Origin of the sequence: Sphingomonas faeni (genome assembly GCF_030817315.1) — a bacterium.
Lineage (GTDB): Bacteria > Pseudomonadota > Alphaproteobacteria > Sphingomonadales > Sphingomonadaceae > Sphingomonas > Sphingomonas faeni_C.
In genome coordinates this window covers 227,441-284,978 of the sequence record NZ_JAUSZF010000001.1, presented here as the reverse complement: position 1 = coordinate 284,978, position 57,538 = coordinate 227,441, and the positions used below count along the sequence as shown (strand labels likewise).

46 protein-coding genes and 5 pseudogenes (1 of these 51 only partly in view) are annotated in these 57,538 nt (G+C 66.6%); 18 read left to right on the top strand and 33 right to left on the bottom strand.

Annotated elements, in window-relative coordinates:
• Together QFZ54_RS01400 and QFZ54_RS01395 are read left to right on the top strand one after the other, a co-directional pair.
• A protein-coding gene (locus QFZ54_RS01400; RefSeq protein ID WP_307083713.1) for an acetyl-CoA C-acyltransferase crosses the window boundary here: on the top strand, positions 1–663 show its 3' portion. It extends 516 nt beyond the left edge of the window; the window shows 663 of its 1,179 coding nt (coding positions 517–1,179); its start codon lies beyond the left edge, outside the window; it ends in the stop codon at positions 661–663.
• Between the two features lie 389 nt (positions 664–1,052).
• Entirely contained in the window at positions 1,053–1,535 is a 483-nt protein-coding gene (locus tag QFZ54_RS01395) for a pyridoxamine 5'-phosphate oxidase family protein (RefSeq protein WP_307083711.1), read from the top strand.
• A 38-nt stretch (positions 1,536–1,573) separates the two neighbouring features.
• Here QFZ54_RS01395 and QFZ54_RS01390 read toward each other — a convergent pair whose 3' ends face one another.
• On the bottom strand, positions 1,574–2,806 hold the full coding sequence (locus QFZ54_RS01390; protein ID WP_307083709.1) for a polyhydroxyalkanoate depolymerase: 1,233 nt from the start codon (positions 2,804–2,806) through the stop codon (positions 1,574–1,576).
• A gap of 187 nt (positions 2,807–2,993) precedes the next feature.
• Here QFZ54_RS01390 and QFZ54_RS01385 point away from each other — a divergent pair, with 187 nt between their 5' ends.
• Complete coding sequence (locus QFZ54_RS01385; protein ID WP_307083707.1) at positions 2,994–4,769, top strand: ABC transporter transmembrane domain-containing protein; 1,776 nt, start codon at positions 2,994–2,996, stop codon at positions 4,767–4,769.
• A gap of 806 nt (positions 4,770–5,575) precedes the next feature.
• Here the strand turns inward: QFZ54_RS01385 and QFZ54_RS01380 are convergent.
• Complete coding sequence (locus QFZ54_RS01380) at positions 5,576–5,914, bottom strand: TfoX/Sxy family protein (RefSeq protein WP_307083705.1); 339 nt, start codon at positions 5,912–5,914, stop codon at positions 5,576–5,578.
• Positions 5,915–6,022: 108 nt separating this feature from the next.
• Between QFZ54_RS01380 and QFZ54_RS01375 the strand changes: the two genes are divergently transcribed.
• Positions 6,023–7,180: a saccharopine dehydrogenase family protein gene (locus tag QFZ54_RS01375; protein ID WP_307083703.1), complete on the top strand. Its 1,158-nt coding sequence runs from the start codon at positions 6,023–6,025 to the stop codon at positions 7,178–7,180.
• Between the two features lie 91 nt (positions 7,181–7,271).
• On the opposite strand, the gene QFZ54_RS01370 is transcribed toward QFZ54_RS01375, so the two are convergent.
• Together QFZ54_RS01370 and QFZ54_RS01365 are read right to left on the bottom strand one after the other, a co-directional pair.
• A complete protein-coding gene (locus QFZ54_RS01370; protein ID WP_307083701.1) occupies positions 7,272–7,568 on the bottom strand; it encodes a hypothetical protein in 297 nt (98 codons plus the stop codon).
• A gap of 51 nt (positions 7,569–7,619) precedes the next feature.
• Complete coding sequence (locus QFZ54_RS01365; RefSeq protein WP_307083699.1) at positions 7,620–9,932, bottom strand: ribonuclease R family protein; 2,313 nt, start codon at positions 9,930–9,932, stop codon at positions 7,620–7,622.
• Positions 9,933–10,202: 270 nt separating this feature from the next.
• Between QFZ54_RS01365 and QFZ54_RS01360 the strand changes: the two genes are divergently transcribed.
• Entirely contained in the window at positions 10,203–10,472 is a 270-nt protein-coding gene (locus QFZ54_RS01360) for a hypothetical protein (protein WP_307083698.1), read from the top strand.
• 872 nt (positions 10,473–11,344) lie between these two features.
• Here the strand turns inward: QFZ54_RS01360 and QFZ54_RS01355 are convergent.
• Both QFZ54_RS01355 and argS read right to left on the bottom strand, forming a co-directional pair.
• Complete coding sequence (locus tag QFZ54_RS01355; protein ID WP_307083696.1) at positions 11,345–12,064, bottom strand: SPOR domain-containing protein; 720 nt, start codon at positions 12,062–12,064, stop codon at positions 11,345–11,347.
• Positions 12,064–13,789 (bottom strand): annotated as a pseudogene (gene argS, locus QFZ54_RS01350) (arginine--tRNA ligase). Before argS ends, QFZ54_RS01355 begins: the two are co-directional and overlap by 1 nt.
• 215 nt (positions 13,790–14,004) lie before the next feature.
• Between argS and QFZ54_RS01345 the strand changes: the two are divergent.
• On the top strand, positions 14,005–14,337 hold the full coding sequence (locus QFZ54_RS01345) for a hypothetical protein (protein ID WP_307083694.1): 333 nt from the start codon (positions 14,005–14,007) through the stop codon (positions 14,335–14,337).
• A 215-nt stretch (positions 14,338–14,552) separates the two neighbouring features.
• On the opposite strand, the gene QFZ54_RS01340 is transcribed toward QFZ54_RS01345, so the two are convergent.
• From QFZ54_RS01340 to QFZ54_RS01245, 20 genes and pseudogenes are all read right to left on the bottom strand, one after another.
• A complete protein-coding gene (locus QFZ54_RS01340) occupies positions 14,553–15,737 on the bottom strand; it encodes a deoxyguanosinetriphosphate triphosphohydrolase (RefSeq protein WP_307083692.1) in 1,185 nt (394 codons plus the stop codon).
• Positions 15,734–17,914: a tetratricopeptide repeat protein gene (locus tag QFZ54_RS01335; protein ID WP_307083690.1), complete on the bottom strand. Its 2,181-nt coding sequence runs from the start codon at positions 17,912–17,914 to the stop codon at positions 15,734–15,736. The genes QFZ54_RS01340 and QFZ54_RS01335 overlap by 4 nt, the downstream gene beginning before the upstream one ends.
• A 363-nt stretch (positions 17,915–18,277) precedes the next feature.
• Positions 18,278–19,867 (bottom strand): cell division protein FtsZ, encoded by a 1,590-nt coding sequence (gene ftsZ / locus QFZ54_RS01330; protein WP_307083688.1) that lies wholly within the window; start codon positions 19,865–19,867, stop codon positions 18,278–18,280.
• A 112-nt stretch (positions 19,868–19,979) separates the two neighbouring features.
• Positions 19,980–21,242 carry a cell division protein FtsA gene (gene ftsA, locus QFZ54_RS01325; protein ID WP_307083686.1) on the bottom strand — a complete coding sequence of 421 codons (1,263 nt, stop codon included), beginning with the start codon at positions 21,240–21,242 and terminating at the stop codon, positions 19,980–19,982.
• Position 21,243: 1 nt separating this feature from the next.
• On the bottom strand, positions 21,244–22,206 hold the full coding sequence (locus tag QFZ54_RS01320; RefSeq protein ID WP_307083683.1) for a cell division protein FtsQ/DivIB: 963 nt from the start codon (positions 22,204–22,206) through the stop codon (positions 21,244–21,246).
• Complete coding sequence (locus tag QFZ54_RS01315) at positions 22,203–23,141, bottom strand: D-alanine--D-alanine ligase (protein WP_307083681.1); 939 nt, start codon at positions 23,139–23,141, stop codon at positions 22,203–22,205. The genes QFZ54_RS01320 and QFZ54_RS01315 overlap by 4 nt, the downstream gene beginning before the upstream one ends.
• Positions 23,142–23,278: 137 nt before the next feature.
• Positions 23,279–24,178, bottom strand: a pseudogene (gene murB, locus QFZ54_RS01310) (UDP-N-acetylmuramate dehydrogenase); the annotation flags it as partial.
• Between the two features lie 83 nt (positions 24,179–24,261).
• Positions 24,262–25,693: pseudogene (gene murC / locus QFZ54_RS01305) on the bottom strand (UDP-N-acetylmuramate--L-alanine ligase).
• Positions 25,690–26,832, bottom strand: a complete 1,143-nt coding sequence (murG, locus tag QFZ54_RS01300) for an undecaprenyldiphospho-muramoylpentapeptide beta-N-acetylglucosaminyltransferase (RefSeq protein ID WP_307083678.1) — start codon at positions 26,830–26,832, stop codon at positions 25,690–25,692. Before murG ends, murC begins: the two are co-directional and overlap by 4 nt.
• Entirely contained in the window at positions 26,829–28,010 is a 1,182-nt protein-coding gene (locus QFZ54_RS01295) for an FtsW/RodA/SpoVE family cell cycle protein (protein WP_132739552.1), read from the bottom strand. Before QFZ54_RS01295 ends, murG begins: the two co-directional genes overlap by 4 nt.
• Positions 28,011–28,075: 65 nt before the next feature.
• Complete coding sequence (murD, locus tag QFZ54_RS01290) at positions 28,076–29,452, bottom strand: UDP-N-acetylmuramoyl-L-alanine--D-glutamate ligase (protein WP_307083676.1); 1,377 nt, start codon at positions 29,450–29,452, stop codon at positions 28,076–28,078.
• Positions 29,449–30,520: pseudogene (gene mraY / locus QFZ54_RS01285) on the bottom strand (phospho-N-acetylmuramoyl-pentapeptide-transferase). Before mraY ends, murD begins: the two are co-directional and overlap by 4 nt.
• Complete coding sequence (locus tag QFZ54_RS01280) at positions 30,521–31,912, bottom strand: UDP-N-acetylmuramoyl-tripeptide--D-alanyl-D-alanine ligase (protein ID WP_307083674.1); 1,392 nt, start codon at positions 31,910–31,912, stop codon at positions 30,521–30,523.
• A gap of 169 nt (positions 31,913–32,081) precedes the next feature.
• The gene (locus QFZ54_RS01275) at positions 32,082–33,497 is read right to left on the bottom strand and encodes a UDP-N-acetylmuramoyl-L-alanyl-D-glutamate--2,6-diaminopimelate ligase (RefSeq protein ID WP_307083671.1); all 1,416 of its coding nucleotides are present in this window, start codon (positions 33,495–33,497) and stop codon (positions 32,082–32,084) included.
• A 10-nt stretch (positions 33,498–33,507) separates the two neighbouring features.
• Entirely contained in the window at positions 33,508–35,226 is a 1,719-nt protein-coding gene (locus tag QFZ54_RS01270; RefSeq protein WP_307083668.1) for a peptidoglycan D,D-transpeptidase FtsI family protein, read from the bottom strand.
• Entirely contained in the window at positions 35,223–35,921 is a 699-nt protein-coding gene (locus QFZ54_RS01265) for a hypothetical protein (RefSeq protein WP_307083666.1), read from the bottom strand. Before QFZ54_RS01265 ends, QFZ54_RS01270 begins: the two co-directional genes overlap by 4 nt.
• Positions 35,918–36,883, bottom strand: coding sequence for a 16S rRNA (cytosine(1402)-N(4))-methyltransferase RsmH (gene rsmH, locus QFZ54_RS01260; protein ID WP_307083664.1), 966 nt, complete (start codon positions 36,881–36,883; stop codon positions 35,918–35,920). The genes QFZ54_RS01265 and rsmH overlap by 4 nt, the downstream gene beginning before the upstream one ends.
• Entirely contained in the window at positions 36,880–37,380 is a 501-nt protein-coding gene (locus tag QFZ54_RS01255; protein ID WP_056052920.1) for a division/cell wall cluster transcriptional repressor MraZ, read from the bottom strand. The genes rsmH and QFZ54_RS01255 overlap by 4 nt, the downstream gene beginning before the upstream one ends.
• Before the next feature lie 465 nt (positions 37,381–37,845).
• The gene (locus QFZ54_RS01250; RefSeq protein ID WP_307083662.1) at positions 37,846–38,115 is read right to left on the bottom strand and encodes a hypothetical protein; all 270 of its coding nucleotides are present in this window, start codon (positions 38,113–38,115) and stop codon (positions 37,846–37,848) included.
• Between the two features lie 58 nt (positions 38,116–38,173).
• A complete protein-coding gene (locus tag QFZ54_RS01245) occupies positions 38,174–39,142 on the bottom strand; it encodes a cysteine synthase A (RefSeq protein ID WP_307083661.1) in 969 nt (322 codons plus the stop codon).
• Between the two features lie 185 nt (positions 39,143–39,327).
• On the opposite strand from QFZ54_RS01245, the gene QFZ54_RS01240 reads away from it, so the two are divergent.
• The 4 genes from QFZ54_RS01240 to aat all read left to right on the top strand — a co-directional run bounded on the left by QFZ54_RS01240 (position 39,328) and on the right by aat (position 41,576).
• Positions 39,328–39,498, top strand: coding sequence for a hypothetical protein (locus tag QFZ54_RS01240; RefSeq protein ID WP_307083660.1), 171 nt, complete (start codon positions 39,328–39,330; stop codon positions 39,496–39,498).
• A 138-nt stretch (positions 39,499–39,636) separates the two neighbouring features.
• The gene (locus tag QFZ54_RS01235) at positions 39,637–40,020 is read left to right on the top strand and encodes a hypothetical protein (RefSeq protein WP_307083659.1); all 384 of its coding nucleotides are present in this window, start codon (positions 39,637–39,639) and stop codon (positions 40,018–40,020) included.
• Between the two features lie 108 nt (positions 40,021–40,128).
• The gene (locus tag QFZ54_RS01230) at positions 40,129–40,851 is read left to right on the top strand and encodes a ParA family protein (protein WP_307083658.1); all 723 of its coding nucleotides are present in this window, start codon (positions 40,129–40,131) and stop codon (positions 40,849–40,851) included.
• Complete coding sequence (gene aat / locus QFZ54_RS01225; RefSeq protein WP_307083657.1) at positions 40,848–41,576, top strand: leucyl/phenylalanyl-tRNA--protein transferase; 729 nt, start codon at positions 40,848–40,850, stop codon at positions 41,574–41,576. The genes QFZ54_RS01230 and aat overlap by 4 nt, the downstream gene beginning before the upstream one ends.
• A 35-nt stretch (positions 41,577–41,611) precedes the next feature.
• Here aat and QFZ54_RS20310 read toward each other — a convergent pair.
• From QFZ54_RS20310 to QFZ54_RS01200, 5 genes and pseudogenes are all read right to left on the bottom strand, one after another.
• Positions 41,612–41,845: pseudogene (locus QFZ54_RS20310) on the bottom strand (DUF2155 domain-containing protein); the annotation flags it as partial.
• Between the two features lie 197 nt (positions 41,846–42,042).
• A complete protein-coding gene (locus tag QFZ54_RS01215; RefSeq protein ID WP_307083656.1) occupies positions 42,043–42,435 on the bottom strand; it encodes an NADH:ubiquinone oxidoreductase subunit NDUFA12 in 393 nt (130 codons plus the stop codon).
• A 412-nt stretch (positions 42,436–42,847) separates the two neighbouring features.
• Positions 42,848–43,273, bottom strand: coding sequence for a DUF192 domain-containing protein (locus QFZ54_RS01210; RefSeq protein WP_307089205.1), 426 nt, complete (start codon positions 43,271–43,273; stop codon positions 42,848–42,850).
• A 68-nt stretch (positions 43,274–43,341) separates the two neighbouring features.
• Complete coding sequence (locus QFZ54_RS01205) at positions 43,342–43,941, bottom strand: cold-shock protein (RefSeq protein WP_307083654.1); 600 nt, start codon at positions 43,939–43,941, stop codon at positions 43,342–43,344.
• A 93-nt stretch (positions 43,942–44,034) separates the two neighbouring features.
• Positions 44,035–44,715, bottom strand: coding sequence for a regulatory protein RecX (locus QFZ54_RS01200; RefSeq protein ID WP_307083652.1), 681 nt, complete (start codon positions 44,713–44,715; stop codon positions 44,035–44,037).
• A 96-nt stretch (positions 44,716–44,811) separates the two neighbouring features.
• Between QFZ54_RS01200 and QFZ54_RS01195 the strand changes: the two genes are divergently transcribed.
• Together QFZ54_RS01195 and QFZ54_RS01190 are read left to right on the top strand one after the other, a co-directional pair.
• A complete protein-coding gene (locus QFZ54_RS01195) occupies positions 44,812–46,575 on the top strand; it encodes a fatty acyl-AMP ligase (RefSeq protein ID WP_307083650.1) in 1,764 nt (587 codons plus the stop codon).
• A gap of 203 nt (positions 46,576–46,778) precedes the next feature.
• The gene (locus QFZ54_RS01190) at positions 46,779–49,151 is read left to right on the top strand and encodes a putative bifunctional diguanylate cyclase/phosphodiesterase (RefSeq protein ID WP_307083649.1); all 2,373 of its coding nucleotides are present in this window, start codon (positions 46,779–46,781) and stop codon (positions 49,149–49,151) included.
• Between the two features lie 27 nt (positions 49,152–49,178).
• Here QFZ54_RS01190 and QFZ54_RS01185 read toward each other — a convergent pair whose 3' ends face one another.
• Positions 49,179–50,468: a M28 family metallopeptidase gene (locus QFZ54_RS01185; protein ID WP_307083647.1), complete on the bottom strand. Its 1,290-nt coding sequence runs from the start codon at positions 50,466–50,468 to the stop codon at positions 49,179–49,181.
• A 182-nt stretch (positions 50,469–50,650) separates the two neighbouring features.
• Here QFZ54_RS01185 and QFZ54_RS01180 point away from each other — a divergent pair, with 182 nt between their 5' ends.
• Positions 50,651–51,325 carry a PAS domain-containing protein gene (locus QFZ54_RS01180; protein WP_307083645.1) on the top strand — a complete coding sequence of 225 codons (675 nt, stop codon included), beginning with the start codon at positions 50,651–50,653 and terminating at the stop codon, positions 51,323–51,325.
• Between the two features lie 7 nt (positions 51,326–51,332).
• Here the strand turns inward: QFZ54_RS01180 and QFZ54_RS01175 are convergent, their stop codons facing one another.
• Positions 51,333–51,788: a universal stress protein gene (locus QFZ54_RS01175; RefSeq protein WP_307083642.1), complete on the bottom strand. Its 456-nt coding sequence runs from the start codon at positions 51,786–51,788 to the stop codon at positions 51,333–51,335.
• A 135-nt stretch (positions 51,789–51,923) separates the two neighbouring features.
• Here QFZ54_RS01175 and QFZ54_RS01170 point away from each other — a divergent pair, with 135 nt between their 5' ends.
• From QFZ54_RS01170 to QFZ54_RS01150, 5 genes are all read left to right on the top strand, one after another.
• Positions 51,924–53,276, top strand: coding sequence for a pyruvate dehydrogenase complex dihydrolipoamide acetyltransferase (locus QFZ54_RS01170; RefSeq protein WP_307083640.1), 1,353 nt, complete (start codon positions 51,924–51,926; stop codon positions 53,274–53,276).
• Positions 53,277–53,402: 126 nt separating this feature from the next.
• Entirely contained in the window at positions 53,403–53,615 is a 213-nt protein-coding gene (locus QFZ54_RS01165) for a hypothetical protein (protein WP_307083638.1), read from the top strand.
• Positions 53,616–53,659: 44 nt separating this feature from the next.
• Positions 53,660–54,001 carry an acyl-CoA thioesterase gene (locus QFZ54_RS01160; RefSeq protein WP_093399601.1) on the top strand — a complete coding sequence of 114 codons (342 nt, stop codon included), beginning with the start codon at positions 53,660–53,662 and terminating at the stop codon, positions 53,999–54,001.
• A gap of 19 nt (positions 54,002–54,020) precedes the next feature.
• On the top strand, positions 54,021–55,415 hold the full coding sequence (lpdA, locus tag QFZ54_RS01155) for a dihydrolipoyl dehydrogenase (protein WP_307083636.1): 1,395 nt from the start codon (positions 54,021–54,023) through the stop codon (positions 55,413–55,415).
• A gap of 295 nt (positions 55,416–55,710) precedes the next feature.
• Positions 55,711–57,135 carry a hypothetical protein gene (locus tag QFZ54_RS01150; protein WP_307083634.1) on the top strand — a complete coding sequence of 475 codons (1,425 nt, stop codon included), beginning with the start codon at positions 55,711–55,713 and terminating at the stop codon, positions 57,133–57,135.
• Positions 57,136–57,538: the final 403 nt, after the last annotated feature.

The following is a 57,538-nucleotide window of genomic DNA, read 5'->3' as shown; positions in this document are numbered from 1 at the left end:
CAGCAACGCACCGCCGCCGCGCAAGCCGCCGGCTATTTCGACGCCGAGATCATCCCCGTCGACGCCAACATGGCCATCGTCGACAAGGCGACTAAGGAAGTCACGTACAAGGACGTGACGATCACCAAGGACGAGGGCAACCGCGCCGATACCACACTCGAAGGCCTCCAGTCGCTGAAGCCCGTGATGGGCCCAGACTTCACGATCACCGCCGGCAACGCCTCGCAGCTCTCCGACGGCTCGTCGTCCTCGGTGCTGATGGAAGAGAAGATCGCCTCGCAGCGCGGTCTCCAGCCACTCGGCCGCTATGTCGGCATGGCAGTCGGCGGCACCGAGCCCGACGAGATGGGCATCGGCCCCGTCGTGGCGATCCCCAAGCTGCTCAAGCGCTTCGGCCTGAAGATGGACGATATCGGCTTGTGGGAACTGAACGAGGCGTTCGCGGTGCAGGTCCTCTATTGCCGCGACAACCTCGGCATCCCCGACGAGCTGCTCAACGTCAGCGGCGGCGCCATCTCGATCGGCCACCCCTACGGCATGACCGGCGCGCGCGCGACCGGCCACGCGCTGATCGAAGGCAAGCGTCGCGGTGCGAAATATGTCGTGGTGACGATGTGCGTCGGCGGCGGCATGGGTGCAGCCGGGTTGTTCGAAGTGCTGTGATCTTGAAATCCACACCGGTGTAGCGCATGTACTGTATCGGCGTTGCATACACCGCCTTTCGTGTCTGGGCCTCGGTCGTGCTAGCGGCCGGGGCTCAATACGTTTGGGACTCGACTGCTAGATCGAGCCCCTCCCGTGCACCTAGCCTTTGCGTGACACTTCGATGATCTTCACGACCAGAGTCGCGAAGGCGAAGAGCATGCCGAGGATCAAGGACAGATCGGCAAGTTGCATACACCTTACCTTTCTTGTTCGGCAGCAGAACTACTGCCGTCGCTATCATGGCGCCCTCCACACGCTTTCACCAAGCGGCATCGCGTAACGGTACGCGCAACCAACCCCCGCCCCGCCCGTTCTCAGTGGCAATCCAAGCCAATAGGAGAATGACGATGGCCGACAAGGATACCCCGCAGGAGGTCGCAGCGAAGTTCATCGACAAGTTGAAGGCTAGCCCGTTCGTGATGATCGGGCTGCATGATGGCCAGCATTCCGAGCCGATGACCGCGCAGATCGACGACGATCAGCCCAACACGCTGTTCTTCTTCGCCGGTCGCGACAACCGCATCGCCAAGGGCGGCGCGGCGATGGCGCAGTTCGTCGGCAAGGGCCATGATTTCTTCGCCTGCATGGCGGGCAACGTCTCGACGTCGAACGACCGCACGCAGATCGATAAGCTCTGGAACAACCAGGTCGAGGCTTGGTTTCCGGACGGCAAGGAAGACCCGAACCTCACGCTGCTGCGCTTCGACATCGACAGCGCCGAGCTGTGGGAAACCGATATCTCGGTCGGCGGCCGTCTCAAAATGCTGTTCGGCGGCACGATCCGTCCGGACGAGTCGAGCAGCCACGCGGTGGTGAACTCGATCGCCTGAGCCAATCATGGGCAGCCCGCACGGGGCTGCCCATTTTATCACCCGTTCGCGGTGATGAACTCTTCGACAACCGGTGCGATCTTGTCGCGCCAGCGCGAGCCGTTGAAGATGCCATAGTGACCGGCACCTTCCGCCATCAGATAGCGCTTCTTCTCATCGGGTAACGCGGTCGCGAGCGTCAGCGCCGCCTTCGTTTGCCCCAGCCCCGAAATATCATCACGCTCCCCCTCGACCGCGAGCAGACCGATGTCCGTGATCGCCGCCGGATCTACCAGCCGTCCGCGATGCGTCATGATCCCGCGCGGCAAGGCATGGCTCTGGAACACGACGTCGATCGTCTGAAGATAGAATTCCGCGGTCATGTCGCAGACCGAGCGGTATTCCTCGTAGAAATCCTGGCTCTGCGACGCGCTCTCCCCGTCGCCCTGGACGAGATGCTTATACATCTCCCAATGCGAAACCATGTGGTTGCCCAGGTTCATCGACATGAACCCGGCGAGTTGCAGGAAGCCCGGATACACCTTCCGCCCCGCACCCGGGTAATTGCCCGGCACCGTCGCAATCACGTTCTGCTCGAACCACGCATGGGGCCGCTCGGTCGCCAGCGTGTTCACCGCGGTCGGCGCCTCACGCGTATCCACCGGACCGCCCATCATCGTCAGCGTCTTCGGCCGGCACGGGTTCTTGTCCGCACTCATCAACGCCGCGGCGGCATAGCACGGTACCGAAGGTTGGCAGACGGCGAGCATGTGCGTGCCCCCCTGCCCTTCGTTCGGGCCGATCTGCTCGAGGAACGCAATCAGATAGTCAATGTAATCGTCGAGATCGAACCGTCCGGCCGACAACGGCACGCTGCGTGCGTCGCGCCAGTCGGTGATGTAGACGTCCGCGAACGGCAGCATGCGCTCGACGGTCCCACGCAACAGCGTCGCGTAATGACCCGACATCGGCGCGACGATCAGCAGCTTCGGACCATGGTCGATGCCGTCACGGACGAAGCGCTTCAGCTGCCCGAAGTCCTTGCGCAACACGATCTCCTCGCGGACCGCGACCTCGCGGCCGTCGATCGTCGTTGTGTCGAGCCCAAAGGCAGGCTTTCCGCGAGTCGCATTCGCGTGTGCGAACACTTCGAGGGCCGACGCCACCACCGTGCCCCCGCCCAAATAGGCGAACGGGTTTGCCGGATTGTTGAGCATATCCGCGCCGAAACTGGCCATCCTGCTGGCGCCGGCCATCATCGAACGCTGGAATTCATAGGCATCGTAGAGCATGCGGTATCCTCTCGCCTCATCGGGCTTTGGACGGTGGTAACGCAATTTTGCCGCAGTGCAACGCGCGATCGACCGGTGCTCCGTCCCGTGCGGTGGCCTGGGGCGGTGGTCGAGAGAGACGGATCGTCGCCCTTCACGGCGCCCGGTTCTCGTTGAGCGCCACCCTCGCCACTGCTAGGCACCGCGGATGGCCAAGCCGATACCCGAAGAGAAGACGTCCCGCCGGATCGGCGATCTCGCGATGGTGTGGCGGCACGCCTCGCAATATCCCCGACAGATCGCCTTCGCAGGCCTCGCGCTGATGATGACCTCGGCGGCGACGATCGGCATTCCCTACGGGTTCAAGCGCGTGATCGACCGCGGCTTCGGCCCCGGCGCGAGCGGTTCGGTCGGCACCTCGTTCCACTATCTTCTGATGATCGTCGTCGTGCTCGCGCTGGCAACCGCGGTGCGCTTCTATTACGTCTCGTGGCTGGGCGAGCGCGTCGTCGCGGACATCCGCACCACCGTGCAGCGCCACCTCCTCCGCCTGACGCCGCGCTTCTTCGAGGAGAACCGTCCGTCCGAGATCGCGTCGCGCCTGACGTCGGACACTGCGTTGATCGAACAGGTCGTCGGCAGCACGGTGTCGATCGCGTTGCGCAACACCTTCACCGGGATCGGCGGGCTGATCTATCTATTCGCGATCTCGCCCAAGCTCGCGGGCATGTTGATGATCGGCATTCCGCTGATCATTCTGCCGATCGCGCTGCTCGGCAAACGCGTACGCAATTACTCGCGGACCTCGCAGGACCGTGTCGCCGACGTCGGCTCGATCGCGACCGAGACGCTCGGCGCGATGAAGGTCGTGCAGGCGTTCGGGCAGGAAGACCGCGAGGCCGCGCGGTTCGCGGACGCGGTCGGCGCGACGTTTGCCGCGGCGCGCGCGCGGATCATGCTGCGTGCGGTGATGACCGCGATCGTGATCGGGCTCGTGTTCGGGTCGATCACGTTGGTGCTGTGGGAAGGCGCGGTCGACGTTGCGGCCGGTCGCATCAGCGGCGGCGCGATCGCCGCGTTCGTGCTGACCGGCGGGATCGTCGCGGGCGCGTTCGGTGCGCTCACCGAAGTGTATGGCGACCTGTTGCGCGGCGCCGGCGCCGCCGGGCGCCTGTCGGAATTGCTGCGCGAGACGCCCGAGATCGCCGCGCCCGCCAACCCGGTCGCGCTGCCGCAGCCCCCGCGTGGCGCGCTCGCGTTCGAGGGCGTGCAGTTCCATTACCCGACGCGCCGCGACGTCGCCGCGCTCAACGGCTTCTCGCTCGACGTGAAGCCGGGCGAGACGGTCGCCGTCGTCGGGCCATCCGGTGCGGGCAAGACCACGTTGTTCCAGTTGGTGCAGCGTTTCTACGATCCCGATGCGGGGCGCGTGACGCTCGACGGGATCGACCTGCGCGACGCCGACCCGGCGGAGGTCCGCGCGCGGATCGCGATGGTGCCGCAGGAGACGATCATCTTCGGTGCATCCGCGCGCGACAACCTCCGCTACGGCGATTGGTCCGCGACCGACGACCAGCTCTGGGCCGCCGCCGAAGCCGCCAACGCCGCCGAATTCCTGCGCAAATTGCCCGAGGGCCTCGACACGTTCCTGGGCGAAGGCGGTGCGCGGCTTTCGGGCGGCCAGCGTCAGCGCGTGACGATCGCGCGTGCGCTGCTCCGCGATGCGCCGATCCTGCTGCTGGATGAGGCGACCAGTGCGCTCGATGCGGAGAGCGAGCGGTTGGTGCAGGAGGCTCTGGAGCGGTTGATGGCGAACCGTACGACTTTGGTCATCGCGCACCGGCTCGCCACCGTGCGCGCGGCCGAGCGGATCATCGTGATGAGCGATGGCCAGATCGTCGAGGAGGGCTCGCATGGGTCGCTGATGACGAACAGCGGGCTGTACGCGCGGCTGGCGAGTTTGCAGTTCAACGAGGCGGCTTAGGGCTCTGATGGGTTCGGCTGTTTCGGGTCGCGGCAGTGCCACAATTTCTCGGTCGCCCTGGACCGGCCTGGGGCGGTGATCAAACCCGACCAACGATCACCTCCCCGGTGGAGCCCGGGGTACCACCTTTCTTCGCCCCTCCCTAGAAGGGAGAGGTTGGGGGTGGGTCGGCTTGCTTGTGTCGCTAACGTTACCTGATGTGGAACCCTACCCACCCCCGGCCCCTCCCTTCCAGGGAGGGGGGAAGCAGTCGTACTCTCAGGCTTCCGCGTTAAGCAGATCGGGGCGTTTCGGGACGTGGCGGGGGGCGCTCGTTCGACCGGGGTAAGCTGCGAGGTGTTTGGGAGCCAAGGTTCCGCTCGCGACAGTTCCAGAATTTCTCCGTCGGTCTGGACTGGTTCCGTAATCGTACCGAACCAACAACCATCCCCCCCGGCGGAGGCCGGGGTCCAATTGGGAAACGTCGATGACAACGGCTGCGCTCCGTTACTACGGCCTTTCCACCTGGCCCCCGGCCTCCGCCGACGGCGTCCCATCTTTCTTCCCCCCTCCCTGAAAGGGAGGGGTTGGGGGTGGGTCGGCTCGCTTGTGTCGCTAATGTTACCTGATGCGGAACCCTACCCACCCCCGGCCCCTCCCTTCCAGGGAGGGGGGAGCAGTCGTGCTCTCGGACTCACGCGTTAAGCAGATCGTGGCGTTTTGGGACGTGGCGGGCGCGCTCGTTCGACCGGGATAGCCGCCGAACCAGTCGGGGATGACGGCGCTATTGGGCTGTCATGACCGGCAACCGCTGAACATCGATCCGCCTAGACCTTCTTTACCTTGGGCTTTTTCGGTTTCGGCAGCGGCAATTCCGCAGTCGAGATGCGGACGAGATCGGCTAGCCAATCTGCGTCGTCCCAACGGTCGGCGTCGACCAGCAGGCACGGTTTCGCCCCTGGATAGGGTGAGGCCTCGTCGATCGCGCCTGCGAATGCGCGGCCGCCCGGGGTCGGCTTCACGAACAACTGGTCGTCGCAGACCATCGCTACCATCCGGCCGTCGCAATAGACGCCGTACTCGCCGAACATCGGCTTGGCCGAGACGTCTCCGGCTCCGGCGAGTTGGTCGACGATGAACGCGACGGTGTTGCGATCGGATGCCATCGGGCGATCCTTGCAGATCGGTGCGCGCATGGCGAGCCACACCTTCGATGGCGTTTCACTTGCGACGACGTGCGCAGGCGCGCAAACTCGGCGAAACAGGAGATGGATATGCGCGACTTCGATATCGTCATCTACGGCGCGACCGGGTTCACCGGACGGCTGGTCGCCGAATATCTCGTCCAGACCTATCCGGCGGGTGTTCGGTGGGCGATGGCCGGGCGTTCGCTGGCGAAGTTGCAGGAGGTCCGCGACCTGATCGGTGCGCCTGCCGACACGCCGCTGATCACCGCCGATTCCGATACTCCCGCGAGCCTCCGCGCGATGGCGGAGCGGGCCACCGTCGTGATTTCCACGGTCGGTCCGTACCAGCTGTACGGCTCCGACCTCGTCGCCGCCTGCGCCGCGACCGGGACCGGGTATGTCGACCTGTGCGGTGAGCCGGCATGGATGCGCCACATGATCGACGCGCATGAGGGCGAAGCGACACGGACCGGCGCGCGGATCGTGTTCTCGTGCGGGTTCGACTCGATCCCGTTCGATCTCGGCGTGTTGACGTTGCAGGAGGCGGCGAAGGCCAAATTCGGCGCCCCCGCGCCGCGCGTGAAAGGCCGCGTGCGGAAAATGCAGGGCACGTTCTCGGGCGGCACCGCGGCGAGCCTGAAGGCGACGCTGGCCGCCGCCGCGCGCGATCCCGGCATCGTCAAGCTGCTGACCAGCCCATTCGCGCTGACGCCGGGTTTCAGCGGCCCGCACCAGCCGACCGGGCTGATCCCCGAATACGACACGACCATCTCGGCCTGGGTCGCGCCGTTCGTGATGGCGCCGATCAACACCAAGAACGTCCACCGCACGAACTTCCTGCTCGGCGAGGCGTATGGCGCGGACTTCGTCTATGACGAGATGATGGTCGCGGGACTGGGCGATCTCGGCAAGGTGGCGGCCGAGGCGATCGCGAAGTTCAATCCGTTCGCCGGCGACAAGGGGCCGAAGCCGGGCGAAGGGCCGTCGAAGGCGGAGCGGGACGCCGGTCATTACGACCTGTTGTTCGTCGGCATCATGCCGGACGGCGAGCGGATCGACGCGGTGGTGACGGGCGACCGCGACCCCGGCTATGGCTCGACCAGCAAGATGATCGCGGAGGCCGCGCTGTGCCTCGTGCAGGACGTCGAGGGCGATGGCGGGATCTGGACGCCGGGGGCACTGATGGGCGCAAAACTGCGCGATCGGTTGGTGGCGAAGGCGGGGCTGAGCTTTACGGTCGGGTGATAGGCTGGGATCTTCATCCAGCGACTGCACCCGCCGCCTTGTTCTCCCGTGGAGGCGGGAGCTCAGTCTGGGTTCCCGCCGTAGCCCAGCTTCACTCCGCCAGCGCGAACACCATCGCTGCGGCGGCTGCACTGGCGACGACTCCCGACGTCGCCGCGATCGCTGCGGCCCGCCGGCGCACGGCACCGCGAAACGCGCCCAGCTTGCCAGCGTCGAGATGATAGCGCCCTGCGCCGTCTTCGACGATCGCGCCGTAGCCGCACAGGCGTCGAAACATGCCGGCATCCTCGGCCTGATAGGCGATGGCGCGTTCAGCCACGGTGGCCTTCGCCGCAACGAAATCGCTTACGATCCGACGCCGCGACCGGCCCAGGATAAGTCCTCGCATTGCATTTTCCCCCGCGCCGATCTCGCATAGCGCGGAGGGTTTTCGCAATTCCTAGCGCCGCTTTCCCTGATGGCGGATGTTCGCCGGGCGACCGCGCCGCTTGATCTCGCGCACCGGTTTGCGGCCGCCGCGGGGAGGCTGTGCGGCGCCCTTGCCCTCCGGCATCTCGAAGCGAAGCGCGCCCGATACCGGGTTCGCTTCCGCCAGTCGCAGCTCCAGCGTCTGGCCTTGCGCGAAGACGTCACCGCTATGCTCGCCGGTCAACGTCCGCGCGCCCTCGTCGAAGCGGAAATATTCACCGCCCAGGTCGCGTACCGGCATCAGGCCGTCGCCGCCGATCCCCTCGACCGTCGCGAAGAAGCCGAAATTGGTGACGCCGGTGATCCGCACGTCCATCACCTGGCCGACGCGCTCCGAGAGGAACGCCGCGACATAGCGGTCGGTGGTGTCGCGTTCCGCCTCCATCGCGCGGCGTTCGAGCCGGCTGATGATCTCGCCGACCGACTCCATGTTGGCGGCGTCGTCGGCGGGCAACCCGCCCTCGCCAAGCCCGTAAGCGGAGACGAGCGAGCGGTGGACGAGCAGATCGGCATAGCGCCGGATCGGCGACGTGAAATGCGCGTAACTGCCGAGACTGAGGCCGAAATGCCCGTGATTGCCGGGCGCGTAATAGGCCTGGGTCTGGGTGCGGAGGATCTGCTCCATCACCTGAGGACGGAAATCCGCGTCGCCGATCCGCTCGATGATGTGGTTGAAGGTGGCCGGGCGGATGACCTGCCCGAGCGCGAACGGCACGTCGAACGTCTCGAGATATTCCTTGAGGGCCGCCAGCTTCTCGCGGCTGGGTGGCTCGTGGATGCGGTACATCACGGGGGCCTTCTTCGCCTCGAGCGCCTTGGCGGCGGCGACGTTGGCGGCGATCATGTAGTCCTCGATCAGCCGGTGTGCGTCGAGCCGTTCGCGCGGGGACACCGACATGATGCGCCCCTTCTCGTCGAGTACGACCCGGCGTTCGGGGAGGTCGAGATCGAGTGGTGCGCAAGCGTCGCGGGCCTTCGCCAGCGCGTGCCAACAGGCCCAGAGGGGCTGGAGGACACGCAACATATCTCCCCTCCCGTCTACGGGAGGGGTCGGGGGAGGGGCTTCCTGAGTCTGGGCTGCATCCAGTGGCGCACCGCCCTCCCCCGACCCCTCCCGCAAGACGGGAGGGGAGGAAGAGTCGATGATCGCCTGCGCTTCTTCATAGGCGAGGTTCGCCGCGATCCGCACTACGGCGCGCGTAAAGCGCCAGGACTTGAGCGAGCCGTCCTTGCCGATCCGCAGATGGCAGGCGAGCGCGGCACGGTCCGCGCCTTCCTTCAGCGAGCACACCTCGGCCGACAGGATCTCGGGCAGCATCGGCACGACGCGGTCGGGGAAATAGACCGAGTTCCCGCGCCGCCGCGCCTCGCGATCGACCTCCGACTTCGGCCGCACGTAGAAGCTGACGTCGGCGATCGCGACGATCGCCTTCCACCCCCCCGCATTCGAGGGATCGTCGTCCGCCTCCGCCCAGACCGCGTCGTCGTGATCGCGCGCGTCCTCCGGATCGATCGCGACGATCGGCAAGTCGCGCAGATCCTCGCGGCCCTCCCCAAGCGGCAATTTCGCCACGCGTTCGGCCTCGTCGAGCGCCTCCTGCGAGAACACGTCGGGAATGCCGAGCTTGTGGATCGCGATCAGCGAGAAGCTGCGTGCCGCGAACGGATCGCCCAGTTTCGACACCACGCGCGCCGCGATCTTAGGCGGCTTGCCCGCGAGTTCCGCCAGCACGAGGTCGCCCGGTGCCGCGCCACCCGCATCCGCCACCGCGAACTCGCGCCGCTCGCGCTTGTCGACGCCGGTCAACCAGAGCCGCCCGGCCTCCTCGCGCAAAACGCCGAGGACTTGCTCGGACGCCGGCGCCAGCACCTTCATCGGATGCGCGATCCAGCCGTTCCCGGCTTCCTCGGTCCGCGCGAGGATCCGCTCGCCGACGCCGAGCGCACCGCGCTTCCGCTCGCGGACGCGCAAGCGTGGCTGCGGCACGCCCTCCGCTTCCCAACGCTCCGGCACCGCCCAGACATTGCCGCCATCGTCGACGTCCGCGATCCGCAGCACCGTCACCTTCGGGATGCCGCCCATCTTGTGAAACGCGCGACCGGGCGCGCTGTCGATCAGCCCCTCGTCGGCCATGTCCTTGAGCAGGGCCTTGAGCCCGATCTTGTCCTGCGCGCTGAGCCCGAAGCCCTTGGCGATCTCGCGCTTGCCCGCGGGCACGTCGGAGTTGGCGATGAAATCGAGGATCTGCTCGCGCGTCGGAAGACCGGCTTTTGGTTTGTACATCGCGTAGAGATAAGCACGCCGAGCCGTTCCGTCACCCCGCAACCGGTCGCCTTTCGGGTGCCGGTTCGTTCCGTCTCGTCACGGACGGGATCGATGCCATGACGCTGGAGGGTCAAGCGATACCCGATCCGGTACGTCGGGGTTTTGCCTAGCCCTTCGTGCGACTGACGTCGTTCATATTATTTTGAGCAATCGGTATGTTTTGCGTATTAGGGGTTGCAACCCCCGTAGATGGGCATAGTCTGTCGGAAACGCCGAAGGAGAGAGATCATGGCAACGTCCCTGAAACTCGAAGCGGATCCCGAGGACAAGAACCTCGTCATCCTGCAGAGCCTGATATGCCTGCTGCGCGAGAAGAACATTCTGTCGCGCGCAGACATCGAGGAGTTGTGCGACAAGGTCCAGGCTCGGGTCGCCAATCACGACAATGATCCGCTGCCCTGCCAGATGGACGGTGCGCGCGCAGCCGCCACCGAGGTCGCGCAGATCGGCGACTATATCGGGCGTAAGTACGGCGGGAAGCATCGTCGTACGGTCTAGATCGTATAGGCGAAGATCGGCCATGGGTTTTGTGTGCCGACCGCACTTGTGAAGCGCTCGGCCTCAAGAATAGCTTGCATGGTCGGAGACGGCCAGATTGCAACTCGCGCTACACGTTCCTCTGATAGCAGGCTGGCCTGATAGCAGACTGGCCGCTGATAGCGGCTTTGCCGCGAAACCCGTAATCAGTCGGTTATTGTTTCCGCCCGAATATGGGAAGCGCCGGACGTTCTCCGACCTGGGACGTAGGCGGTCGCGACAACCTTCTCCCCAGTGTTACCGTCCTGAACGCTATTTATATCTATCGTGGCGGACGTTGCTCCGGGTTCTCCGGCTTCGGCAGCAAACTGTTTTGTAAGCGGCGTCCGCGCTTGCCGCCGTCCATGTGCAACCCGAATTTCCGCTGTTCTCCCGCGAAAGCGGGAGCCCAGGACCACATGGGCTGCGCTTGGTACCCTGGCTCCCGCTTTCGCAAGAGAACAAGTTTCACGGGAGAACAAGACCGTCAGGCGGAAACCTGCACGATGATCAGCAGTGAGATGATCAGCAGTGAGATGATCAGCGGTGGACAGGATCGATCGCGAGGGACACGCGATTTTTAGCCGGAGCCTTGCCACCGATCGCGCAGACCGACGTCGCCACCCCGTTGCGTCAGGACATCGCCTTCTCAGCGCGCCCTTACGAGCGAGCCGGGTCTGGATCCCGGCCTTCCCGGGAAAACAGGATTTGCCTGCTCTTAAAGGTAAATGGCGAACCAATCCGGCGTAACACGCGTATTCGATCGTAGCGGCCGAAATCGCCGAACGTCGATCCTCGTCAGCTAGCTCACCCTCAACCGGACCGGACGGGTCCTTCCCGGTTAGCCGTCACGCTCAGCTCGCGACGAAGCAGGTTTCGCCGGCAACACGCAACCGACCGCAGATATCCGCGGCCTGGTCCGCGCTGCCCGCGTTCACGCGCAGGCGATACAGGGTGCGGCCACCAGTTGCGACCGGCTGGACCGACTTGCCGAGGGCGCCGACATACGCGAACCGCTTCGAGAAATTGGCCCATGCCGCATTGGCGACCGCTTCGCTGGGATAGGCGCCCAACTGGACCAGCGACCCACCGGTGGCCGTGCCGGCGCCGTTGGGCGTCGATGGCGCCAACGGGGCCGCCGCGACCAGCCGGCCACCTGATGCCGGCACTTGCGCGACCGCATTGCGACCCGCCGCATCGTCCGCCTTGGGAGCGACCGCCCGCGTGCCTGCGACCGGTGCCTCGGGCACGCCGCGAAGGTCGATCGCGCCGTTGCCCGACTTGCCCGCGCTGGTCGCGATCGCCGACTCGCCCTCACCCTTGACCTTCAGGCCACCAGCATCGTCCGGCTTGACCTTATACTCGCCTGCCGGCGCGGCGATCAGCTGGCCATCGCCCGTGGGCGTGCGCTCTTGCAGCGCATAGATGCCGAAGATGATGGCCGCGAGCACCGCGAGGCCGAGCACGACAAACGCGATCACGCGGCCGATGCCGACGGTGTCCTGCTCGTCCGGCTCGACGGTTTCGAGCCAGGGAAGCCGGTCTTCCTCGCGCAGATCCATATGGTCGGCCATCACTTCATCTCCGAAACCGCCTCGACGCCCATGATCGCGAGGCCGTTGCGGATAATCTGCCCTATCGCGGATGCCAAGAAAAGCCGTGCCGCAGTGGCCTGCGGATCCTCGATCACCAGGAAACGGCGATCGGGACGGTCGTTGCCGACGTTCCACAGCGCATGGAACGCCGCCGCCAAGTCGTAGAGATAGAATGCAATTCTATGTGGCTCGCGGGCCGTCGAGGCGATCTCGACAAGCCGCGGAAATTGCGCCGCAAGCTGAACGAGTGCCAGTTCGTCCGTATCAAGCCGGGACAGGTCGGCCGCAATCGGCGTAATTCCCGCCTCTTCCGCACGCCGGTGCAGCGATGCGATGCGAGCGTGTGCGTACTGGACGTAGAAAACCGGATTGTCCTTCGACGCCTCGACCACCTTGGCGAAGTCGAAGTCCATCTGCGCGTCGGACCGCCGCGTCAGCATCGTGAAGCGCACGACGTCCTTGCCGACTTCGCGCACGACGTCGGCCAGCGTGACGAAGTTGCCCGACCGCTTCGACATCTTGACCGGCTCGCCGTTGCGCAACAGCCGGACCATCTGGACGAGCTTGACGTCGAACCGCGTCTTGCCGCCGGTCAGCGCCGCCACCGCCGCGACGATCCGCTTGACCGTACCGCCATGATCCGCGCCCCAGATGTCGATCAGCTGATCGGCGCTCTGACTCTTCTGGAAATGATAGGCGAGATCGGCGCCGAAATAGGTCCACGACCCGTTCGACTTCTTGATCGGGCGATCCTGATCGTCGCCGAACTGCGTCGAGCGGAACAGCGGCAGCTCGACCGGCTCCCAATCGTCGGGCGTCTCGCCCTTCGGTGCTTCGAGCACGCCGTCGTAGACGAGATCGCGCGACCGCAGTTCCGCCTCGGCCGCGTCCGGCTTCTTCGCAGCCTGAAGCTCGGCTTCCGAGGCGAACACCTCGTGCTCGATCCCGAGAAGTGCAAGATCGGCGCGGATCATCACCATCATCGCGGCGACCGCCTGCGTGCGGAAGACGACCAGCCATTCGCCCTCGGGCGCGCCGACGTAGCGGTCGCCGAATTCCTTCGCGAGCGACTGGCCGACGGGGACGAGATAGTCGCCGGGATACAGGCCCTCGGGGATCTCGACGGTCTCGCCGAGCGCCTCGCGGTAGCGGAGGTGGACCGAGCGCGCGAGCACATCGACCTGGCCGCCGGCATCGTTGACGTAATATTCGCGGATCACCTTGTGGCCGGCGAACTCGAGCAGGCTGGCGAGTGCATCGCCGACGACCGCGCCGCGGCAATGCCCCATGTGCATCGGTCCGGTCGGATTGGCCGAGACATATTCGATGTTGACGGTGATCCCCGCGCCTTGCTTCGAGCGACCATAATCGGCGCCCGCCGCCGGGGATCGCGGCGAGTTCCGCGCGCCATGCGTCGTCGGTCAGCTTCATGTTGATGAAGCCCGGGCCGGCGACGCTGGCCGAGGCGACGTCCTCAAGCTTCGACAATTCGGCGACCAGTGCGTCGGCCAGCACGCGCGGGTTGGTCTTGGCGGGCTTGGCGAGGACCATCGCGGCGTTGGTCGCGAGATCGCCGTGGCTGGTGTCGCGCGGCGGCTCGACCGTGACGTTCCTGCGGTCGAGCCCCGCCGGCAGCGTGCCCGCCGCGGTCAGGGTGTCGAGCGCCGCGTCGATGTGCGCGGCAAAACGGGTGTAGAGCGTCATGGCAGTCCCGGTACGTCGAGGAAACGCGCGCTCTAGACCATAGCGGCGCGGTGCTCAATTTTAATCCAGTTAAGTGACGTCCGTCGCGGGCGACGAGGATATCTGAGGCAATTGGTGCCGTTACGGACCATCATTGCAGTACGCGCAATCGCGATGGATAGGTTTGCAATTGCAACTCATGCTGCACCGCAATATTTCGTCGACTTGAGAGTTGGGTGAAGACCGGCTCGAAGCACCACGCGGGAGACACGATCATGCGCAACACCGTCAAGATCATCGCAGCAGCCGCCGCCGCCCTCACGTCGACGATCGGCATGGCCGCAGAGGCCAAGCAGAGCTTCGTTCACGAAGGCAGCACGTACGTCTATACCTCGACGCAGGACCATGGCCGGCAGATCATCGACGGTCGCCGCTATCCCTCGGGCCAGAAGTTCCACTTGGTCGTCCGCGGCGACCGCGTATCGGGTGAGTCGGCCGGCGTCCCGGTCGCGTTCAAGACTGCCGAAGCCAATGGTGCAGCCGGCGGTATCGCTTCGGTTACGCGCTGAGCGGACCTGCTTTTGGTATCAGCAGCGGCGGTCGGACCTCGGTCCGGCCGCCGTTTGCGTTTGGGTCTCGCGCTTGCGTAAACCCTTTGCCCCGTTGACTCCCCTCCCTGGAAGGGAGGGGTTGGGGGTGGGTCGGTTTCCGTGGTGTGGAACAGTAGCGGCACAAGCCAGCCCACCCACCCCCAGCCCCTCCCTTCCAGGAAGGGGAGCAGAAGTCAGAATCCCTCGGGCAGGTCGATGGGGCCGACCAGCTCGCGGTAACGGGATACGGCGTACCGGTCCGTCATCCCCGCGATGAAATCTGCGATATGCCGGCTACGGTCGGGATCGTCGGTCGGCAAGCGCTCGCGCCACTCTTCGGGGATCGTCGCCGGATCGTCGCGGTACACCGCGAACAGGCCGGACACGATGCCGTGCGCCGCGTCGGCCGCCGCCAGCTGGCGCGGGTGATGGTAGAGATTGGCGTACATGAAGCGCTTCAGGTCGCGCTCAGCCTCGCGCATTTCGGGAGAGAAGCCGACCAGGCACTGCCCGGCGGCGCGGACGTCGTCGACGCTTGTAACGCCGCTCGCCGCGATCCGCTGCCGTGTCTCGGCGATCAGGTCGTTGACCATCGTCCCGATCTGCGTGCGGACGAGTTCGCCGACCAGACGCTTCGGCGCGACGTCGGGGAAGCGGCGACGCACGTCGTCCCAGCCGCGCGCGACCAGCGGTACCGCGAGCATCTGGTCGAGCGTCAGCAACCCGGCGCGAAGGCCGTCGTCGATGTCGTGATTGTCGTAGGCGATATCGTCGGCGATCGCCGCGACCTGTGCCTCGAGCGACGAGAAGCTGGTCAGCGCCAGGGGAAACTCGGCATCCGCCGCCGCCAGCGCCCAGCCCGGATTTCGCACCGGGCCATTATGCTTGGCGAGCCCTTCGAGCGTTTCCCAGGTCAGGTTGAGCCCGTTCCACATCGGATAAGGCCGCTCGATCGTGACCAGCGTGCGCAACGTATGGCCGTTGTGATCGAACCCGCCCTGCCCGCCGTCCTCGACCGACGGCATCAGCGCCGCCTTCAGCGCGTCCTCGCCGGCATGGCCGAACGGGGGATGGCCGATGTCGTGCGCGAGGCACAGCGCCTCGGTCAGATCCTCGTTCAGCGCCAGCGTCCGCGCGATCGTCCGGCCGATCTGCGCGACCTCCAGGCTGTGCGTCAGGCGGACGCGGAAATGATCGCCGTCGGGGGCCATGAAGACTTGCGTCTTGTGGCGCAGACGACGGAAGCTGATCGAGTGGATGATCCGGTCGCGGTCGCGCTGGAAGGCATCGCGCGGGCCACGGACGGACCCGTTCTGTTCCTCGTGAAGCCGTCCTTTGCTGCGCGCCGGGTCCGATGCCCAGGGCGCACGGTAACTCACTTCGCAGGCAACTTGGTGATGATTTCGCCGGGATCGCTGGTGAAGGTGAACGTCGGGACGCCTTCCTTGGCGAGTTGATTGACGAAGGTGCGGGCTTCCGCATCGGTCTTGAACGGGCCGGCGAGCACGCGGTTGGTCGCCTTCCACGGCGCGGTCCAGCCGGCGCGGGTGCCGAACACGGTCGGGGCCTTGGCCTTGGCGTTCTTCCACGCCTTGGGCAGGTCGCCCTCGAGGGGGCCGGTCGATACCTGGACCCAGGTCCGCGCGGGATTGGCACGCGCGATCCGCTTTTCTTCGGCTGCGGCCTTGTCGGCGGCGAGCTTTTCGGCGGCCGCGGCCTTTTTCTCGGCCAGCGCCTTCTTGTCGGCGATGGCTTTTTTCGCTGCGGCCTTCTTGTCGGCCGCGGCTTTCTTGTCGGCTGCGAGCTTTTCGGCGGCGAGCGTCTTTGCCGCGATCGCCTTGGCGGCGGCGTCGCGTTCGGTCTTGGCCTTCGCCTCCGCGAGTACACGCTCGGCATCGTCCGAAACCGGGATGGCGGCGGGTGTCACGACGGGCGCGGGACGCATCGGCGCGACGTCGAGTTCGGAGGCGGGGATCGACAGGCCGGCGACGATCCGCGCGAGGATCGAGTCCTCACTCGCCGGGACCGCGTGGGTGCGCGGCGGTGCCGTGGCGGCCACTTCGGTCGTGGTTAGCGGCGCAGGCGTACTGGTGAAACCGGGCGTCGGCGTTGCGGCGCTGGCGCTCTGGACTGGGACGGTCTGCGGAACGGGTGCCGACTGGATGGAAGCCGGTTGCGCGGAAACCGAGGGCGACGCCACCGCCGACGCCGCGAGCGCGTTGGCTGCGCGGGTCGGATCGGTCGCTGCCTGTCCCACCGGGATCGCCGCCATCTGCGTAGCTACGCTCTGGGGAAGGGTTCCGGCCGTCGAGGGGGCGGGTAGAACGCGCGCGACCGAATTTGCCGGTACCGACGCCATGCTCGGTGGGATCGTGGCCGCGACCACCGAGTTCGTTTCCGCGGCCGGGTTGATGCGGGCACCCTGGACCGCGACGGTCGGTGCCGAATAGCTTTGCTGCGGTGCGGGCTGGACCGTGCGGGTGGGGAGCGGCTGGACCATCTGCATCGGCGCGGCTGCGAGCTGGACCGGTGGGGCGTAGGGGGTTGGGGTCGGCGCGGGAACGATCGTCGTGGTACGCGGCGCGGTTGTGGTTGGCGCGGCGGTGGTTGGCGAGGGCGTGCGCGTTGCCGCAGCCATCTGGACCCGGTCGGGCCTGGAGCGGCGGTCGCGCTTGTCCCTCTTGCCGGTGGTCGCGACGACTGTGGGTTGTGGCGTCACCGCGGCCATCATTACCGGAGCGGTCGGGTCTGCGGCGAGCATGCCCAGTGGCGGCGCCATTCGTGCATCCGCGAGACGCGCGGGCGTTGCGTGGACTTCGCCGAAATGTACCGCGAAGGCGCGGTCGCTCGCCGGGAGTGTCGGCAGGCGCTGAAAGAAGGGTTGCAAGCCCTGCGCGGTCCCGCGCGGCATCATCGTGGTTGCGATCTTCTCGGCGCCAGCGACGTCGCCGTTCATCGCGATGATGAAAGCGCGCGAGCGCCACGCACCACGGTCGCTCTTGAGCAGTAGTGGGTTGAGCTGCTGGATCGCGAGGTCGGGCTTTCCGGAAATGCCGAGCGACAGCGCATATCGCCGGATGGTCTCGTCATCGGGGGCATCGCGGAGTGCTACGCGGTAGTCGCGCTGGGCGCGGTCCTGCTGGCCAATCAGATCGTAGGCGAGGCCGCGGTCGGCGGCGAAATTGCGTGGGTCGAGGCCGAGGCCTTCCGCCTGCGCGTAGTAGCGGAGCGCTTCGCCCGGACGTTCCGACCGGACGAGGATCGAGGCCATTCCCGCCTTGGCGCGTCCGTCGCGCGGGTTCACCTTTTCGGCGCGAGCGAACAACGCCGCCGCACCGCTGAGGTCGCCTAGGCCCATCGACAAATCGCCGGCCTTGATCAGTGCGTCGATGTTGCGGGGGTTGCTCGCGAGCTGGCGCATGACGTCGCCGAGCTTGTCCGCATCGGTCGTGCCGGGAATCGCCTGGACGATGGCCTGCGCGGACGCGGCGCAGGGTACGGCCGCGAGGACCAGGGCCAGCGCGGCGGTCAGGAGATGATGGGACGAGCGGGTCATGAGATCATCTGTCTAGACGCCAGCCCGATCGAACCGGCAACATCTGCGACGCACGGGCGCGGCGAACTGGGCTGGGGCGGCGACGAGTGAAGCGCCGAGGAGCAAGCAACGGGCGAGGGTTACGATCTGCGGATTCGACATCTGTGATCTTGGAAAAGCGTTCACTTTGAAACGCCGCCTCCCCGACGAAGGCCGGGGTCCAGTTGGCAGACGGAAATGACGATGGAAAGCGCTCCGTTACATCGATCTTGCCAACTGGGCCGCAGCCTCCACCGGGGAGGTGAATATGTTGGCAAACGATGCCCCCGAGCAACCCACTTGCCCCGCCGTTCTCCCGCCAAATCGAGAGAACGGCGCCCAGGCTTACTGGTTGTTCTGGCGGTGCAGGAAGCGCGGGATGTCGAGCGGATCCTGGGGAGCCGCTTCGCCGTCTTCCTTCGCTGCGCCGCGGGCTGCGTTCGACATGCGTTCGAACAGCGTGCCGCCGAGCTTCACGCGCGGTGCGGCCGGTACCGCCTCGGGCGCAGCCTCTGCACCCGGAGCGAGCCAGCGGCGACGGGCACCACCTTCGTCGGCAGCCGGGGTCGGTACCGGAATTGCAGGCGCGATGGGTGCGCGAGCGGGCGGTACGGACGATGCCGACGCCGGACGCGCGATCGGACCGCGGCCGTAGGGCTCCTCGCCATAAGTGCGCGCCGCGGGTGCGGGCGCAGGTGCGGGCTGCGGCGCCGGTGCGGCGGGAGCAGGTGCGGCCTGCGGCACGATCGTCTCGGCACCGAGCACCAGTTCGTTATCGGACTTCGACGACGACGCCTCGACTTCCGACGACGCGTTCAGGTCGAGCGGCTCTTCGTCAGCGGACGACGCAGCGGGCGCGGCCGACGCCGTAGCGGGCTCGCTCGGACGGAACGAGGTCGTCTCGTCGGTCTTGCGCGATCCGAAGCTGAACGAGCGCGTCGGCTCGGGCGCAACCTCGGGCGGGCGCGCATCGGCGTCGATCCCGGTCGCGACGACCGAGACGCGAATCTTGCCCTCCAGCTCCTGGTTGAACGCCGAACCCCAGATGATGTTCGCATCGGGATCGACCAGGTCGCGGATGTGATTCGCGGCTTCGTCGACTTCGAGCAGGCGCATGTCGTCGCCGCCGGTGATCGAGATGATGACGCCCTTCGCGCCGCGCATGCTGACGCCTTCGAGCAGCGGGTTGGAGATCGCCTTCTGCGCCGCCTCGAGCGCGCGGTTGTCGCCGCTGGCCTCGCCGGTGCCCATCATCGCCTTGCCCATCTCCTGCATCACCGAGCGGACGTCGGCGAAATCGAGGTTGATGAGACCCGGCATCACCATCAGGTCGGTGATGCTGCGGACGCCCTGCTGGAGCACCTCGTCCGCCATCGTGAACGCTTCCTTGAAGGTCGTGTTCGCGTTGGCGATGAGGAACAGATTCTGGTTCGGGATCACAATCAGTGTGTCGACGTATTTCTGCAGCTCGTCGATGCCGCCCTCGGCCGACTTCGCGCGACGGTTGCCCTCGAACGCGAACGGCTTGGTCACGACGCCGACCGTCAGGATGCCCATGTCGCGCGCCGCCTTGGCGATGACCGGTGCCGCGCCCGTGCCCGTGCCGCCGCCCATGCCGGCGGTGATGAAGCACATGTGCGCGCCCTCGAGCATCTTGGCGAGCTGATCGATCGTCTCTTCGGCAGCCGCGCGACCGATCTCCGGACGCGAGCCGGCGCCGAGACCCTGCGTGATCTTGGTACCGAGCTGGATCCGCTGCGGCGCGGTCGACTGCTTCAACGCCTGCGCGTCGGTGTTCGCCACGAGGAAATCGACGCCCTGGACGTCGGCCCGCATCATGTTGGCGATCGCGTTGCCGCCCGCGCCGCCGACGCCGATCACCGCGATGCGGGGGGCCAGATCGTCCACTTCGGGACTAAGGAATTCGATGCTCATCGCCGTTCTCCGCACAACCCGGTAGATACGCTATGACCGGGCCCCTGATTAACCTGTGTGCACTAACGCCCCGGCCGGTTCCAGCCGAAATGCGCCAGTGCCCTCGAAACTCTTAATAATTCGCGCGCGCCGCCTGAATCAATTTCCGCACCATGCCCATACCCTTTGGCCGATGCACCGTCGTCCGCTGCGGCGCGAGCCCGCGAAGGTCGATCGGATTGGTCGCCGCGTAGAAGGCCAACCCCGCTAGCGTCGCGAACGCCGGTCCGCCATGCGCTTCCGGCAGCGCGGTCAGCCCGCGCGGTCGACCGATCCGCACCGACCGCCCGAGCGCCTGTTGCGCATAGTCGGCGATGCCCTTCAGCTCGGCACCACCACCGGTCAGCACGACCTGACGCCCGACCGGCCCCTCGAACTTCAGCTTGGTCAGCGCGTTACGCACCTCGCCCATCTGATGCTCGAGCCGCTGGCGGATCACGCCGATCAGCTGCGCCTTGGTGATCTGAGCGCCCTCGCCCGCGCCGTCCTCCGCTGAGATCGGCATGACCGGGATCATGTCGTGGTTGTCGCGGGGGCTGGCGTTGGCCGAGCCGTGGAAGCACTTCATCCGCTCGGCATTCTGCCGCCGCGTGCCGAATGCGCTCGCGATGTCGTCGGTGATGTCCTGCGCGCCGATTGGGATCGAGGTCAGGCCGACCAGCATGCCGCCAGCGAACAGCGACACGTTGGTGATCCCCGCCCCCATCTCGACCAGCGCGACGCCAAGCTCGCGCTCCTCGTCGCTGAGGCAGGCAAGCCCGGTCGCGACCGGCGAGGCGATGATCGACTTCACTTCGAGATGCGCCGATCGCACGCACAGATCGAGATTGCGCACCGGCGAACCGTCCGCCGCGACAACGTGGATGTGCACCCCCAGCCGATCCGCATGCAGACCGAGCGGCGTCTTCACCCCCGTCAGCCCGTCTAGCGTATAGAGCGCGGGCTGCGCGTGGAGCACCATCCGTCCCTGCGGATCGATAGAATTGCGCCCGGCGGCGAGCAGTGCGTCGATATCCTGCTGCTCGACGCGGTGACCGCCCAGTTCGAACTCGACCTCGGCGACATCGGACACCAGCCCGCCGGCCGAGAACCCGACCCAGACATTCTCGATGTTGATCCCGGCGATCCGCTCGGCCTGCTCGACCGCCTCGCGCACCGCCGCCTCGGTCGTCGCCATGTCGGCGATATAGCCACGCTTGACGCCCCGGCTCTCGCGCTGGCCGGTGCCGAGCACGATCAACTCGCCCCCGTCCCCCTTCTGCGCGATCATCGCCGAAACCTTCGACGACCCGATATCGAGCGCCGTGATCAGCCCTTCCGGTGCCACCTTTGCCATGTCATCCCTCCCCGCCCGTTACGTTCGCGCCCGCCGTTTGCGACGGGGTATTCGTAGTCTCGCCCGTTTCCGGCACGCTCGCTGGCGCCGGCACGTCGACGCTGTGCGCCAGGCTCGCACCCGGCTTGCGCGCGACCAGCTTGGTCGGGTCGCGCATGTCGAACCGGATCCAGCCGCGCCCCAGCAGCGGACGCGCGCCGTCCAGTTCGGCAAACTTCACAAGCGCTCGGGGCGCTCCGTCCTCGGGTAGCGCCAAAGTCTCGCCGCTCTCGAAGGTGAGGTCCCAGCGCCGATTGCCGACCCAGGTCGCCGCCTTCACGCGCGGCTTCAGAGCGGGCGCGGCGGCGAGCAGAATCTGGTACGACGCCTCCTGCCGATCCGCGCCCGGCCCGATCACCAGCGGCAGGTTCGGGATCGCCTCGGGCTGGACCGGCTCCAGCAGCACGCCCGACGAATCGATCAGCGTCAGCTGGCCGTTGTCCTGCCACACTGCCGCGGGCGTCCGCTCGACGATATCGACGAGCAACGTGTTGGGCAGCCGCCGCGACACGTGCGCGTCCGCGATCCAGCCATAGCGCAACAGCTTTTGCCGCACCGCCTCCAGATCGACCGACAGCATCGACGTCTGGTTCTGCTTGTCCTCCAGCGCGACCGCATAGACCGACATCCGGTCCATCCGCTTGAGACCGGTCACCTCGATCTGCTCAACCTTGAAGCCCGCGCGCCCGGCGCCTTCGGCCAAAGCGGCACCGATCATGCCGGGGATGCCGACCCATGTCGCCGCCGCGATCGCCACCGCGCCCCCAGCGCCGAGGATCGACCAGGTCGCAATTTTCTTGAGCGTCTCCTCGCTGACCGGGAGCATCCCGACCAGCCGGTCCATCACCGACACCTTCTTGACCGCGACTTTACGCCGCGGGGCGGGCCGCTTGGGCGGCGGACCGCGCTTGATCGTGCGGCTCATGGGGAAGGATGGTCCTGAAGCGCCTCGTCGACGATCGCCTGGACCAGCTCGGCATAGCTCATGCCGATATGCCGCGCTTGTTCGGGGACGAGGCTGAGCGGAGTCATGCCCGGCTGGGTGTTCACCTCGAGCAGGAACAGCCCGTCGACCCCGCGCTCGTCATCCCAGCGGAAGTCCGATCGCGACGCGCCCTTGCAGCCAAGCAACCGGTGCGCTTCGAGCGCGAGGCTCTTGCAGGCGTCGGAGATTTCGTCGGGGATCTCCGCCGGGCAGACGTGGACGGTCATCCCATCGGTGTATTTCGCGTCGTAATCATACCAGCCGCTCTTGGGCTTCAACTCGGTCACGCCGAGCGCCTTGCCGCCGAGCACAGCGGTCGTCAGCTCGCGCCCACGGATATACGGCTCGGCGAGCAATTCCTCGAACTCGCCCCAAGGCCCGACGCTGTCGCGCGAAATCGGATTGCCGTAATTGCCGCTGTCGGTAACGATCGCCACGCCGACCGAGGAGCCCTCATTGACCGGCTTCAACACATATGGCCGCGCCATAGGATCACTCTCGAACAGGTCCGCCGACTTGACGATCCGCCCGCCCGGCATCGGGATACCGGCGGGGACGAGCAGCAGCTTGGTCAGCACCTTGTCGATCGCGATCACCGACGTCGCAAGACCGGAGTGCGTGTAGCGCAGACCCATCAGTTCGAGCAGCCCTTGCACAGACCCATCCTCGCCAGGCGTCCCATGCAGTGCATTGAACACAAGATCCGGCTTCGCTTCCGCCAGCTTGGCAGCGACATCCCGCCCCATATCGATCCGCGTGACCCGGTGGCCGAGCGACTCCAGCGCGTCGGCACAGCCATTGCCCGACATCAGCGAAACCTCACGCTCCGCCGACCAGCCGCCCATCAGGACTGCGATGTGAAGGGGCACCGTCATGCCTCCCCTCCCGCATGCGGGAGGGGACCGAGGGGTGGGCGCCCGCCATCACCGGCCGCATCGCTGGTAGAAAGCGCGGGCGATGCGGTGTTTGGCAGCCCCTCACCCCGACCCTCTCCCCGCGGGGGAGAGGGAGCAGCGATGCCAACCCGCTGGATTTCCCATTCCAACGTCACCCCCGAATGCGCTTTCACTCTGTCCCGTACCTCTTCACCCAGCGCCTCGATCTCCGCGCTCGACGCGGACCCGAGGTTCAGCAGGAAATTGCAATGCTTCTCGCTGACCTGCGCATCGCCGCGAGTCAGCCCCCGACACCCGGCCGCATCGATCAACGCCCAAGCCTTGTGCCCCTCGGGGTTCTTGAACGTCGAGCCCCCGGTGCGCGACCGCAAAGGCTGCGAAGCCTCGCGCTCAGCGGCGATCCGATCCATTTCGGCACCAATCACGGCGGGCTCGCCGGGCGTGCCGGAGAATACGGCTTCGACCACCACTGCTCCTGCCGGGAGGTCGGAATGGCGATAGGTGAACCCGAGCTTCTGGGCGGGCCAGACTTCGACCGAACCCTCACGCGTAACGACGGTAGCCTCGACCAGAATGTCGCTGACATCGCGACCATAAGCGCCTGCGTTCATCCGAACAGCGCCGCCAACAGTCCCCGGAATCCCGCGCAAGAACTCGAGCCCGGCAATCCCTGCGTCACGCGCGGCGCTGGCAACGGTGATCCCCATCGCGCCGCCGCCTGCGCGAACGCGGCCATCCTGTACCGAGACCTTCGCCATCGCCTTGGGGAGGCGCACGACCACACCCGGTACGCCACCATCGCGTACGATCAGGTTCGAGCCGACCCCGACTGGCAGCACTGGCGTCGAAGGATCGAGATCGCGCAAATACGCAGCGAGATCGTTCGCCGTATCAGGCCGCACCAGCGCCTCCGCCGGCCCACCAGTCCGAAACCATATGAACGCTGCCAACGAAGCCCCGGTCTCGGCCTTGATTCCCCTCCCGCTTGCGGGAGGGGTTAGGGGAGGGAGTGACATAGCCCCGCGCGCGCCGTCGGTGGAGGCCGGAGCCCCTCCCCCGCCCCCTCCCGCAAGCGGAAGGGGAGCAGAAGCGGCACCGCTCACGCCAGCACCTTGGCGCGCTCAGCGGCGATCGCATCGGCGAGGCCAGCCGCCCACTTCGTGATGTCGCCAGCCCCCAGGCAAACGACCATGTCGTCCGCCTCGATCGTGGCCGCCAATTCCACTGCCAGTGCATCAGCGTCCGCGACCACACCCGCAAACCGGTGTCCGCGGCGCTTCAGTCCCTCGACCAGCGCGCCAGCGTCGACGCCTTCGACTGGCGCCTCGCCCGCGGCGTAAACCGGCGTCACCAGCACCCGGTCGGCGTCGTTGAACGCCGTCTGGAAGTCCTCCATCAGATTGCCGAGCCTCGAATAGCGGTGCGGCTGCACCACCGCGATAACGCGGCCCTTCACACCCTCACGCGCAGCCGCAAGTACGGCGCGGATCTCGACCGGGTGATGGCCGTAATCGTCGATGATCGTCACGCTCCCACTTTCGACGGCCACTTCGCCGACGTTGGTGAAGCGCCGCTTCACGCCCCCGAACTTGGCAAACCCCTGCTGGATCGTCGCATCCGCAATCCCGAGTTCCAGCGCCACACCGATCGCCGCCAGTGCGTTCTGTACGTTATGCCGCCCCGGCATCGGCATCTCGATCCCAACGATCGTCCGCGTCGCACCATCGCGCTCGCGCACCACACAATCGAACCGGTTGCCGCCCGGTATCGGCGTAACTTCGACGCCCCGCACGTCCGCCTGCGCCGAGAGAACCGTACGTCACGACCCGACGATCGCGAACCCGCGGCAGGATTCCCTGCACCTCCGGATGATCGAGACACAGCAGCGCCGCGCCATAGAAGGGCACGTTCTCGACGAATTCGACGAACGCATCCTTCACCGCGTCGAACGAGCCGTAGTGATCGAGATGCTCGGGATCGATATTGGTCACCACCGCGATCGTCCCGTCTAGCCGCAGGAAGCTGCCGTCGCTCTCGTCCGCCTCGACCACCATCCAGTCGCTCGCGCCCAATCGGGCGTTCGAGCCGTACGAGTTAATGATCCCGCCGTTGATGACCGTCGGATCGACCCCGCCCGCATCGAGCAAAGCCGCCACCATCGACGTGGTCGTGGTCTTCCCGTGCGTGCCGGCGACCGCGACGGTCGACTTCAACCGCATCAGTTCGGCGAGCATCTCCGCGCGCCGTACCACCGGCACGCGCGCATTGAGCGCCGCCTCGACCTCGGGGTTCGAGCGCACGATCGCGGTCGACACGACCACCACCGCGGCGTCGCCGATGTTCGACGCGGCGTGGCCGATCGCGACCGGGATGCCCTTGTCGCGCAAGCCCTGCACGACATAGCCCTCGGCCACGTCCGAGCCCTGCACGCGGTAGCCGAGGTTTTTCATCACCTCGGCGATGCCCGACATGCCGATCCCGCCGATGCCGACGAAGTGGATCGTGCCGATATCGGTTGCGACGCCCTTCATGCGAACTGCGCCTTGGGCTTGGAGGGGGCGCCGACCGGTAGGCGAATCACCGGCGCGTCGAGACTCTCGACCAGATCGGCGAGATCGCTCGCAGCATTGGGCCTGCCGCAACTGCGCGCGCGTCCTGCCGCATTCTGCAATGCCGCCGGATCGAGCCCGAGTTTCTGCATCTGCTTGGCCAGTTCCACTGCGGTAAAATCCTTCTGCGCGATCGTCCGCGCGCCGCCGGCCTTCGTAATCTCGCGCGCGTTCGCCGTCTGATGGTCGTCGGTCGCGCTCGGCAGAGGCACAAGGATCGCCGGCCGCCCCGCCGCGGTCAGCTCCGAAATCGTCGAAGCCCCCGCGCGCGCGATCACCAGATGCGCCCACGCCAGCTGCTCGGGCATATCGGGCAGATACGTCGCCAACTCGGCCGGAATATGATGCTCGGCGTACTTGGCACGCACGGCGTCGATATCCTCGATCCGCGCCTGGTGCGTCACCTGCAACCGCCGCCGGAACGTCACCGGCAGCATCGCGAGGCCATCGGGCACGACCTGAGACAGGATGCTCGCCCCCTGGCTCCCACCAGTCACGAGCACGCGGAAGATGCCGTCCTCCTCCAGCAGCGGATAAGGCCGGGCACGCAACGCCAGCACCGCCTCGCGCACCGGATTGCCGACCAGATGCGTCTTGCCCAGCAGCTTCGGCGCCAACCGCTCGGTCGGCTCGGACGAGGTCGCGATCGCATCGACACGGCCCGCAACAAAGCGGTTCACCCGCCCCAGCACCGCATTCTGCTCATGCACAGCCGTTGGAATCTTGTCCGCGAACGCCGCCAGCAACGCCGGCAGTGCGGGGTATCCGCCAAAGCCGATCACCGCAGCCGGCTTGAACGTCCGGTAGAGCTCGCGCGCCATCGCCCGCCCACGCCACATCTCGCGCGTCGCCTTGGCCCAGCCCAAAGGCCCGCCGCTGAAGCGCCCGGCGGGCAGGACATGCGTCTGGATTTCCTCGAACAGACCCGGAAAGCGCACGCCGCGCGCATCGCTGACTAGCGCAACACGGTGGCCACGCTTCGTCAGTTCGGCCGCGAGCGCCGCTGCCGGAACCATGTGTCCGCCCGTGCCACCGGCGGCCAGGACATAATGCTTACTCATTCACCACTCCAGCGGACGACATAGGGGCTCCGCGTGAGAAACGGATTGCGCCGGGTAAACGCCAGCAGCAACCCCATGCCGACCGACAACGCGATCATCGACGAGCCGCCATAGCTGATGAACGGCAGCGTCATACCCTTCGACGGCGCGAGGCCGGTGTTCACCGCCATGCTGACCAGCGCCTGCGCGCCGAACTGCGTGGCAAGGCCGGCGGATGCGAGCAGCTTGAATTCGTCCTGCTCGTCCAGCAACTTGACGAACACGCGCACCACAATCGCGAGGAAGATCACCGCGATCACCGAACACGCGATCAGTCCGAACTCCTCGCCGATCACCGAGAAGATATAGTCGGTATGCGCCTCGGGCAGCCCGAACTTCGCCGCGCCAGCACCCGGCCCGGTCCCGGTCCAGCCGCCCGCGGTCAGCGTATTATGCGCGGCATTGGTCTGGAAATGATCGCCAGCGCCCTCGCCCTCTACGCCCGGAAACAGGAACGCGTCGATCCGCGACCGCGCCACGCCGTAGAATATATAGGCCGCAACCAGCCCGGCCGGTGCCATCGCCATGAGCCCGAACAGCACTTTGGCGGGCGTCCCCGCGATCATCAGCAGCGTCATCCACACCGTACAGAAGATGATCGTCTGGCCGAAATCGGGTTGCAGCATCAGCAGCACCGCGACGCCCGCGGTCATCGCGCCGGTGATCAGCACCGTCGGCAGCTCAGCATCCTTCGCACGCAGCGACAACAGCCACGCTACGGTGACGATGAAAAGGGGTTTGAGGAACTCGGAAGGCTGGAACTGTGCGAACCCGACGCCGAGCCAACGGCGTGCACCATTCGCCTCAACCCCGATGAACGGCGTCACCATCAGCATCAGCACGAACAACGCGCACCCGCCGATCGCCATCCGCCGCGCCATCGAGACGGGCATCATCGAGACGCCGAACAGCACGGGGAGCGACACGCCCACCCACATCAACTGTCGCCAGAAATAATAGAGCGGCGCGATCTTGTGATGCTCGCCCGAATAGCGGACCGCGCTCGCCGGCGACGCTGCGGCGACCGCGATCAGCCCGATCGCGATCAGGAACAGCGTCAGCAACAGCAGCATCCGGTCGATGTCCCAGAACCACGTGCCGAGCGGCGACTGGTCGCCACGCCCGCCGCGTCGCTTCATCTTCGCGACGATCCCGTTCTTCTGTCCGGACACACCCATATCCATGGTCCCAGCGCGCATATCGGTCATGCCAGCGACTCCACCGCAGCGCGGAACGCCGCCCCGCGCGCTTCGTAATCGCGAAACTGGTCGAAGCTAGCACAAGCGGGGGATAACAACACCGTGTCGCCGGGACGCGCGTTGGCGGCGGCGCTGCGGACGGCTGCGTCGAGCGTGCCGACGTTATCGACAGGCATGGAGTCCTTCAGGATTTCAGCGAATTTTGGGCCAGCCTCGCCAATCGTGTAGGCGTGCACGACGTGGCCGAAGGCGGGCTTGCAGGCGTCGAGGTCGTCGCCTTTTGCGCGTCCGCCGACGATCCAGTGGACGCGGTCAAACGCGGCGAGTGCGGGCGCGGTGCTTTCGGGATTGGTCGCCTTGCTGTCGTCGACATAGGCGATGCCGCCGTACGAGGCGATCTGCTGCATGCGGTGCGGCAGGCCGGTGAAGCTGGTGAGACCGCGGTCGATGTCGACCTCGCTTACCCCCAGCGCCTTCACGACCGCGATCGCGGCGAGCGCGTTCTGCGCGTTGTGCGGGCCCTGGAGCGCAGGCCAGTTGCCTTGGAACAGGCATACGCCCGGCGCGATCTTGGTGAGATGCTCGCTTTTCGCCGACAGCCCGCGCGCGATCCGCGCAGACGGCGCATCGCCGATGCCGATGACAGCGTCATGCTCGGGCGACTGCATCGCGAACAACCGCGCCTTCGACGCCGCATAGCCCTCGAACCCATCATAACGATCGAGATGATCCGGCGTAATGTTGAGCAGCACCGCGACGTCGCAATCGAGCGTCTGCGTCAGGTCGATCTGGTAGCTCGACAGTTCGAGCACATAGACGCCTCCCTCGGGGAGCGGTTGCTGTTCGAGGATGGGCAGGCCGATATTGCCGCCCATCAACGTGGGAATGCCGGCGGTCTTGAGGATGTGGTGGACGAGCGCGGTGGTGGTGGACTTGCCGTTGGTGCCGGTGATGCCGACGACCTTGTGTGGCGGGAGGTCGGCGCGGGCCTGCGCGAAGAGTTCGATGTCGCCGATGATGGGCACGCGGGCTGCGCGGGCAGTTGCGGCGAGCGGATGGGTGTTGAGGGGTACGCCCGGCGATACGACTAGCGCGTCGAAGCCTGCGAGATCGTCGAGCGGTGCAACGTCCACGAGCCCTCTCCCCTCCGGGGAGAGGGTTGGGTGAGGGGCTGTTCCGGGCGCAGCATTGCTGGGCTGCCCCTCACCCCAACCCTCTCCCCGGAGGGGAGAGGGAGTGAAGACGGCGCGCTTCCCCTCGTCGGAGTCCCAAGCGACGACCTGCACCCCACCAGCCACAAGCGCCCGCACAGTCGCAGCCCCGGACCGCGCCAGCCCCAGCACCGCATAGCGTTTCCCGCACCAGGCCTGCGCAATAATCACCGCAACTTCAACGTCGAAAGGGCCGACCAGCGCTAGCACCAGCGCGATGATCCAGAAGCGGATAACCACCGTCGCCTCGGCCCAGCCGAGTTGTTCGAAATGATGATGGATCGGCGCCATGCGGAACACGCGCTTGCCGGTCCGCTTATAGAAGAACACCTGGATGATAACCGACAGCGCCTCGATCACGAACAGCCCGCCGATGATTCCCAGCACGATCTCGTGATGCGCAACGACCGCGATCGTCCCCAGCGCGCCGCCGAGCGCGAGGCTCCCGGTATCGCCCATGAACACCGCCGCCGGCGGCGCATTGAACCACAGGAACGCTAAGCCCGCGCCGACGATCGCCCCGCAGAAGATCGCCAACTCACCCGCACGCGGCACATGCGGAATGCCGAGATAATCGGCGAACTTTACGTTCCCGACCAGGTACACGATCACCATGAATGCGACGCTGGCGATGATCACCGGCATCGTCGCCAGCCCGTCGAGCCCGTCGGTAAGGTTCACCGCATTGCCGAACGACACGATCGTGAACGCCGCGAACACGGGGAAGAACCAGCCCAGATCCAGGTACATGCGCGACGTGAACGGCAGGTACAGATGCGGCCCGTTCTGCGACATGATGATCGTCGCGGCGATCCCGGCGATCGCGAACTCGAGCAGCAGACGCGTCCGCCCGCTGATCCCCGCAGTGCTCGCCTTGCGCACTTTGTCGTAGTCATCAAGGAACCCGATCGTCCCGAAGCCAAGCGTCACGAACACGCACGCCCAGACATACGGGTTGCTCAGGTCCATCCACAGGAAAATCGCGAGGCACATCGAGGTCAGGATCATCAACCCGCCCATCGTCGGCGTGCCGCGCTTCGACAGATGCGTCTGCGGGCCGTCGGCGCGGATCGGCTGCCCCTTGCCTTGCCGTACGCGCAGCCAGCCGATGAACTTCGGCCCGATGATCAGGCCGATGATCAAGGCGGTCGCCACCGCACCGCCGGTCCGCACCGTCTGATACCGGATGAGGTTCAGCAGGCCGGGAAACCCCAGATGCTCGGCGAGCCAGTACAACATTCAGTTAATCCCGCCTTTGAGGCCAGCTTGAAGACCAGCCACGACGCGGGCAAGGCCCACCCCGTTCGATCCCTTGACGAGCACGACATCGCCCGGCGCCAGGATCGTCCGTAACGACGCGAGCGCGGCCGCAGCGTCGCCCACATGGACGGTTTCGACTTGTCCCTCAAGCACCTGCGCAAGCGGCGCCATCGCTTCACCGACGAGCAGCGCCATTTCGACGCGCGCGGCGAGGATCGGCTCGGCGAGGCCGGCGTGATAGTCGTCCGAACCCTCGCCCAACTCGCGCATTTCGCCGAGTACCGCGATGTGCCGGCCGGGCTCGTGGCCAAGAACGCTGAGCGTAGCGCGCATCGAGGCAGGGTTGGCATTGTAGCTCTCGTCGATCACCAGCGCTTGGCCTTCGCCTACGGTTACCAGCGACCGCGCACCACGTCCTTGCAGCCCACCAAGCTCAGCCAGCGCGAGCCCAGCAAGCCCGAGATCGCCCCCGGCCGCCTGCACGCACGCCAGCACGCCCAGCGCGTTCGACACCCAATGCGCGCCGGGCTGCGCGATCGTAAAGCTCAGCTCATGCTCGGCCCCCTGCCCCATCCGCGCGGTGACGAACGTCCCGCCGGTCGGCAACCGCATCGCCTCGATCGCGCGGACATCGGCGCCCTTTTCGCTGCCGAACGTGACGATATGCGCGGCATGCGGGGCGGCGTGGCCGAGCAGCCGATCGCGGTGCGGGCTGTCGTAGGGGACGATTGCGGTGCCGTCCGGTTCGAGCCCGGCGAAGATCTCGCCCTTCGCATCCGCGATCGCGCTTTCGTCGTGGAAGAAGGCGGTATGCGCGGGGGCGATCGCGGTGATCATCGCGATATGCGGGCGGACGAGTTGGGTCAGATCGGCGAGTTCGCCGGCGTGGTTCATTCCCATCTCGAACACGCCGAACTTCGCGTCGCGCGGCATTCGGGCGAGGCTGAGCGGTACGCCGGTGTGGTTGTTGTAGCTTTTTACCGAGCGATGCACGTCGCCGGGGGTTGCGCGGTCTAGACATGCGAACAGGGCTTCCTTGGCGCTAGTCTTGCCGACGGAGCCTGTGACGCCGATGATCTTCGCGGACGAGCGTGCGCGGCTGGCGGCGCCAAGCGCGTTCAATGCGGCAAAACTGTCCGCAACTAGGACGTGCGGGTGGTCGCAGGGTTCGGACACAATCGCGCCCGCTGCGCCCTGCGCGAAGGCCTGGTCGAGGAAGAGGTGGCCGTCGCTGGCCTCGCCCTTCATTGCGATGAAGAGGTCGCCGGGGCCGACTTCGCGCGAGTCAAACGCAACGCCGGTTACGGAAAACTCACCAGACGCTACGCCGCCAGTGGCGGTGGCGATCTCCGCGGAAGTCCAGAGACTCACTTCCCCCCCTCCCGCAAGCGGGAGGGGGTCGGGGGGTGGGCGAGCGCTATCAACGAAGCGCAACGCCGGCCGAACCCGCGAGCCCACCCCCGACCCCTCCCGCTTGCGGGAGGGGAGACGAAAAGCATGCCCCTCCCGCTTGCGGGAGGGGGGAAAAAGATGGCCCCCCTCACGCAGCACACTCCCGCGCGACGGTTACGTCGTCGAAGGGGAGGACCAAGTCGCCGACGATCTGCCCCTGCTCATGCCCCTTGCCGGCGATCAGCACTATGTCTTCGGGCCCAGCCTCACGCACCGCAGCCCCGATCGCCGCACGCCGGTCGCCGATTTCCTCGGCCCCGCGGGCGCCTTTCAGGACGTCGCAGCGGATCGCTCGCGCATCCTCAGTTCGGGGATTGTCGTCGGTCACGATCACCCGGTCGGCGTGCTGCACCGCGACCTGTCCCATAGTCTCACGCTTGCCGGTGTCACGATCGCCACCTGCCCCGAACACAACGATCAGCTTGCCGCCTGCATGGGGCTTGAGCGCCGCGATCGCCGCCTCCAGCGCATCGGGTGTGTGGGCGTAGTCGACGTAAACCGGCGCACCCGACTTCGCGATTACCGCGCGCTCCAGCCGCCCGCGCACCGGTTGCAGCCGAGCGAGGTTGGCGATCGTTGCCGCCACGTCGCCGCCGGTGGCGATCACGAGCCCAGCTGACACCAGCGCGTTCGCTGCCTGGTAGGCGCCGATCAGTGGGAGGGTCACCGTGTACGTCCGGCCCTCGGCCTCGATCGTCAGCCCCTGCCCCAGCAAAGTCGGATCGCGGCCGACCAGCCGCAGCGTCTCGCCCTGCGTGCCGACCGTCACCAAGCGGTTGCCGCGTTCGCGGGCCAGATCGATTACGCGTGCCGACTGGGGATCGTCCGCCCAGACCACTGCAGTACCGTCGGTCGACAGCACCTCGGAGAACAATCGGATCTTGGCGGTAAAATATGCGGCCATGTCACCGTGATAGTCGAGGTGGTCTCGGCTGAGGTTCGTGAAGGCCGCCGCGGTCACCTTCAGCCCCTCGGTCCGGTACTGCGTCAGCCCATGGCTCGACGCCTCGAACGCCAGATGCGTCACACCCTCGCGCGCGAGACCAGCGACGTTCGACAGGAAGGTTACGACGTCAGGCGTCGTCAGGCCGGTCGTCACGCGCTCGTCCGCGGTGGTAACCCCGAGCGTGCCGATCGAGGCTGCATGGAAGCCGGCCATGCGCCACAGCTGCCGGGTCATCTCGACGCACGACGTCTTCCCGTTCGTCCCCGTGATCGCGACCGACGTATCCGGGAACGGCGCGAAGAACTTCGCGGCAAGTTGCGCGAACCGCTCGCGGGGATTGTCGTCGGCGATGTACGTCGCACCCTCGACCGTCAGGCCCGGCCGCGCGACCACCGCGATCGCGCCCGAGCGGATCGCGTCCTCTATAAAGTCCTCGCCGTTGGCGCGCGCGCCTTCGAACGCGCCGAACACCGTGCCGGGCGCGACCTTGCGGTGATCGATCGCAAACCCCGTCACCTGCGCCTCTTCCGTCCCGTCGGTCAGCGCTGCGAGTTTCATGCAATAGTCCTCATTGCCCGGTCGGCTGTGTACGCGACGGGTCCTGCCACAAAGTCGGCAGGATGTCAGACACGTCGATGTCGCGGTGCGCGTCCGGCACCACGCCCAGGATCGCACCGACGCGTGAGATCGTGCGGCCTACCACTGGCGCGGTGTTCCACGCCGCGGTCTTCCACCCGGAGGTTTCCTTCGTGCCGAGCGGCGAATCCAGCATCGCGAGCACGACATAGCGCGGCGCATCCATCGGGAACGCAGCCGCAAACGTCGCCACGTTGCGCGAATGATCGTACCCGCCCGAGACCGCCGCCTCGGCGGTGCCGGTCTTGCCGCCGACGCGGTAGCCCGGCGCATCGCCCTTGCGCCCCGTACCGCGCTGCACGATCAGCCGCAGCATCTGCCGCATCCGCGCGCTGGTCTGTTCGCTAATGACGCGACGGCCGACCGGGGCATGGCCCGGCGCGACCTTCAGCAACGTCGCCGGCCGCCAGATCCCGCCATTGACCAGCGCTGCATAGGCGCTCGCCAGATGCAGCGGCGTCACCGCGATGCCGTGGCCATAGGCCGTCGTCATCGTCGTCGTCCGCGCCCAGTATTTCGGCCACAGCGGGCCGCCCTTTTCGCGCAGTTCGATATCGGGCTTGGTATCGAAGCCCAGCTTCTTGAACATCGCCTGCATCTTCTGCGGACCGATCTCGTCGGCGACCCGCGCGGTGGCGATGTTCGACGAATAGATCAGCGTCTCGGCCATGTTTAGCCAGCGCTTCGGATCGCCGCGTTCGTCGTGGATCGTAAAGCGACCGACCTTGAGCGGATGCGTCGCGTCGAAGCGCCGCGCGAACGACGTCACCACGCCGGTATCCATCGCGGTCGCCATCGTGATCGGCTTGAACGTCGATCCCAGCTCGAACACGCTCTGCGTCGTGATGTTGCGCAGTTCCTCGGTGCCCGACATGCCGACGCGGTTGGGGTTGAAGGCCGGCAACGATACCATCGCGATCACTTCGCCAGTCGCCACGTCGAGGACGATGCCGCCAGCGCCGCGAGCCGAGAACGTCGTCATCGCGCGACCGAGTTCGCTCTCCATCGCCGCCTGGACGCGGTTGTCGAGCGACAGCGCGACGGGGGTGCCGTTGAGTGCGGGATTGGTCAGCCGCTCGTCGAGCACGCGCTCCATCCCGCTCATGCCATGCCCCGCGGTCGACAGGAAGCCGAGCGCATGCGCGGCCATCGTCGACTGCGGATACAGGCGCTGGGTGTCACGGTCGAACACGATCGCGGGCTCGCCGATCGCGTTGACCTGCTCGACCAGCGTCGGCGATGCGCGCCGCTGGAGATAGATGAAGTTCTTTCGCGACGTCAGCAGCGCATAATAATGCGCCTGATCGCCGGCTTCGGGCATCAGCGCGGCTAGCTTGCTGGCGATCTCGGTCGGATCGCCGATCAGCTTTTTCGGGTGGACGGCGATCGTCCACGCATCGATCGTCCGCGCGAGGGGTGCGCCGTTGCGATCGACGATGTCGCCGCGCGCCGCGATCGCCGCTGAGCGTGCCTGCGGATCGGCCAGCGAAGACTGGACCGCCAGCATCCCGAGCCGCCCGACCACCACCAGCACCGCTGCTCCGAACAGGAACATCAGCATCATCAGGCGCGTGTGCGCCGTCGCCACCAGGGCGTGACGCTGGTTGGCGCTACGCTGTTGCGAGACAGGCCGGGCGACCAACGCGGTCACCGCCGTTTGCCGCTCTCGGAGCGGGCGCCGCTCATGATGTCACCCAACGTCGTGTCGGACAGCAGCTTCCGGTCGAGCATCGCGACCGCCTGCGGACGGACCTTGGCGACGGCTGCGAGGCGTTCGGTCTTGGCGGCACGGACGAGCGCTGCCTCGGCGGAGCGCGGCGTCGAGACCGACGCGCGGATCACGACCGGCTTGAGCGCGGTCTTCGACGCGGCCTGGATCGCGACGTTCATCGCGCGGGGCGCAGTAACCTGCGCCATCTGGACCGGAGCAACGGGCGCGAGCTTCACGACTGGCGGAGCAGCGGTGACCGGGACGATCGACGTGGAGACGACGGACCCCGCCCCCGACGGCACGAGCAGCGCGGCGGTCTGGACCCCGTCCGCGCGCAGGCTGTTGACGTCGAGCGCCGCGAGCGCAGCCTCGCTCACCACAAACTGGCCGGCGGTCGGCGCCGACAGCGCCAACGTGTCGCCGTTCCAGCGCTCGAGCTGCGCCAAATTGCCGCGCGTGTCGAACTCGGTTTCCAGCGCGCGGATGTCGCGCTGCGCGACACGGATCTGGCCGTTGACCGCCTCCAGCTTCTTGCGCTCTGCGGCGACCTGCAGCGATACGAGGTAGAAACCGAGCACGACGGCCACGCAGCCCCCGAACCAGCCCACACCCTTCATCCGATACGCCGCCGTCATGTCGTCACCTCTTCCGTCCAAGGTTGCGCGGAGGTCCGCCGCGCCGTTCGTAATGTCGCCGAGCGCGCGCGCGGGTTGCGTGCGATCTCGGCCTCGCCGGCGCGAACACCGCGGCCGACATGAGAAAAACTAGGTTCCGCAACGGCTTTCACCTGCGGAAGATGACGCGAACCTGAAGGCGAGCCACCGGACCGCGTGCGCAGGAAGCGCTTCACCATCCGGTCCTCGAGGCTGTGGAACGTCACGATCGCAAGCCGACCGCCCGGCTTCAGCACGCGTTCGGCCGCCAGCAATCCATCGGCCAGCTCGCCCAGCTCGCGGTTCACGTGGATGCGGATCGCCTGGAACGCGCGCGTCGCGGGGTCCTTCTTGTCGTGCGCCTTGTAGCCGAGCGCGCGGCGGACGATGTGCGCCAGCTCGCCGGTCCGCGTCAGCGGGCGCGCTGCGACGATCGCGCGCGCGACGCGCCGCGACTTGGGCTCGTCGCCATATTGATAGAGCACGTCGGCGATCTCGTTCTCGTCCGCTTCGTTGACGAAATCCGCCGCCGACATGCCAGCCTGCGCCATCCGCATGTCGAGCGGGCCGTCGGACTGGAACGAGAAGCCGCGCTCGGCCTGGTCGAGCTGCATCGACGACACGCCGATGTCGAGCGTCACGCCGTCGACCGGCGCAAGGCCACGCGATTCGAGTTCGGACGCCATCGCCGAGAAGTCGGCTGCGATCAGCGTCAGGCCCTCTTCGGCCTCCTCGATCGAGCGGCCGGCGGCGATCGCGTCGGGATCGCGGTCGAACGCCACGATCCGGGCACCCGACTTGAGCAATGCCAGCGTGTAGCCGCCCGCGCCGAACGTGCCGTCGACCATCGTCTCGCCGGGCCCGGGGGAAAGCGCGGCCAGGACTTCGTCGAGCAGGACGGGGATGTGTGCCGCGGACGTGTCGAGAACGGGGGGAGTGCTCACAGCTGCACCCCCTTCTCGGCCATGTAGAAGCGCGCCATCTCCTTGACGACGGGGGGCATGCCGTCGGTGGCGATCAGCGTCGCGGGGTCCCAGATCTCGATGTAATCGAGCACGCCATAGAAGAACGCATGGCCCTTGATGCCCGCATAGAAGCGCGGGAACGCCGGCATGATGAAGCGCCCGGAGCCATCGAACGGCACCGCTTCGCCCGACGCGGCGGCGCGCTTGATATTATAGTCGTATTCGCCGTTCTCGGACGTGTTCTCGGATTCGCGGCGATCGAGTCGCTCGGCGAGGATGTCGACGTAACCGGGATCATACGCGACCAGGCAGCGATTCTTCTGATGCGCGCCGATGATGATGGTCCCGCCGTCCTTGCCGTTCGCCTTGGGGGCATTTGCGGAAAGCGTGGTGCGAAGTGCCGAAGGGATGGCTACCCGGCCCTTGTCGTCGACAAGGCCGATACCGTCTCCTTGATAGCGACCACGAACCGACACGCCAAAACCCTTCGAAATGGCGCACACGCCTCACCGTCTCGAAACACGACCTTCGTCGCGTCCCGACCGCGCCTTCAGCGAACGGTGAACGTGCCCCTGTATTAACCTCCGTCTATCATAGAGCGGCGGGGACGCAACGGGATTTTTGGGGATTGGACGGATTCGAAGCCGGTTTCGACGCTGGGTGCGGGGGGATTTGGCGCGCGGATTGGGCTGGACGCTGTGGGTTGGGCAGTTCTAGTCTGGGGAAATCCGGGGACGCATACGGACAAGCGCCCACCGCAGGAGGCCTAACCGAGGCAGTCAGACCGCATCGAAGCGCAACGCTCCCCCCTCCCTGAAAGGGAGGGGTCGGGGGTGGGTCCGCCCGATCGAGCCACTCGCGTTCGAATGTGCGGAAACCGACCCACCCCCAGTCCCTCCCTTCCAGGGAGGGGAGCGAGACTACGCGAAGTGTTGCGGGAATTACTGCGCGGGCGCCTGCGCGTTGGCGCTTGGGGCGACGCCCATCTCCGCGAGCGGCTCGCCCGCCCCGGCGGCTTCGGTCGTGTTCGAAACGCCCATGTTCGCCACTACGTCCGCCTGCGCGGCACCCGCGGTCGCGACGGGTCGCTCACGGTTCGTCGAGCCGATGATAGCGCTAGCAAGGCCGATCAGCAGGACGACGGCGGCAAGGCCAATCATGCCGACCTTGATGCGCTGCATGGTCTGAGAGGGATCGTGGGATGGCTTCATCGTGCCCCACCCCAATACCCGACTGTCGCGCTTCTGTCGATTCTCGGGAACCGCACTCTCAGGAGAGGCCCTTCGCCTGACGCCATTCGGCATCGTACAGCGTCGAAAGATAGCGGAATCCCGTGTCGCACAAGATGGTGGCGATTCGCTTGCCCGGCCCGAGATGCTTCGCGAGCGCTACGGCGCCGGCGACGTTGATCCCCGACGACAGTCCGAGGCACAGCCCCTCCTCGTCCAGCAGGCGACGGACCCAGGCATAGCCATCATGATCGGAAATCCGGAATTGCGTGTCGATCGGCGCGCCTTCGAGGTTCGCGGTGATCCGGCCCTGCCCGATGCCCTCGGCGACCGATGACCCCTCGGACTTCAATTCGCCGTGGGCATAATAGTTGTAGAGCGCTGCGCCGTGGGGATCGCTGAGCGCGATACACACTGCCTCGTCCTTCGCCTTCAGTCCGAGTCCGACGCCGGCGATCGTCCCACCGGTGCCCGCCGCACAAGTGAAGCCGTCGATCCTTCCCTCCATCTGGTCCCAGATCTCCTCTGCGGTCCCGACGATATGCGCGCGCCGATTGGCGATGTTGTCGAACTGGTTCGCCCAGATCGCGCCCGGCGTCTCTTCGGCGATGCGCCGCGAGGTGTGCACGAAGTGACAGGGGGACGAGAATGCGGCGGCCGGTACGAGGACCAACTCCGCGCCAAGAGCACGCAACGTATCCATCTTCTCGCGGCTCTGCGTCTCGGGCATGACGATGATCGTCTTGTAGCCTTTCGCGTTGGCGACCAGCGCAAGCCCGATCCCGGTATTGCCCGCGGTCCCCTCGACGATCGTCCCGCCCGGCTGGAGCAGCCCACGCTGCTCGGCATCCTCGACGATGAACAGCGCGGCGCGATCCTTCACCGACGCACCGGGATTCGTAAATTCGCACTTGCCGAAGATGTCGCAGCCGGTTGCCTCGCTCGGCCCCCGAAGGCGGACGAGCGGGGTGTTGCCGATGAGGGCGAGCGTGTCAGGTGTCGTTTGCATGGCCGCTATGTGGCGTCGCCGGCGACGTCGAGCAAGCGAGCGAAAGTTTGCGCCGTTAAACCGGCTACCCGCGAACCTTGCCCGCCAAGCCCGCAAATCGGATTACGTGACGGAAATGTCATTCGCCATTCACCGTGCCGTCAGTATGATCTATGTTAGTTAATAGCGTCTTTGGAGCGTTGACGATGAACGAGTACCGGCGTGCGTTGACCTTGCTGCAAGAGGCTGCCCAGTTGATGGATTCGGCCGGCGACACGCTGATTGCCGCGCACATCGCCACGCCGTTGGCGATGGTCGAGAGTCGCCTGCATTCGGAGACCGACGTGGCCGACCGGGCCTGCCCGCCCTGCGGCTGAGCAACGGTTCGTTTTACGCACTTCGCGTCGCAGTCAAGGCGTCCCGTCATGACCGCAGACCCGTTCGTCGCGGCGCCATGGTACCGCAACCCTAAAGCCTTGACGCTCCATGCTGCATGCGCGAAGCGAGGTTCCACCATGAAAATTCTCCCCATGACCGCCGTCGCCGCGCTGCTCGTGCTGGCTGCCTGCAACTCCAAGCCCGCTGCGCCCGAGGTGCTGGATACCAATCCCGATCCGATGGCGAACACGCTCGCCAACGCTGCGCCGGTCGAGCTGCCGCCCGCGATCAAGTCGGAGGTGACGCTGCGCTGCAAGGACAACAGCCTGCTCTACGTGACGTTCTTCCAGGGCGACAAGCAGGCCCGGGTCCGCACCAAGAAGGACGGTACTGCGACCACGCTGAAGTCGGACGTCGCCGGCGCACCGAAAACCGCCGAGGGCGGCTGGTCGATGACCGGTGACGACTCCAACGTCACGCTGACCGCACCCGGCAAGTCTGCACAGACCTGCCACGCGTAAGTCTTTGGTGTTTATTCGTTCTGAAACGGCCGGCGGATCATCCGCCGGCCGTTTTTCTTTGCGTCACACGCTCTTGCCCTCGCTGCCGCAGACCGGCACGCTAGGCTGATGGCAACCGTTGCGATCTACAGCCTCAAGGGTGGCGTCGGGAAAACGACGCTTTCGGTGAACCTGGCGTGGTGCGCCGCGACCTTGTCCGCACGCCGGACGCTGCTGTGGGATCTCGACTCGCAGGCCGCGTCGACCTGGGTGCTCGGCGGCCCCCCTGGAGCCGGGGCTAAAGTCGACCAGGCGCAGGCGATGTTCTCGAAGGACGTCGCGGTCGCCAAGCAGGCGCGGCCGACCGCGTACCGCCACCTCGACCTGATCGCCGCCGACGCGTCGCTGCGCGGGCTCGACCAGCTGTTTCACGATCTCGACAAGAAGAAGCGGCTCGCCAAGCTGCTGGCCGAACTTGCCGGCTACGATCGCGTGATCCTCGATTGCCCGCCGGGTCTGACCGAGACGGCGGATCAGGTGATGCGCGCCGCCGACCTGATCGTGATTCCCGTCATCCCCTCGCCGCTGTCGACCCGTGCCTATGACGCGGTCGTTCAGCATCTAGGCGGCCGAACGCCGTTGTTTCCGGTCCACGTGATGGTCGACAAGCGGCGCGCGTTGCATGCCGAGGCGCTTGCCTCGCACCCGGACTGGCCGGTCATTCCGATGGCGAGCGGGATCGAGTCGATGGCGGTCAAGCGCGCGCCGGTCGGCGTGTTCGCGCCGAAGTCCGCCGCGGCGCAGGCGTTGGCCGATCTCTGGCGGCGGATCGAACATCGGCTCGCGGCATGAGCGACATCCTTGATCCGCAACTGGTGCTGGGTGCCTATTCCGTCGGCGTGTTCCCGATGGCGGACAGCCGCGATGCCGCCAGCGTCTATTGGGTCGAGCCGCGCCGCCGCGCCGTCCTGCCGCTCGACGGCTTCCAGCTCTCGCGCTCGCTCAAGAAGACGATCGCGGCCGACCGTTTCCAGGTTACCGTCGATACTGCGTTCGAGCGCATTGTGCAGCTTTGCGCAGAGAGCGTCGAGGGTCGTCCCGAGACGTGGATCAACGACGGCATCGAACGTGTCTTCCACACGCTCCACGCGATGGGATTCGCGCATTCGGTCGAGTGCTGGGATGGCGGCAAGCTGGTCGGCGGGCTGTATGGGCTGTCGCTCGGTCGCGCGTTCTTCGGCGAAAGCATGGTCAGCCGCGCCACAGACGCCTCCAAAGTCGCGCTCGCGCACCTCGTCGCGCGGCTCCGTGCCGGCGGCTTCACGCTGCTGGATTGCCAGTTCCAGACGTCGCACCTCGCCTCGCTCGGCGCGATCGAGATCGACCGCGCCGATTACGTCGCGTTGCTGGGGGCGTCGCTCGGCGGCGCGCTTGGCGCCTCGGCCGCTGCAGGCGTGGCGTCGGCCGGCGACTTCCGCGCACTCGATCGCTTGGCGGGCAAGGCCTCCGCAACCGGCGCGGTATCGGGGCCGGTCCCCGGGAAAGTCATCGCGCAGCTCTTGGTCCAGACGTCGTAGACAGGATGCTGGACCGCGTTCAGCGCGGGACGCTCCTTGTACAGCCAGCCCGAGAACGTTCGCCGCCAACGCGTATCGGCTCCACGCACGAGCACCTGCACGAACGCGCCGGTGAGTTGCTCCTGCTCCCAGGGTGCGGTCTGTTCGCATGCGCGCAGCCGCAGCACGACGTCGCCCATGCGCGTCGACTGGCCGGGCTTGAGCGTCACTTCGCGGGTTTCGCCGTTACGCTTGTTGAGCAGGCCGAGCACAGCCACGCGTTGCGCCATCGGCGTGCCGCCATTGGCAATCGCGGCAGCACCGGTATCGATCGTCTCGATCGAGGAATTGCCGGCTTCGTCCGCACCGGGGAGGTCCTGCTGGACCACGGCGACCGGCGTCGCGGGCGTAGTGAGCGCGCGGTATCCGAACCAGCCGCCCACCGCCAACGCCACGACCAACACGGCCGCGGCGAGCCAGCGCATGATCACCCTTCGGGCGTCCAGGCTTCGTAATCACCCGTCGCGGCGGCACGGTGGCCACCCTTTTCGAGCGCACCGGCGGGACGATAGGCGAGCGCTGTGCCGGTCATGTTCGGCACGGCGGGCTTCTGCCAGACGCGGACCGGCGGCAGCGCGCGATCGGGCACGTCGTCGACCTGGTGATGCAGCCAACTGAACCACGCCGGCGGGACGCGGCTTGCGTCGGTCGCGCCCTGGTAGATCACCCAGCGGCGCGGGTTGCCGGCGGTGTCCTTGCCACCTTCGTAATAGACGTTGCCGAGCGCGTCCTCGCCCTTCTTCGCCATGCTGCGCAAGCCGAATTTGGTGCCGAGGGTGGCGCCGTTCCACCACGTGAAAGTCGATGCGAGAAAGCCCATGGCTGGCGCTTAACGCGAGTGGGGGCGGGCTTCAACCCTTGATCGTTGGGGGAAGGCGTTGCGAGGGCCTTATCCTACCCCGCCCGCAGAGAGGATCGTGGAGGTTCGGTGTTGGGGCTTTGGTCCCGTCTTGCCCAAGGTCGTTCGCCCTTCGTTGTTCTCCCGCGAAGGCGCGAGCCCAGTCGGGGTCCCCGCCTTCGCGGGAAAACATTTAACCAGAGACGTCGGCCAGCCACGTATCCCACCCCGGCGGAGGCCGGGGCCCAATTGGGGAACGTCGCTAACGAAGCGCTGCCCGATATTACAGCGACCTTCCCGATTGGATCCCGGCCTTCGCCGGGGCGGTATGGTGCTGGAACGATATCGTGAGACGGATGAGATTGTCAGAACACGTGCGAAAGACAGCTCCAGCCTATTTCGCCTTGTCCCACGTCACCAGATCACCCTCGGCGATCCCGAGTTCCGCGGCACGGCCGCCCATCAGTTCCAGCACGGCGCCGACCGGCTCACCCGACGGAATCGGCGCTTCCGAAAACGGTACGGTGTTCTCGGCGATCCGCGCGATCGTGCCGTCGGCGCGGATGTAGAGGATGTCGAGCGGGCTCGGCGTGTTCTTCATCCAGAAGTTCGCGGCCACGGGCTCGCCGCCCTTTGCGGGATACGGCCAGAACAGCATTCCACCGTCGGGCTTCAGGTCGGTGCGAAACATCAGGCCCCGCGCCTGCTCGGCTTCCGTCTTCGCGCTCTCGACCTGGAACGCATGCGTCCCGTTAGCGCTCTTGATCGTCAGCGGCACCGTGGCGACCTTAGCCACGTCCGAGTCGGCGTCGCTATTCATGTACGCGACACCCCCGGCGCCGATGCCCAGTGCCAACACCCCGGCCAAAACCGCCTTCGCAACGAAACTCATCCAAGATCCTCTTCGACCGCGACGGCAAGCGGTCCTTTACGCCCTTCGACCACGCGCGCGCGGAGCGGCTGGTCGGGCTCGACCGTCTCGATCCCGGCGCGGCGCAGCGTTTCCATGTGGACGAAGATGTCGCTGCCATCGGCACCCCGTACCAGAAAGCCATAGCCCTTCAACCGGTTGAACCACTTCACCGACGCCGCCTCGAACGGTCCCGCCGCGTCGATCATCGCGATCGGATCGACGCGGTCGGGCGACGTCGGTGCCCGGACCGGCTCCTCGACCGCGTTGGTCAGGTCGATCGAGAGGATTTCGCGCGCCTGGAACCCGCGGCCGCGTTGGATCGACAAGGTCTCGACTCGCGCGCCCTCGGGGAGGCTGCGGCGGCCGTGCGCCTGTAGGACGGAGAAGTGCACCAGGATATCGCCGACTGTCTCGTCGTCCGCCACCGCGAAGCCGAACCCGCGCGTGACGTCGAACCATTTGATAATGCCGCCGATCGCTCGCGTTTCGGCCGCGCCAATACCCGTGCCGACACCCTCGCCAACACCCTCGAGCGTCGTCGTTCCCGCTTCCACTGGCCCCACCTCTACCGGCATGTCAGCACCTGCTGCGTGTCGTTACGCATTGTTACACCCCTGAACGCCTTGCTAGCACGGTTCGTCGCAGTCGCAATGAACCCGTTGCGATCCTCAGTCGAAATCCATCAATTCGGGGGTATCGGACGGCGGTGCAGCAACAATTTTGCGCGCTAGATCGAACCGGTGGCCGGCCCGAAGCATCGCCGCGAGCTGTTTCTCGTGCAGTTTCCGGTCGCCGTCGCCCGAGCCGTAGGGCCCGATTCGTTTCCGTCGCGCGAAGGCGAGTGCCGATTCGACCGCGCGGTCCGCGATCGCGGGCGCGACCGACTCCGCGTCGCCTTCCTCGATGCCAGCCTCTCGGAATGCTCCCGCGACACGCCGAGCGCCCAGCCCTCGCCGCTGCATCGCAGCAGCGCGCTGTTCGGCGAAGGCCCTGTCGTCGACATAGCCGAGATCGGCCATCCGCTGCGCCAGTTCGCCGGGCTCGGCCAGCGCCGCGCCGGTGCCGCCGTCCCAGCCCCGCTCGCGGATTTTGCGCATCAGGTAATCGGTCAGCCGCCCGCGCGTGGTCGCGAACCGCTCGACATAGCGCAGCGCCAGCTGCTCCAGCGCAGCGGCGTCGAGTGGTTTCGGCGCAGGACGCTCGCGCGATCGTTCCTTGCCGCCGCCTTTGCCCCAGCTCTTGCCGCGCCGCTTGGTATCGCCACGATCGTCGAACGCGCCGTTTTCCTGGTCGCCGACATCCAGCGACGAGGGAAACGCGGTGCTTTCGCTGTGGCTATCATCGGTCACGCCATCATTGTGCCACACTGGCACCCGAAGTTGAACGGCTAGACTGAAGATAGGTGTGGTGTGCGAGCACCGCGACCAACCAAGGCAGGAACTGCGATGACGACCGACACGGCCAACAAGGGCGGCATGACCGTAGCGGCGATCGTTGCGACGCCGACCCAAGACGCCCTGCCGCGCCGCTTCGCCGATTTCGGCACGTTGGGCGAAGCGCTCGATTACGCGGCAAGCGGTAACCGCGGGCTCAATTTCCACGACGCGCGTGGCACCTTGTCGCAGCCCTACCCCTATTCGCAACTCCGCACCGACGCCCGTGCGATGGCCGATCGCCTGATCGCCGCCGGTGTCGCCCCCGCCGACCGCATCGCGCTCGTCGCCGAGACCGGCCCCGAGTTCGCCGCATTGTTCTTCGGCGTCGTCTATGCGGGCGCATGGCCCGTGCCATTACCGCTGCCGACCTCGTTCGGCGGCCGCGGTTCGTACATCGAACAGCTCCGCGTCCAGCTTTCGAGCTGCGATCCGAAGATGCTGATCTTCCCGCCCGAACTCGCGCAGATGGCCGGCGAGGCCGCGCGCCTGTCGGGCACGGTCGGGATCGACTGGTCCGAGTTCGCCGCGCAGGACGCGCCCGTCGCGAATCTGCCCGAGGCGAAGCCGGACGACATCGCGTACCTGCAATATTCCAGCGGCTCGACGCGCTTCCCGCACGGCGTCGTCATCACGCACGAGGCGTTGCTCAACAACCTCGCCGCGCACAGCCACGGCATGGAAGTCTGCGACACCGATCGCTGCGTCTCGTGGCTGCCCTGGTATCACGACATGGGGCTGGTCGGCTGCTTCCTGTCGCCGATCGCCAATCAGGTCTCGACTGATTATCTGAAGACCGAGGATTTCGCGCGCCGTCCGCTTGCCTGGCTCGATCTTATCAGCCGCAACACGGGCACGACGCTCAGCTATTCGCCGACCTTCGGCTACGATATCTGCGCGCGCCGCATGTCGTCGCAGACCAAGGCGAGCGACCGTTTCGACCTGTCGCGCTGGCGGGTTGCCGGCAACGGTGCCGACATGATCCGTCCCGACGTGATGCAGTCGTTCGTCGATGCATTCGCCGATGCGGGCTTCAAGGCGACCGCGTTCCTGCCGAGCTACGGCCTTGCCGAAGCGACGCTCGCCGTCTCGCTGATGCCGCCGGGCGAAGGCATCCGCGTCGAACTCGTCGAGGAAACACAGCTTTCGGGCGGGTCACGCGGCGGGGATCGCCCGCAGCGTTATCGCGCGATCGTCAACTGCGGCAAACCGGTCCGCGACATGAAGATCGAAATCCGCGAAGAGGACGGCACCCCCCTCCCCGATCGCGCGATTGGAAAAGTCTGGTGCAGGGGCAAGTCGGTGATGGTCGGCTATTTCCGCGACGACGCCGCGACCGAGGCCTGCATGGTCGGTGGTTGGCTCGATACCGGCGACATGGGCTATATGTCGGACGGCTACATCTACATCGTCGGCCGCGCCAAGGACATGATCATCGTCAACGGCAAGAACCACTGGCCGCAGGACATCGAGTGGGCGGTGGAACAGCTTCCTGGCTTCAAGGCGGGCGACATCGCCGCGTTCGCGATCACGACGCCCGGCGGCGAGGAGACGCCTGCCGTGCTGGTCCAGTGCCGCAGCTCGGACGAAGCCGAACGCCTGCGCCTGCGCGACGAGATCCGCGAGCGCGTCCGGTCGGTGACGGGCATGAACTGCCTGATCGAACTGATCCCGCCGCGTACCCTGCCCCGCACCTCGTCTGGCAAGCTGAGCCGGGCGAAGGCACGCAACCTGTACCTCAGCGGCGACATCAAGCCGTACGACATCGCCGCCTGAGTCCCGCTGCCGAAGGCTCACTAGCCCGAGACTGTATCGCTAGAGACCGGTCGCTTGGAACCGGGTGGCTCGGGTCTCGGGACGACGCTGACATGCGGGTGAAACTGTGGCAGGCGGGCGCAACCTTTCGTATTAGACCCAAAACCGACTTTAATTTCAGTCAATTTTGGGCGACACGAACCATCTGCTAACCAGGCTGTCTTATGACCGACGCCGTGAGCCCTGCATCGCCCTCTTTGTCGCGTCCCGTGACCGTCGATATCCCCACGCTACTGGGGTTTCGGAGCGATGGGCCGGATCACGTGGAATGGAGTCGCATCCGTGCCGCGCAACTGTTCGCGGGACGCCGGATGGCACTGGTCCTGCTCAGCGCGAACATCGCCGCGGTGCTGGCGACGGGCTTCCTCGTGCGCGATTCCATCCCCGGATGGCAGATCGCGACATGGTCGGCGTTGCTGGCCGCGATCGCGGTTGCGGTCGTGGTTCGGCGCCTTGCCGTGCCTCGGACCTGCGAAGACGAGGCGAGCGTGCGCGACCTGCGCAAGACCGGATGGGAGGGCCTGGCGCTCGGCATCGGCTGGTCGTGCGTACCGATCCTGTTCTGTACGCACGTACCATCGGGTACGACCGCGGGGCTCGGCATCACGCTCACCGTCCTGATGACCGCTGCGGCGTTCGCCATGGCCCCGCTGGCGCTCGCGACGCTCGCCTTCCTCGGATGTCTCGGCGCGGCGATGGTCGCACAGTTGCTGATCGCGGGCACGACGTCGGCGGCATTCGGGATACTCGGGTTCACGCTGCTGCTGATGGTCTGGTGCATCAGTCGCGCCCGCGCGCTGGTGCTTATCCGCGCCAATGAGATCACGCTGAACGAACGCGACGAGACCGTCAGCCTGCTGCTCCGCGAGTTCGAGGACACCGGCGCCGACTGGCTGTGGGAAACCGATGCCATGCGCCGCATCGTCCGCGCCTCGTCGCGGTTCGCGGTCGCATGCGGCCTCGCCCCCGGTGCGATCGAGGGCATGCCGTTGCTCCAGTTGCTGGCCGGCCCGAGCTGGGAGAGCGGTGACTTCGCACCCGAATTGCGCACGCTGGCGGAGAAGCTGCGACGGCGCGAGAGCTTCCGCGACGTCCGCGTGCCGGTGACGATCAACGGCCAGAACCGCTGGTGGGACATTGCCGCCTCGCCACGGTTCAGCGACGGCGGCGAATTCTACGGATTTCGCGGCGTCACGTCCGACGTCACCGAGATCCGCGCTTCGGAAGACCGGATCAATCGTATGGCACGATTCGACGCGCTTACCGGATTGCCCAACCGGCTGATGATCAACGAGACGCTCGTCACGACGATGGCCGAGGCGGACCGATGGAGCGGTCGCTATGCGTTCATGATGCTCGATCTCGACCGGTTCAAGGCGGTCAACGATACGCTCGGCCACCCGATCGGCGATCGCCTGCTGGGCCGCGTCTCCGAGCGGATCGAGGGTTTGATAGGGGACGGCAGCCTGTGCGGGCGTCTGGGCGGTGACGAGTTCGCGGTGATCGTGCGCGATGCGAGCGACATCGGCGCGATCGAGACGCTTGCGCAGCGGATCATCGACACGCTGTCGCAGCCCTATGACATCGACGCGCACACGCTCTACATTGGCGCCAGCGTCGGCATCGCGATCGGCCCGCGCGACGGACGCACCGCGGAAATGCTGGTCCGCTCTGCCGATCTGGCGCTCTACCGTGCCAAGGATGCCGGCCGCGGGGTGTACCGCCTCTACGAGCCCGAACTGCACGTGAAGGCCGAGGAACGGCGTATCCTGGAAATGGCGCTGCGGACGGCGCTCGAGAATGGCGAGATGCACCTCGATTATCAGCCGGTCGTCGACGCACGCGGCCAGACGCTCGTCGGGTTCGAGGCGCTGCTGCGCTGGACCAGTCCGCGGTTCGGCGCCATCGCCCCCGACAAGTTCATTCCGCTCGCCGAGGATGCGCGTCTGATCGCGCCGATCGGGGCCTGGGCGTTGCATACCGCGTGCGAGGAAGCGGCGCGATGGCCGTCCGAAATCCGTGTCGCAGTCAACGTTTCCGCCGACCAGCTGCAGAACCCGAACTTCGTGACGACGGTCACGTCCGCGCTGGCGAACACCGGCCTGTCCGCGGACCGACTCGAACTCGAAGTCACGGAGAACGTGTTCCTCAGCGACGCGCTGGGCGCGACCGAGGTGCTGGAACGCCTGCTCGATCTGGGCGTCCGCCTCAGCCTCGACGATTTCGGCATCGGCCATTCGTCACTGGGCTATCTCAGTCGCACGCGATTTTCGGCGATCAAGATCGACCGCAGCTTCGTGCGCGATGCGGCTGCCGGAATGCGCGAAGCCGTCGCGATCGTCCACGCAGTGATCGCGCTCGCCAGCAGCCTCGACATCAGCACGACGGCCGAGGGCGTCGAGACGGAAGCCGAGCACCGCATGGCACAGGAGTTCGGCTGCGCCAACGTCCAGGGCTTCTATTTCGGTAGCCCCATGCCCGCCGAACAGGCGCGCGCACTGGCCAACGGGCGCTGGAGAGCATCGGCCGCCGCGTAGACGGCCTATGCACGACCGGATTTACCGTTACCGGGTCGGCCGGCGTTCGCGTCCCGCGAAGCTGACGAGGCTTTCCGCGCCGGTGGGCGAGAGGGCGGAGACGCCGATGAAATTGTCGTCGACCGGGAGCTGCGTCAGGACCGTCGAGGTTCCGGCGACGTCGCGAGTCTCGGCCCAGGTCTGCGCATCGTTGCGGCGCCACCGCACGCGGTATCCGGCAGCGCCCGGTACTGCCGCCCACTTTACCGTCGTGTCGCGGGACAAGGCCCCGGCGATCGACACGTCCTCGGGCGCAGCCGGTGCGCTGGCGATTCGCGACAACGTCGCGACGTTGATCGCCGTGACCTTGGCGAGATACGGGAAGTCCATGCCTTCGATCGTGTCGCCGTAGACCACGCCCTTTTCGGTACGCAGGTCCTGATGCTGGCGGTCCCAGTTTTCGGCGGCCACCGAGAACCGTACCGCCGGATAGCCGAGCTTCAGGAACGGCTCGTGATCGCCGCCACGCCCGAACCGGTCCGGCCGGCGGTCGATCATCACGTCCAGGCCGCCGGGAATACCCGTCGCGATGCCGTCGATCGCCTTGGCCAGCGCACGACTGGGGCCGTCGTCCTCACCACCCTCCGCGCGGCGGCCCTGCTGTGCGACCAGATCCTCCGATGCGCGAATGCCTTCCGAGAACACGCGGACCTTGTCGGCGACGCGTACGCCGCCCTGCCCGACCGTGTTGCCGACGATGTCGTTGTTGAGCATCGCCGACACCTTCCAGCCGCGCGCTTTAGCGGTATCGGCGAGCAGTTCGGCGCCCCAGAGCCCCTGTTCCTCGCCCGAGAACACCGCGTAGACGATCGTCGCATCGAACTGGCGCTGCGACAGCAACCGCGCCGCCTCCAGCACCAGCGCCACGCCAGACGCGTTGTCGTTCGCGCCGGGCGCATCAGAGGTGACGTTCATCACGTCGGTCACGCGGCTGTCGATATGCGCGCCGACGATCACCACGCGATTGGGATCGCGGCCCTTCTGGATACCGAGCACATCCTCGACCACCACGCCGGTCGGCGCGCGTGGCCCGGTGAACCGGCGCGAGATGCGGTCGACGGTGATGCAGCCGCCACAGGTCGCGGCGATCTCCTGGAACCGGCTCGCAGCCCAGTTTCGAGCGGCACCGATACCGCGTTTCGGGTCGGTCGTGATCGACGCGGTGTGGCGCGTACCGAAGCCGACCATCGCGGTCACGTCCGCCTTCAGGCGAACCGACGACGGAGCAGGGTAAGGGGCGGCGGCGGCAAGAAGCAGCGGAACGGCAAAAATTGGCATGCGCGCGGATGGTGGCCCGATCCGGCGCTTCGCTCAAGCGGATATGATCGTGCCCCCGCGATTATTGTCGCGCAGGTGCAATTGCGCGCCGCGCCAAGATCTTACGAGGCGCCCGCCCGCCGAATATTTGCACTTTTTTAAGCTTTTACGGTACTATCTGGATCCGTGTGTAAGGACCAAGCATGATCATTGGCCATTCTGTTTCGGACGGCGACGGCGTAATTCTGGCGATCGACGAGCCGGTCGCGGTAATGCTGCAGCGCACCCAGACACAGCTTCGCGGTCTGTCCTACCTTTCGATCACGCACCCCGAGGATGTCGCCCGCAACCTGAGCCACATCGCCGCGCTGAAGCCCAACGGCAATTCCGCACGCATCAAGAAACGCTACATCGGTGGCGAAGGCGACATCATCACGCTCGAAGTCCAGGTTTCGCGGCTCGACAACGGCAAGTCGGGGCATCTGATGGGTACGCTCTCCAGCGTGCAGACGCTCGCCGACCGCATGAGCAGCGGCGACGACATGCCGTATCGTCTGTGGCGCAGGGCAAAAGATCTGCTCGGTATCATTCGCGCCAGGGACGCCGTGCTTGGTGCCGATCTTTTCGCCGATCACGCATGGACGACGTTGCTGATCGTGTATGTCGCCGAAGCCGAAAGCCGGATCGCGAGCGTAGACATGGTCGCGGACACGTTGCGCCTGTCGCGCTCGACGCTCAACCGCTGGGTACGGGTGCTACAGGCGAAATCGCTTCTCGAGCCGCTCGATGCCGACCTCGATGCGCTGCAACTCACCCAGACCGGGATCGCCAGCGTCGAACGGCTGCTGGCGAATCAGGCCGCGATGAAAGTCAGTTAGCAGCCGATCAACTCAACCGGTCGATCGCCTCGCGAGTCAGCGATCCGGGAATGATCATCACCGGCACGGGCAACGCGCCGGCGTCGGTTCCCGCGAAATGCGCGATCAGTTCGCCCGGCGCCCCGCTTGCCGCGGCTCCCAGCACCAGCGCGGCAATATTCGGGTTCGCCTCGATCATCTCGCGGATGATCTTCGCCGCCTCGCCTTCGCGCACGGTGATCGACGGCCGCAGCCCCGATTCCTCGATCAGCGTCCCTGCGGCACCGGCCACCAGCCCCTCGGCATGCAGCCGCGCCTCTTCCTCGATCGTCGCCTGCACGCCGCCGAACGCGATGAACTCCTGCGGCGGGATCACGGTCAGGATCTCGACGCCGCCGCCGGTCTTCACGGCACGCCGCGCGGCGAACCGCAAGGCGATGCCGGCTTCGGGACTGTCGTCGATAACCACCAGATAAATGCGCATTCTAGCCCCCGTTATGGGACGTAGGTGGCCCGAAGCCGCGCACGACGCAAGACCACCGACTTGCGCCGACGGGGTTGACCCGAGCGGACGAGGGCGCGAGTAGGCATGCCGTTACGTCACGCCCTGGGGAAATCCATGTCGATCGAGATCAAGATGCCTGCCCTGTCCCCGACCATGGAGGAGGGAACCCTCGCCAAATGGTTGATCAAGGAGGGCGACGTCGTGAAATCCGGCGACCTGATGGCCGAGATCGAGACTGACAAGGCGACGATGGAATTCGAAGCGGTCGACGAAGGCACCGTGGTCAAGATCCTCGTCGCCGAGGGTACCGACAACGTGAAGGTCGGCACCGTCATCGCGATCATCGCCGAAGAGGGCGAGGATGCGTCTTCCGTCTCGTCGGCACCGACCAAGAGCGAGACGCCCGAGCCCGCCGCGAAGGAATCGGAAGCCAAGCCCGATCCGACGGACCCGAACAAGACCGGGACCGAGGCCGAGCCGGTCGAGCGCACCGAGGCTTCGGCCGAGGATCACGGCCGTCCAGACGACGCCGGTGCGGCCAAGCCCGCCGCCAGCGGTGACCGCGTGAAGGCCAGCCCGCTCGCCCGCCGCCTCGCCACCGACAAGGGCATCGATCTCGGCGCCGTGTCCGGCTCCGGTCCCAAGGGTCGAATCGTCAAGGCCGACGTCGAGAGCGCCAAGCCCGGTGCCGCACCAGCTGCCGCGAAGACCGAAGCTGCTGCGCCGACCGCGTCCGCTGCACCGGTGTCCGCCGCCAAGCCCGCGACCGTGCCGGACATCCCGCACGAAGCGACCAAGCTCAGCAACGTGCGCAAGACGATCGCGCGTCGCCTGACCGAGTCGAAGCAGACCGTTCCGCACATCTACCTGACCGTGAACATCCGCCTCGATGCGCTGCTCAAGCTGCGTGGCGAGCTGAACAAGAGCCTCGAATCGCGCGGCGTGAAGCTGTCGGTCAACGACCTGCTGATCAAGGCGCAGGCCGTCGCGCTCATGCAGGTCCCGACCTGCAACGTGATGTTCACGCCCGACCAGCTCATCACCTTCCAGCGTGCCGACATCTCGGTCGCGGTCAGCACCCCGTCGGGGTTGATCACGCCAATCATCGTCGGCGCCGACACCGCATCGCTGTCGTCGATCTCGACGCAGATGAAGGACCTTGCCGGCCGTGCGCGCGACGGCAAGCTGAAGCCCGAGGAATATCAGGGCGGTACCGCCTCGATCAGCAACATGGGCATGTTCGGCATCACGCAGTTCGATGCGGTCATCAATCCTCCGCAGGCGATGATCCTCGCCGTCGGTGCGGGCGAAAAGCGTCCGGTCGTGATCGGCGACGAACTGGCGGTCGCAACCGTCATGTCGGCGACCGGCAGCTTCGATCACCGCGCGATCGACGGGGCCGACGGCGCGCAGTTCATGAAGGCGTTCAAGCACCTCGTCGAGAACCCGCTGGGCATGCTGGCGTAAGCTCGAACGCATGACCGCCGCACCCCGCCCCTCCACCCCGTTCGTGCTGAGCGAAGTCGAAGCAGGTGAGTCTCACACCCTTCGACTTCGCTCAGGGCGAACGGGGGTGTGCGGTTCCGCTTCACTATGAAGAAGACGACCATCGAGATCCTGCACATCCTCGCAGGCCTCGTCGTTGCCATCGCGATCACCTGGGCGGCGGCATGGTCGTATCCGCTCGGGCAGGACGTGATCTGGGCGTGCGGGGCGGCGGCGATGGTCGCGACCGCGCTCATGGGCCTGGGACCGCTGCGCCGGGCCCGCCGTCTCGACCAAACGACCCGCAGGAGTGAAGCGTGACCGACCTGCCCCCCAACAAGGCCCCGACGATCCGCGTCACCGCGATGCCCGCCGATGCCAACCCTTACGGCGACATCTTCGGCGGCTGGCTGATGGGCCAGATGGATCTTGCCGCCGGCTCTGTCGCGTCGCGGCGCAGCGGGGGCCGCGCCGTCACCATTGCGGCGGACGCTATGAAGTTCCACATGCCGGTCGTCGTCGGTGACGAAGTGTCGGTCTACGCAGACCTGATCGCGGTCGGCCGCACCTCGATGACGATCGAGGTCGAGGCGTGGCGTCGCGCGCGCCACAGCAACGACAGCTGCAAGGTGACCCAGGCGCGCTTCATCTTCGTGGCGGTCGGCGACGATCGCAAACCGCGGCCCGTGCCGCCCGAAACCAACTGATTTTCTGAAGGACTCTCACGTGGCTGATACTTTCGACCTCGTCATCCTCGGTTCCGGCCCCGGCGGCTACGTCGCCGCGATCCGCGCGTCGCAACTCGGCCTCAAGGTCGCGATCGTCGAGCGCGAGCGGCTGGGCGGCATCTGCCTCAACTGGGGCTGTATCCCGACCAAGGCGCTGCTCCGCACGTCTGAAATCTATCACTACATGCAGAACGCCGAGAGCTATGGCCTCAAGGCGGACAATGTCGGCTTCGACCTCGCCAAGGTCGTCGACCGGTCGCGTAAGGTTGCCGGCCAGCTCAACGCTGGCGTGAAGGGCCTGATGAAGAAGAACAAGGTGACCGTCGTCGAGGGTGTCGGCACCGTCACGGCCAAGGGTAAGCTGAGCGTCAAGCAGGGCGACAAGACGGTCGAACTCGAAGCCAAGAACATCATCGTCGCGACCGGCGCCCGCGCCCGGGACCTGCCGTTCGCCAAGGCTGATGGCGAGCGGATCTGGACGTATCGCCATGCGATGGTCCCGACCGAGATGCCGACCAAGCTGCTCGTCATCGGCTCGGGCGCGATCGGCGTCGAGTTCGCCAGCTTCTACAACGACATGGGCGCCGACGTGACGATCGTCGAGATGCTCCCGCGGATCCTCCCCGTCGAGGACGAGGAAGTCTCGGCGTTCATGGACAAGGCGCTGACCAAGCAGGGCATCAAGCTGCTGACCCAGACCGGTCTGGAGGGTCTCGCTCCGTCGGCGAACGGCGTCACTGCCAAGATCAAGGCGAAGGACGGCAAGGTTTCGGAAGAGACCTTCAGCCACGCGATCATCGCGATCGGCATCGTCCCCAACACCGAGAATATCGGGCTGGAAGCGCTCGGCGTCGAGACCGACCGCGGCCACATCAAGACCGACGGCTATGGCCGTACGAACGTCGACGGCATCTGGGCGATCGGCGACGTCACCGGCGCGCCGTGGTTGGCGCACAAGGCCAGCCATGAGGGCATCATCGCGGTTGAGAAGATCGCCGGCGGTTCGCCGCACCAGATGGACAAGGCCAACATCCCCGGCTGCACCTATTCGCGCCCACAGGTCGCGTCGGTCGGCATGACCGAGGCGAAGGCCAAGGAAGCCGGGTACGAGTTGAAGGTCGGCAAATTCCCCTTCATCGGCAACGGCAAGGCGATCGCGCTGGGCGAGGCCGAGGGCTTCGTGAAGACGGTGTTCGATGCGAAGACCGGCGAGTTGCTCGGCGCGCACATGGTCGGCGCGGAAGTCACCGAGCTGATCCAGGGCTATGTCGTCGCCCGCCAGCTCGAGACGACCGAAGCCGAGCTGATGGAAACGGTGTTCGCGCATCCGACGCTCAGCGAAATGATGCACGAGAGCGTCCTCGCCGCCTACGGCCGCGCGATCCACTACTGATCCACCCTCTCAATCCTCCCCCCGCCAGGGGGAGGATACGCAGGATACAGCCCCTCCCCGTCATCCTGACGAAAGTCAGGACCCAGGGTACCAATCGCAGCGCTCTTGGCTCCGGGTCCCGACTGTCGTCATAATGACGGGGAGTTATACCAGCCGACCGATCAGGTCGGGCAAACCGTCTCGTTTCGGTCCTATCTCGCTTGACGCAGGCTCCCGCCCCATCGATGGGCAGGCCGTTCGCGAGGTCCGGCGCTTCGGATTTCGCGGATAGACGCCACCGGTGCAGGACCCGCGAATGTCGATCGAACCTGCCGCCCGCATCACGCAACGCCACATCGCCATCGCAGCGACCGGGCTCGGCATCGCCTCGCTCGCGCTGTTCTGGCCGGGCACCGCAATGTACGACACCGTCGCGCAATATCGGCAGGTTCTGTCGGGCGTGTACGACGATTGGCACCCGCCGGCTATGGCGCGCGTCTGGGCGCTGCTCGCACCGCTCGGCCCCGGTGCGACGCCGATGCTGGTCCTGCAACTCGGCACCTATTGGCTCGGCCTCGGCCTGCTCGCCGCCGCGCTGGCCGGCACCCGCCGCGCCCGCAGTGCCATCGCGATCCTCGCGATCGGGCTGCTTCCGCCTTTCCTCGGCTGGCAGAGCGTCGTCCTCAAGGATGCGCAACTCGCCGGCGCGCTGCTCGCCGCGGTTGGCATCATCGGCTGGTGGCGGCTCGCGCGTCGCCCCCTGCCCGGCGCGATGTCGATCCCGGTGGCGCTGCTGCTCGTTTATGCCGTGCTGGTTCGCGCCAATGCGGTGTTCGTCGTCATCCCGCTGCTCGTGATCCTCGCCCCGCGCCCGACGCACCCGCTCGGGAAACTCGTCACCGGTCTCATCGCGGTGGTGGTCGTGCTCGGCGTCGCGCCTGTGGTGAACCACCGACTGCTCCGTGCACAACCCAGCGGGGTGGAGTCCACTCAAGCGCTCTACGATCTCGCCGGCATAGCCGCACGCGCGCCGGCCATCGACACCACCGGGCTGACCCAATCGGAAACGGCGACCGTAATCGCCCGCCGGTGCGCGAAACCGTTCTTCTGGGATCCGCTGGGCGACGAGGCGCATTGCGGGACGACGATGGCGCGGCTGCGCACGCTGCCGACCGGGACGCTCTACGTCACGCTCGCGTCGGCGGCGCTGCATCATCCGGTCGCCTATGCCGGGCACCGCCTCGCGCACCTGAACTCGACCGATCGTTGGCTGGTCCCTTTCCACTGGCCGAGCGCAGCGCCGCCCGCCGTGTCGGAGCCGAACACGCTCGGACTTGCGAACCCCGGTGCGGCGGCCCGCACGTGGCAGGCGCTGACCGCCGTGGTCGTCGAGACGCCGCTCGGCTGGCCGATCGCCTGGATCGTCGTCGCGATCACCGCGCTTGCCGTGAATCTGTCGCGTCCGCGCGATCCGGTCCGTGATCTCGCCACCGCGCTGCTCGTGTCCGCGCTTGCGCTGGAGGCGAGCTTTGCGGTCCTGAGCATCGCGTCCGACCTGCGCTATCATCTATGGCCGATGATCGCGACCGCGGTGGCGAGCGTGCTGCTCGCCGATCGCCCGCCGCCGCGAAGACTATTCGCTATCAGCGCAGGTGCATTCCTGCTCGTCATCGGCAGCGGCATCGCCGCACGCGCGTTGCTGCCCCAACCGCCGCAGACTTACGCCGGGATGCTCGGCTGAGTTACCGGCGACGTCGCGCTTTCTTACGCGGATAGGGCAACGTGTCGTAATATGCGCGAGTCCGCAGTTGGACCAATCGCCGGCTCAGCCGCCGGGCGCGTTCGCACCCGCCCATCAGCGACCACCGGTCTTTCTCCCCCACCGCGAAGTACGCTGGGCCGCGGCCGTGGGAGGCGGCGCTTGAACGACAGGCATCTGCGCAGCGATCGGACCGGGTCGGCTGGGGCGTGCCATCGGCGCCTGCATGGCAGAACCAGGGGCGGTGCCGGGAGCGGCATAGCTTGCGCCGGGCGCGGGTCGCTGCGCTTCTGCCGCGCCACCTGCCAGCGCCAGCCCTGCGCTCGCGATCAAAAGCCTCCGCATGTCCGTCTCCCTGGTTTGCCCCGATCCAACTCAGGGCATT

What these genes read in the sequence shown, in the direction of transcription:
- QFZ54_RS01365 (WP_307083699.1), bottom strand. Translation starts at nt 9,932, where the DNA reads ATGTACAAACCAAAAGCCGGTCTTCCGACGCGCGAGCAGATCCTCGAT.
- QFZ54_RS01190 (WP_307083649.1), top strand. Translation starts at nt 46,779, where the DNA reads ATGACCGACGCCGTGAGCCCTGCATCGCCCTCTTTGTCGCGTCCCGTG.
- QFZ54_RS01295 (WP_132739552.1), bottom strand. Translation starts at nt 28,010, where the DNA reads ATGAAGCGACGCGGCGGGCGTGGCGACCAGTCGCCGCTCGGCACGTGG.
- QFZ54_RS01375 (WP_307083703.1), top strand. Translation starts at nt 6,023, where the DNA reads ATGCGCGACTTCGATATCGTCATCTACGGCGCGACCGGGTTCACCGGA.
- QFZ54_RS01160 (WP_093399601.1), top strand. Translation starts at nt 53,660, where the DNA reads ATGCCCGCCGATGCCAACCCTTACGGCGACATCTTCGGCGGCTGGCTG.
- aat (WP_307083657.1), top strand. Translation starts at nt 40,848, where the DNA reads ATGAGCGACATCCTTGATCCGCAACTGGTGCTGGGTGCCTATTCCGTC.
- QFZ54_RS01335 (WP_307083690.1), bottom strand. Translation starts at nt 17,914, where the DNA reads ATGACCCGCTCGTCCCATCATCTCCTGACCGCCGCGCTGGCCCTGGTC.
- QFZ54_RS01380 (WP_307083705.1), bottom strand. Translation starts at nt 5,914, where the DNA reads ATGGCATCCGATCGCAACACCGTCGCGTTCATCGTCGACCAACTCGCC.
- QFZ54_RS01240 (WP_307083660.1), top strand. Translation starts at nt 39,328, where the DNA reads ATGAACGAGTACCGGCGTGCGTTGACCTTGCTGCAAGAGGCTGCCCAG.
- QFZ54_RS01315 (WP_307083681.1), bottom strand. Translation starts at nt 23,141, where the DNA reads ATGACGGTGCCCCTTCACATCGCAGTCCTGATGGGCGGCTGGTCGGCG.
- QFZ54_RS01230 (WP_307083658.1), top strand. Translation starts at nt 40,129, where the DNA reads ATGGCAACCGTTGCGATCTACAGCCTCAAGGGTGGCGTCGGGAAAACG.
- QFZ54_RS01175 (WP_307083642.1), bottom strand. Translation starts at nt 51,788, where the DNA reads ATGCGCATTTATCTGGTGGTTATCGACGACAGTCCCGAAGCCGGCATC.
- QFZ54_RS01170 (WP_307083640.1), top strand. Translation starts at nt 51,924, where the DNA reads ATGTCGATCGAGATCAAGATGCCTGCCCTGTCCCCGACCATGGAGGAG.
- QFZ54_RS01235 (WP_307083659.1), top strand. Translation starts at nt 39,637, where the DNA reads ATGAAAATTCTCCCCATGACCGCCGTCGCCGCGCTGCTCGTGCTGGCT.
- QFZ54_RS01185 (WP_307083647.1), bottom strand. Translation starts at nt 50,468, where the DNA reads ATGCCAATTTTTGCCGTTCCGCTGCTTCTTGCCGCCGCCGCCCCTTAC.
- QFZ54_RS01250 (WP_307083662.1), bottom strand. Translation starts at nt 38,115, where the DNA reads ATGAAGCCATCCCACGATCCCTCTCAGACCATGCAGCGCATCAAGGTC.
- QFZ54_RS01245 (WP_307083661.1), bottom strand. Translation starts at nt 39,142, where the DNA reads ATGCAAACGACACCTGACACGCTCGCCCTCATCGGCAACACCCCGCTC.
- ftsZ (WP_307083688.1), bottom strand. Translation starts at nt 19,867, where the DNA reads ATGAGCATCGAATTCCTTAGTCCCGAAGTGGACGATCTGGCCCCCCGC.
- murG (WP_307083678.1), bottom strand. Translation starts at nt 26,832, where the DNA reads ATGAGTAAGCATTATGTCCTGGCCGCCGGTGGCACGGGCGGACACATG.
- QFZ54_RS01195 (WP_307083650.1), top strand. Translation starts at nt 44,812, where the DNA reads ATGACGACCGACACGGCCAACAAGGGCGGCATGACCGTAGCGGCGATC.
- QFZ54_RS01320 (WP_307083683.1), bottom strand. Translation starts at nt 22,206, where the DNA reads ATGAGCCGCACGATCAAGCGCGGTCCGCCGCCCAAGCGGCCCGCCCCG.
- QFZ54_RS01395 (WP_307083711.1), top strand. Translation starts at nt 1,053, where the DNA reads ATGGCCGACAAGGATACCCCGCAGGAGGTCGCAGCGAAGTTCATCGAC.
- QFZ54_RS01385 (WP_307083707.1), top strand. Translation starts at nt 2,994, where the DNA reads ATGGCCAAGCCGATACCCGAAGAGAAGACGTCCCGCCGGATCGGCGAT.
- QFZ54_RS01205 (WP_307083654.1), bottom strand. Translation starts at nt 43,941, where the DNA reads ATGCCGGTAGAGGTGGGGCCAGTGGAAGCGGGAACGACGACGCTCGAG.
- QFZ54_RS01265 (WP_307083666.1), bottom strand. Translation starts at nt 35,921, where the DNA reads ATGACGGCGGCGTATCGGATGAAGGGTGTGGGCTGGTTCGGGGGCTGC.
- QFZ54_RS01210 (WP_307089205.1), bottom strand. Translation starts at nt 43,273, where the DNA reads ATGAATAGCGACGCCGACTCGGACGTGGCTAAGGTCGCCACGGTGCCG.
- QFZ54_RS01165 (WP_307083638.1), top strand. Translation starts at nt 53,403, where the DNA reads ATGAAGAAGACGACCATCGAGATCCTGCACATCCTCGCAGGCCTCGTC.
- QFZ54_RS01355 (WP_307083696.1), bottom strand. Translation starts at nt 12,064, where the DNA reads ATGGCCGACCATATGGATCTGCGCGAGGAAGACCGGCTTCCCTGGCTC.
- QFZ54_RS01390 (WP_307083709.1), bottom strand. Translation starts at nt 2,806, where the DNA reads ATGCTCTACGATGCCTATGAATTCCAGCGTTCGATGATGGCCGGCGCC.
- QFZ54_RS01215 (WP_307083656.1), bottom strand. Translation starts at nt 42,435, where the DNA reads ATGGGCTTTCTCGCATCGACTTTCACGTGGTGGAACGGCGCCACCCTC.
- ftsA (WP_307083686.1), bottom strand. Translation starts at nt 21,242, where the DNA reads ATGGCAAAGGTGGCACCGGAAGGGCTGATCACGGCGCTCGATATCGGG.
- QFZ54_RS01275 (WP_307083671.1), bottom strand. Translation starts at nt 33,497, where the DNA reads ATGAAACTCGCAGCGCTGACCGACGGGACGGAAGAGGCGCAGGTGACG.
- QFZ54_RS01370 (WP_307083701.1), bottom strand. Translation starts at nt 7,568, where the DNA reads ATGCGAGGACTTATCCTGGGCCGGTCGCGGCGTCGGATCGTAAGCGAT.
- QFZ54_RS01150 (WP_307083634.1), top strand. Translation starts at nt 55,711, where the DNA reads ATGTCGATCGAACCTGCCGCCCGCATCACGCAACGCCACATCGCCATC.
- QFZ54_RS01180 (WP_307083645.1), top strand. Translation starts at nt 50,651, where the DNA reads ATGATCATTGGCCATTCTGTTTCGGACGGCGACGGCGTAATTCTGGCG.
- QFZ54_RS01360 (WP_307083698.1), top strand. Translation starts at nt 10,203, where the DNA reads ATGGCAACGTCCCTGAAACTCGAAGCGGATCCCGAGGACAAGAACCTC.